Source organism: Dokdonella aquatica (genome assembly GCF_051987395.1).
Lineage (GTDB): Bacteria > Pseudomonadota > Gammaproteobacteria > Xanthomonadales > Rhodanobacteraceae > Dokdonella.
Window position 1 is genome coordinate 4,324,767 of sequence record NZ_CP197094.1, and the last position, 55,799, is coordinate 4,380,565.

54 protein-coding genes, 1 tRNA gene and 1 pseudogene (2 of these 56 cut by a window edge) are annotated in these 55,799 nt (G+C 69.3%); 33 read left to right on the forward strand and 23 right to left on the reverse strand.

What is annotated here, in order from left to right; translation table 11 throughout:
* Window positions 1-362, forward strand: the 3' portion of a protein-coding gene (locus ACQQ2N_RS19175) for a DUF1501 domain-containing protein (RefSeq protein WP_440223179.1). It extends 1,003 nt beyond the left edge of the window; only the last 362 of its 1,365 coding nucleotides appear in the window; its start codon lies off the left edge, out of view; it ends in the stop codon at window positions 360-362.
* A gap of 18 nt (window positions 363-380) precedes the next feature.
* Here the strand turns inward: ACQQ2N_RS19175 and ACQQ2N_RS19180 are convergent, their stop codons facing one another.
* Window positions 381-992, reverse strand: a complete 612-nt coding sequence (locus ACQQ2N_RS19180) for a rhomboid family intramembrane serine protease (protein WP_440223180.1) — start codon at window positions 990-992, stop codon at window positions 381-383.
* A gap of 25 nt (window positions 993-1,017) precedes the next feature.
* Window positions 1,018-1,365, reverse strand: coding sequence for a GFA family protein (locus ACQQ2N_RS19185; RefSeq protein ID WP_440223182.1), 348 nt, complete (start codon window positions 1,363-1,365; stop codon window positions 1,018-1,020).
* Between the two features lie 74 nt (window positions 1,366-1,439).
* Here ACQQ2N_RS19185 and ACQQ2N_RS19190 point away from each other — a divergent pair, with 74 nt between their 5' ends.
* Window positions 1,440-2,678 carry a TIGR03862 family flavoprotein gene (locus ACQQ2N_RS19190; RefSeq protein ID WP_440223183.1) on the forward strand — a complete coding sequence of 413 codons (1,239 nt, stop codon included), beginning with the start codon at window positions 1,440-1,442 and terminating at the stop codon, window positions 2,676-2,678.
* A gap of 3 nt (window positions 2,679-2,681) precedes the next feature.
* Here ACQQ2N_RS19190 and ACQQ2N_RS19195 read toward each other — a convergent pair whose 3' ends face one another.
* The gene (locus tag ACQQ2N_RS19195) at window positions 2,682-3,398 is read right to left on the reverse strand and encodes a pseudouridine synthase (protein ID WP_440223184.1); all 717 of its coding nucleotides are present in this window, start codon (window positions 3,396-3,398) and stop codon (window positions 2,682-2,684) included.
* Between the two features lie 141 nt (window positions 3,399-3,539).
* Between ACQQ2N_RS19195 and ACQQ2N_RS19200 the strand changes: the two genes are divergently transcribed.
* From ACQQ2N_RS19200 to ACQQ2N_RS19210, 3 genes are all read left to right on the forward strand, one after another.
* On the forward strand, window positions 3,540-3,716 hold the full coding sequence (locus ACQQ2N_RS19200; protein ID WP_440223185.1) for a hypothetical protein: 177 nt from the start codon (window positions 3,540-3,542) through the stop codon (window positions 3,714-3,716).
* An 85-nt stretch (window positions 3,717-3,801) separates the two neighbouring features.
* Window positions 3,802-5,139, forward strand: a complete 1,338-nt coding sequence (locus tag ACQQ2N_RS19205; RefSeq protein ID WP_440223186.1) for a hypothetical protein — start codon at window positions 3,802-3,804, stop codon at window positions 5,137-5,139.
* A gap of 93 nt (window positions 5,140-5,232) precedes the next feature.
* Window positions 5,233-7,386, forward strand: coding sequence for a S46 family peptidase (locus ACQQ2N_RS19210; RefSeq protein WP_440223187.1), 2,154 nt, complete (start codon window positions 5,233-5,235; stop codon window positions 7,384-7,386).
* Between the two features lie 21 nt (window positions 7,387-7,407).
* Here the strand turns inward: ACQQ2N_RS19210 and ACQQ2N_RS19215 are convergent, their stop codons facing one another.
* On the reverse strand, window positions 7,408-8,181 hold the full coding sequence (locus ACQQ2N_RS19215) for a S1 family peptidase (protein ID WP_440223188.1): 774 nt from the start codon (window positions 8,179-8,181) through the stop codon (window positions 7,408-7,410).
* Window positions 8,182-8,320: 139 nt separating this feature from the next.
* On the opposite strand from ACQQ2N_RS19215, the gene ACQQ2N_RS19220 reads away from it, so the two are divergent.
* From ACQQ2N_RS19220 to arsH, 19 genes are all read left to right on the forward strand, one after another.
* A complete protein-coding gene (locus ACQQ2N_RS19220) occupies window positions 8,321-10,483 on the forward strand; it encodes a M3 family metallopeptidase (RefSeq protein WP_440223189.1) in 2,163 nt (720 codons plus the stop codon).
* Between the two features lie 146 nt (window positions 10,484-10,629).
* Window positions 10,630-12,024, forward strand: a complete 1,395-nt coding sequence (locus ACQQ2N_RS19225) for an aldehyde dehydrogenase (protein WP_440225803.1) — start codon at window positions 10,630-10,632, stop codon at window positions 12,022-12,024.
* A gap of 79 nt (window positions 12,025-12,103) precedes the next feature.
* A complete protein-coding gene (locus tag ACQQ2N_RS19230; RefSeq protein WP_440223190.1) occupies window positions 12,104-13,465 on the forward strand; it encodes a hypothetical protein in 1,362 nt (453 codons plus the stop codon).
* Window positions 13,462-13,887 carry a RidA family protein gene (locus ACQQ2N_RS19235; protein ID WP_440223191.1) on the forward strand — a complete coding sequence of 142 codons (426 nt, stop codon included), beginning with the start codon at window positions 13,462-13,464 and terminating at the stop codon, window positions 13,885-13,887. Before ACQQ2N_RS19230 ends, ACQQ2N_RS19235 begins: the two co-directional genes overlap by 4 nt.
* 13 nt (window positions 13,888-13,900) lie before the next feature.
* On the forward strand, window positions 13,901-14,434 hold the full coding sequence (locus ACQQ2N_RS19240) for a 3-hydroxyanthranilate 3,4-dioxygenase (RefSeq protein ID WP_440223192.1): 534 nt from the start codon (window positions 13,901-13,903) through the stop codon (window positions 14,432-14,434).
* A 55-nt stretch (window positions 14,435-14,489) separates the two neighbouring features.
* On the forward strand, window positions 14,490-16,583 hold the full coding sequence (locus tag ACQQ2N_RS19245; RefSeq protein ID WP_440223193.1) for an FUSC family protein: 2,094 nt from the start codon (window positions 14,490-14,492) through the stop codon (window positions 16,581-16,583).
* A 52-nt stretch (window positions 16,584-16,635) separates the two neighbouring features.
* The gene (locus ACQQ2N_RS19250; RefSeq protein ID WP_440223194.1) at window positions 16,636-17,658 is read left to right on the forward strand and encodes an amidohydrolase family protein; all 1,023 of its coding nucleotides are present in this window, start codon (window positions 16,636-16,638) and stop codon (window positions 17,656-17,658) included.
* Between the two features lie 4 nt (window positions 17,659-17,662).
* Window positions 17,663-18,172: a hypothetical protein gene (locus tag ACQQ2N_RS19255; protein WP_440223195.1), complete on the forward strand. Its 510-nt coding sequence runs from the start codon at window positions 17,663-17,665 to the stop codon at window positions 18,170-18,172.
* Window positions 18,169-19,455 (forward strand): kynureninase, encoded by a 1,287-nt coding sequence (gene kynU / locus ACQQ2N_RS19260; protein WP_440223196.1) that lies wholly within the window; start codon window positions 18,169-18,171, stop codon window positions 19,453-19,455. The genes ACQQ2N_RS19255 and kynU overlap by 4 nt, the downstream gene beginning before the upstream one ends.
* Before the next feature lie 120 nt (window positions 19,456-19,575).
* Window positions 19,576-21,822, forward strand: coding sequence for an EAL domain-containing protein (locus ACQQ2N_RS19265; RefSeq protein WP_440223197.1), 2,247 nt, complete (start codon window positions 19,576-19,578; stop codon window positions 21,820-21,822).
* A gap of 63 nt (window positions 21,823-21,885) precedes the next feature.
* Window positions 21,886-23,295 carry an FAD-dependent oxidoreductase gene (locus tag ACQQ2N_RS19270; RefSeq protein WP_440223198.1) on the forward strand — a complete coding sequence of 470 codons (1,410 nt, stop codon included), beginning with the start codon at window positions 21,886-21,888 and terminating at the stop codon, window positions 23,293-23,295.
* A 4-nt stretch (window positions 23,296-23,299) separates the two neighbouring features.
* The gene (locus tag ACQQ2N_RS19275; RefSeq protein ID WP_440223199.1) at window positions 23,300-23,767 is read left to right on the forward strand and encodes a DUF3293 domain-containing protein; all 468 of its coding nucleotides are present in this window, start codon (window positions 23,300-23,302) and stop codon (window positions 23,765-23,767) included.
* 64 nt (window positions 23,768-23,831) lie between these two features.
* The gene (locus ACQQ2N_RS19280; protein ID WP_440223200.1) at window positions 23,832-26,708 is read left to right on the forward strand and encodes a tetratricopeptide repeat protein; all 2,877 of its coding nucleotides are present in this window, start codon (window positions 23,832-23,834) and stop codon (window positions 26,706-26,708) included.
* Window positions 26,709-26,761: 53 nt separating this feature from the next.
* Window positions 26,762-27,316, forward strand: coding sequence for an ECF-type sigma factor (locus ACQQ2N_RS19285; protein WP_440223201.1), 555 nt, complete (start codon window positions 26,762-26,764; stop codon window positions 27,314-27,316).
* A gap of 139 nt (window positions 27,317-27,455) precedes the next feature.
* Entirely contained in the window at window positions 27,456-27,785 is a 330-nt protein-coding gene (locus ACQQ2N_RS19290) for a hypothetical protein (protein WP_440223202.1), read from the forward strand.
* Window positions 27,786-27,910: 125 nt separating this feature from the next.
* A complete protein-coding gene (locus tag ACQQ2N_RS19295) occupies window positions 27,911-28,243 on the forward strand; it encodes an ArsR/SmtB family transcription factor (protein WP_440223203.1) in 333 nt (110 codons plus the stop codon).
* Window positions 28,244-28,248: 5 nt separating this feature from the next.
* Window positions 28,249-28,779, forward strand: coding sequence for an arsenate reductase ArsC (locus ACQQ2N_RS19300; RefSeq protein ID WP_440223204.1), 531 nt, complete (start codon window positions 28,249-28,251; stop codon window positions 28,777-28,779).
* 64 nt (window positions 28,780-28,843) lie between these two features.
* Entirely contained in the window at window positions 28,844-29,383 is a 540-nt protein-coding gene (gene arsN2 / locus ACQQ2N_RS19305; RefSeq protein ID WP_440223205.1) for an arsenic resistance N-acetyltransferase ArsN2, read from the forward strand.
* Window positions 29,370-30,089 carry an arsenical resistance protein ArsH gene (gene arsH / locus ACQQ2N_RS19310; RefSeq protein ID WP_440223206.1) on the forward strand — a complete coding sequence of 240 codons (720 nt, stop codon included), beginning with the start codon at window positions 29,370-29,372 and terminating at the stop codon, window positions 30,087-30,089. Before arsN2 ends, arsH begins: the two co-directional genes overlap by 14 nt.
* 19 nt (window positions 30,090-30,108) lie before the next feature.
* Here arsH and ACQQ2N_RS19315 read toward each other — a convergent pair.
* The 4 genes from ACQQ2N_RS19315 to rlmE all read right to left on the reverse strand — a co-directional run bounded on the left by ACQQ2N_RS19315 (window position 30,109) and on the right by rlmE (window position 33,855).
* Window positions 30,109-30,185, reverse strand: a tRNA-Pro gene (locus ACQQ2N_RS19315).
* Window positions 30,186-30,270: 85 nt separating this feature from the next.
* The gene (gene folP / locus ACQQ2N_RS19320) at window positions 30,271-31,167 is read right to left on the reverse strand and encodes a dihydropteroate synthase (RefSeq protein ID WP_440223207.1); all 897 of its coding nucleotides are present in this window, start codon (window positions 31,165-31,167) and stop codon (window positions 30,271-30,273) included.
* A gap of 66 nt (window positions 31,168-31,233) precedes the next feature.
* Window positions 31,234-33,171, reverse strand: a complete 1,938-nt coding sequence (gene ftsH, locus ACQQ2N_RS19325; protein ID WP_440223208.1) for an ATP-dependent zinc metalloprotease FtsH — start codon at window positions 33,169-33,171, stop codon at window positions 31,234-31,236.
* A 33-nt stretch (window positions 33,172-33,204) separates the two neighbouring features.
* A complete protein-coding gene (gene rlmE, locus ACQQ2N_RS19330; protein ID WP_440225804.1) occupies window positions 33,205-33,855 on the reverse strand; it encodes a 23S rRNA (uridine(2552)-2'-O)-methyltransferase RlmE in 651 nt (216 codons plus the stop codon).
* 78 nt (window positions 33,856-33,933) lie between these two features.
* Here rlmE and yhbY point away from each other — a divergent pair, with 78 nt between their 5' ends.
* The 3 genes from yhbY (at window position 33,934) to ACQQ2N_RS19345 (ending at window position 34,981) form a co-directional block, all read left to right on the forward strand.
* Window positions 33,934-34,230: a ribosome assembly RNA-binding protein YhbY gene (gene yhbY / locus ACQQ2N_RS19335; protein WP_440223209.1), complete on the forward strand. Its 297-nt coding sequence runs from the start codon at window positions 33,934-33,936 to the stop codon at window positions 34,228-34,230.
* Window positions 34,231-34,234: 4 nt separating this feature from the next.
* Complete coding sequence (locus tag ACQQ2N_RS19340) at window positions 34,235-34,621, forward strand: Mth938-like domain-containing protein (RefSeq protein WP_440223210.1); 387 nt, start codon at window positions 34,235-34,237, stop codon at window positions 34,619-34,621.
* A 216-nt stretch (window positions 34,622-34,837) separates the two neighbouring features.
* Window positions 34,838-34,981, forward strand: a complete 144-nt coding sequence (locus tag ACQQ2N_RS19345) for a hypothetical protein (RefSeq protein WP_440223211.1) — start codon at window positions 34,838-34,840, stop codon at window positions 34,979-34,981.
* Window positions 34,982-35,099: 118 nt separating this feature from the next.
* Here ACQQ2N_RS19345 and ACQQ2N_RS19350 read toward each other — a convergent pair whose 3' ends face one another.
* The 5 genes from ACQQ2N_RS19350 to surE are packed head-to-tail and all read right to left on the reverse strand — an operon-like array spanning window position 35,100 to window position 39,094.
* Window positions 35,100-35,996, reverse strand: coding sequence for a sigma-70 family RNA polymerase sigma factor (locus ACQQ2N_RS19350; RefSeq protein ID WP_440223212.1), 897 nt, complete (start codon window positions 35,994-35,996; stop codon window positions 35,100-35,102).
* Window positions 35,997-36,046: 50 nt separating this feature from the next.
* Entirely contained in the window at window positions 36,047-36,991 is a 945-nt protein-coding gene (locus ACQQ2N_RS19355) for a peptidoglycan DD-metalloendopeptidase family protein (protein WP_440223213.1), read from the reverse strand.
* A gap of 18 nt (window positions 36,992-37,009) precedes the next feature.
* Window positions 37,010-37,615, reverse strand: coding sequence for a YqaA family protein (locus ACQQ2N_RS19360; protein ID WP_440223214.1), 606 nt, complete (start codon window positions 37,613-37,615; stop codon window positions 37,010-37,012).
* A 31-nt stretch (window positions 37,616-37,646) separates the two neighbouring features.
* The gene (locus ACQQ2N_RS19365; protein ID WP_440223215.1) at window positions 37,647-38,324 is read right to left on the reverse strand and encodes a protein-L-isoaspartate(D-aspartate) O-methyltransferase; all 678 of its coding nucleotides are present in this window, start codon (window positions 38,322-38,324) and stop codon (window positions 37,647-37,649) included.
* Entirely contained in the window at window positions 38,321-39,094 is a 774-nt protein-coding gene (surE, locus tag ACQQ2N_RS19370) for a 5'/3'-nucleotidase SurE (protein ID WP_440223216.1), read from the reverse strand. The genes ACQQ2N_RS19365 and surE overlap by 4 nt, the downstream gene beginning before the upstream one ends.
* Window positions 39,095-39,441: 347 nt before the next feature.
* On the opposite strand from surE, the gene ACQQ2N_RS19375 reads away from it, so the two are divergent.
* Entirely contained in the window at window positions 39,442-40,017 is a 576-nt protein-coding gene (locus tag ACQQ2N_RS19375; RefSeq protein WP_440223217.1) for a Smr/MutS family protein, read from the forward strand.
* Window positions 40,018-40,026: 9 nt separating this feature from the next.
* Here the strand turns inward: ACQQ2N_RS19375 and ACQQ2N_RS19380 are convergent, their stop codons facing one another.
* The 9 genes and pseudogenes from ACQQ2N_RS19380 to mdtD all read right to left on the reverse strand — a co-directional run bounded on the left by ACQQ2N_RS19380 (window position 40,027) and on the right by mdtD (window position 48,731).
* On the reverse strand, window positions 40,027-40,245 hold the full coding sequence (locus tag ACQQ2N_RS19380) for a hypothetical protein (RefSeq protein ID WP_440223218.1): 219 nt from the start codon (window positions 40,243-40,245) through the stop codon (window positions 40,027-40,029).
* Between the two features lie 125 nt (window positions 40,246-40,370).
* Window positions 40,371-41,399: a tRNA pseudouridine(13) synthase TruD gene (truD, locus tag ACQQ2N_RS19385; RefSeq protein ID WP_440223219.1), complete on the reverse strand. Its 1,029-nt coding sequence runs from the start codon at window positions 41,397-41,399 to the stop codon at window positions 40,371-40,373.
* Between the two features lie 83 nt (window positions 41,400-41,482).
* Window positions 41,483-41,950 (reverse strand): annotated as a pseudogene (ispF, locus tag ACQQ2N_RS19390) (2-C-methyl-D-erythritol 2,4-cyclodiphosphate synthase); the annotation flags it as partial.
* 177 nt (window positions 41,951-42,127) lie between these two features.
* A complete protein-coding gene (gene ispD / locus ACQQ2N_RS19395; RefSeq protein ID WP_440223220.1) occupies window positions 42,128-42,817 on the reverse strand; it encodes a 2-C-methyl-D-erythritol 4-phosphate cytidylyltransferase in 690 nt (229 codons plus the stop codon).
* 37 nt (window positions 42,818-42,854) lie between these two features.
* Entirely contained in the window at window positions 42,855-43,166 is a 312-nt protein-coding gene (gene ftsB / locus ACQQ2N_RS19400) for a cell division protein FtsB (RefSeq protein ID WP_440223221.1), read from the reverse strand.
* A 32-nt stretch (window positions 43,167-43,198) separates the two neighbouring features.
* On the reverse strand, window positions 43,199-44,485 hold the full coding sequence (eno, locus tag ACQQ2N_RS19405) for a phosphopyruvate hydratase (RefSeq protein ID WP_440223222.1): 1,287 nt from the start codon (window positions 44,483-44,485) through the stop codon (window positions 43,199-43,201).
* 232 nt (window positions 44,486-44,717) lie between these two features.
* Complete coding sequence (gene kdsA, locus ACQQ2N_RS19410; protein WP_440223223.1) at window positions 44,718-45,545, reverse strand: 3-deoxy-8-phosphooctulonate synthase; 828 nt, start codon at window positions 45,543-45,545, stop codon at window positions 44,718-44,720.
* The gene (locus tag ACQQ2N_RS19415; RefSeq protein WP_440223224.1) at window positions 45,542-47,221 is read right to left on the reverse strand and encodes a CTP synthase; all 1,680 of its coding nucleotides are present in this window, start codon (window positions 47,219-47,221) and stop codon (window positions 45,542-45,544) included. The genes kdsA and ACQQ2N_RS19415 overlap by 4 nt, the downstream gene beginning before the upstream one ends.
* A 112-nt stretch (window positions 47,222-47,333) precedes the next feature.
* Window positions 47,334-48,731, reverse strand: a complete 1,398-nt coding sequence (gene mdtD / locus ACQQ2N_RS19420) for a multidrug transporter subunit MdtD (RefSeq protein ID WP_440223225.1) — start codon at window positions 48,729-48,731, stop codon at window positions 47,334-47,336.
* Between the two features lie 302 nt (window positions 48,732-49,033).
* Between mdtD and ACQQ2N_RS19425 the strand changes: the two genes are divergently transcribed.
* The 5 genes from ACQQ2N_RS19425 (at window position 49,034) to parE (ending at window position 55,424) form a co-directional block, all read left to right on the forward strand.
* Complete coding sequence (locus ACQQ2N_RS19425) at window positions 49,034-49,714, forward strand: methylamine utilization protein (protein WP_440223226.1); 681 nt, start codon at window positions 49,034-49,036, stop codon at window positions 49,712-49,714.
* Window positions 49,701-52,055, forward strand: coding sequence for a putative bifunctional diguanylate cyclase/phosphodiesterase (locus ACQQ2N_RS19430; RefSeq protein ID WP_440223227.1), 2,355 nt, complete (start codon window positions 49,701-49,703; stop codon window positions 52,053-52,055). The genes ACQQ2N_RS19425 and ACQQ2N_RS19430 overlap by 14 nt, the downstream gene beginning before the upstream one ends.
* Entirely contained in the window at window positions 52,052-52,927 is an 876-nt protein-coding gene (locus tag ACQQ2N_RS19435; RefSeq protein WP_440223228.1) for a DUF3034 family protein, read from the forward strand. The genes ACQQ2N_RS19430 and ACQQ2N_RS19435 overlap by 4 nt, the downstream gene beginning before the upstream one ends.
* Window positions 52,924-53,358, forward strand: a complete 435-nt coding sequence (locus ACQQ2N_RS19440) for a group I truncated hemoglobin (RefSeq protein ID WP_440223229.1) — start codon at window positions 52,924-52,926, stop codon at window positions 53,356-53,358. The genes ACQQ2N_RS19435 and ACQQ2N_RS19440 overlap by 4 nt, the downstream gene beginning before the upstream one ends.
* A gap of 164 nt (window positions 53,359-53,522) precedes the next feature.
* Complete coding sequence (gene parE / locus ACQQ2N_RS19445) at window positions 53,523-55,424, forward strand: DNA topoisomerase IV subunit B (RefSeq protein WP_440223230.1); 1,902 nt, start codon at window positions 53,523-53,525, stop codon at window positions 55,422-55,424.
* 12 nt (window positions 55,425-55,436) lie between these two features.
* Here the strand turns inward: parE and ACQQ2N_RS19450 are convergent, their stop codons facing one another.
* Window positions 55,437-55,799: the 3' end of a sensor histidine kinase gene (locus tag ACQQ2N_RS19450; RefSeq protein ID WP_440223231.1), read on the reverse strand. It continues 1,020 nt past the right edge of the window; only the last 363 of its 1,383 coding nucleotides appear in the window; the start codon falls outside the window, past its right edge; it ends in the stop codon at window positions 55,437-55,439.

The following is a 55,799-nucleotide window of genomic DNA, read 5'->3' on the forward strand; positions in this document are numbered from 1 at the left end:
TCAACGCCGACGGCCTCGCGCGCAACATGGTCGTCGTCGTGCACAGCGAGTTCGGGCGCCGCGTGCGCGAGAACGCCAACCGCGGCACCGACCACGGCAGCGGCAACCCGATGCTCGTGCTCGGCGGGCGCGTCAACGGCGGCCAGCTCTACGGCACGTTCGGCGGCCTGAACGCGGGCCAGCTGTTCCAGAACGAGGACGTCGCCACGACGACCGACTTCCGCCGCGTGCTCAGCGAAGTCGTGACGGCCCACCTCGGCAGCAATGCCTTGTCGAGCGTGTTCCCGGGCTACAGCTATCCGGGCCGCCTCGGCCTGCTGCCGGCCGACCAGATCCTCAGGACGGGCTTCGAAGCCGCCTGACGCCGGCCTGCGCGCGGCTCACCTGCCGAAGGTGGGCTGCGCGAGCTGGCCGAGGAACGCGCCGAACACGCGCGGTTCCATGAGCACGATGAACAGCATGCCGTACACGGCGCCCCACAGATGGGCGCTGTGGTTGATGTTGTCGGTGCCGCGGCGGTCCATGTAGATCGAGTAGGCGATGTAGATCACGCCGAACAGGATCGCCGGGCATGGCAGGAAGAAGATGTAGATCGTCTGCCACGGCTGCAGCAGCACGAACGCGAACAGCACCGCCGATACCGCACCCGAGGCACCGAGGCTGCGGTAGGCCGGGTTGTTCGCGTTCTTCATGTAGGTCGGCAGGATCGCGACGACGATCGCACTGATGTAGAACGCGACGAAACCGACCGTGCCGATGTAGTTGCCCATGAACCGCTCGATGAGCGGTCCGAAGAAGAACAGCGTGATCATGTTGAACAGCAGGTGCATGCCGTCGGCGTGCAGGAACCCGTGCGTGACGAGGCGCCAGTACTGGCCGTGCCGCTTGACCGCGGGCGGCCACAGGATGAAATCGTTCATCACCTTGGCGTTCTTGAACGCGACGAACGAGATCGCGCAGGTGACGGCGAGCAGGGCGAGCGTGGCAATCATGGGGTCGTCGGTGTCCTGATGGTGTTCAGCGGCTGCGGCCGTCGAAAGGCTGGATCTTCAGGCTGGACGGATCCACGCCGTCGAGGCAGCGCACGTTGACCGAGGCCATCGCCTTGCCGTCCGCGCCGGTGCCCTCGCCGAACGGTGCGCAACCGCAGGTCGCGCAGAAATGATGGGCGATTCGGTGGCTGTTGAAGCGGTAGGTCGACAGGTTCGACTCGGGCGTCGACAGGCGCAGGTGGTCGCGCGGCACGAACCACAGCAGGTAGCCGCGGCGACGGCACAGCGAACAGTTGCATTCGATGACGCCGGCGGGCTCGCCGTCGACCTCGAACGCGATCCTTCCGCAGTGGCAGCTTCCGACATGGGCCATCGCACGACTCCTCGTGAGGGGACTGGCGAGTATCGCATCGCGGCCTGACGGGCGATACGTGCGACGATGGGCGGATGTCCACGCCCTCCACACCACGTCTTGCCGTCGTCGGCGGCGGCCCTGCAGGCCTGATGGCCGCCGAAGCCGCGATCGCTGCAGGTGTCGACGTCGACCTGTACGACCGCATGGGTTCGGTCGGCCGCAAGCTGCTGATCGCCGGCAAGGGCGGACTCAATCTCACCCATTCCGAGCTGCGCGAGGCCTTCGTCACGCGCTACGGCGCGCGACGCGACGCCGCCGCACGCTGGCTCGACGTGTTCGATGCCGACGCCTTGCGCGCCTGGGCACGCGGACTCGGCATCGAGACCTTCGTCGGCACTTCGGGTCGCGTGTTTCCTTCCGACCTCAAGGCCGCGCCGCTGCTGCGTGGCTGGGTGCGACGCCTGCGCGCCGAGGGCGTGCGCTTCCACGTGCAGCATGCGTGGAAGGGATGGGACGGCGACGCCCTGCTCTTCACCGCCCCTGCCGGCGAGGTGCGCGTGATGCCCGACGCCGCGGTCTTCGCACTGGGCGGCGCGAGCTGGCCCGTGCTCGGATCGGACGGCACGTGGGCCGCGCCGTTCGAGGCCGCGGGCGTCGATGTCGCCACGCTGGCGCCGTCCAACTGCGGCTTCGACGTGGAGTGGAGTCCGTTCCTGCGCGAGCACCACGCCGGCGCGCCGATCAAGCCCGTCGTCGCGACCTTCACGGCACCCGACGGCACGCGGCTCACGCGCCAGGGCGAGTTCGTGCTGTCGGCCTACGGCATCGAAGGCAGCCTCGTCTATGCGTTGTCGGCCGCGCTCCGCGACACGATCGAGGCCCGCGGCCACGCGACGCTCGAGCTCGACCTCACCCCGCAGCGGGACCAGGCCGCCCTCATCCGGGACCTTTCCAGGCCTCGCGGCAAGCGCTCGCGCTCCGAGCACCTGCGCCGCGCCACGGGGCTCGACGCCGCGAAGATCGCGCTGCTCCACGAGGTGCTGCCGCGCGATGCGTTCGACGACGCACACCGCGTCGCCGCCGCGATCAAGGCCTTGCCGCTCGTGCTGCGCTCGGCGCGCCCGGTCGCCGAGGCGATCAGCAGTGCCGGCGGCGTCAGGCTCGAAGGCCTCGACGACACGCTCATGCTGCGTGCACGCCCCGGCAGCTTCGTCGCCGGCGAGATGCTCGACTGGGAGGCGCCGACCGGCGGCTACCTGCTCACCGCGTGCTTCGCGACGGGCCTGATCGCAGGCCGCGCCGCGGCCGCATGGCTGCGCGCGCGGGGCTGAGCCTCACCACTCCGTGCGCTGCGGCAGCAGGCCGTGCAGTTCGACCTCGGTGAGGTTGCGCCACTGCCCCACTTTCAGCGCACCGAGCTTGACGTTGACGATGCGCACGCGGCGCAGTTGGGTCACGCGGTAACCGAACGCCTCGGACATGAGGCGGATCTGCCGGTTGAGGCCTTGCGTGAGCACGATGCGGAAACCGAACTTGGCGATGCGCTGCGTGCGGCACGGCTTGGTCATCTGGCCGTGGATGCGCACGCCGCGTGCCATGCCGGCGAGGAACGCCTCGGTCACCGGCTTGTTGACCCCGACCAGATACTCCTTCTCGTGGCCGTTCTCCTGGCGCAGCAGCTCGTTGACGATGTCGCCGTTGCTGGTCAGCAGGATCAGGCCTTCGGAATCCTTGTCGAGGCGACCGATCGGGAACACGCGCTGGGCGTGGTCGACGAAATCGACGATGTTGCCCTTGACCGTGCTTTCGGTCGTGCAGGTGATACCGACGGGCTTGTTGAGCGCGATGTAGACGTGGCGGCGGCGCCCCGCCTTCGCGGCCGGCCGTGCGAGTACGGGACGACCGTCGACGCAGACCTCGTCCCCCTCGGCGAACTCGTCCCCGATGCGCACGGGATTGCCATTCAGTGTCACGCGCCCGCCCGCGATGAGCCGGTCCGCCTCGCGACGCGAGCAGAAACCGGTTTCACTGAGGTGCTTGTTGAGGCGCATGCTCGCGGGTCGCGTGGCGGGGCCACGCGGGGCCCGGGGGCGCGCATGCTGGCATGGTGCAGGCTTCGCGTCACTTCGCCCGCCGATGGCACGGTCCCTGCTTATTGGTACTCGAGACCGTTTTATGGCGAGAATGTCCCGATGAGCAACGTGATCCCGTTCCGGCCCGCGCCACGCGACACGGCCCTCGTGCGGTTCCCCACCGAGCTGCCCGACGACGAGGAGCTCGACATCCGCCTGTGGGAGCTCGTCATGGAAGGCCGTCGCGACAGCGACGAATTCCGCATGCTGCAGGCCAGGCGCCGCCTCGCGTCCTGATCCTGCGCCGCGCGCGGCGACGCGCTTCACGCTTCGCATTCCGATCCTGACGCACGATGTCGGCCCCTGACCGGGAGGCCGCCCGATGCGACATCTTCTTCTCGCCGCGGCGCTTGCCGCGAGTGCAGCGCCGGCTCTCGCCGCCACCCATGCGGTCGGGCCGACACGCACGTACACGACGCTGCAGTCGCTGCTCGACACCGTCACGCTGCGTCCCGGCGATCTCGTCGAGGTCGATCGCGCCGACTATGCGGGTGGCGTGATCGTGCGCTCCCAGCATTCCGGCACGGCCGCGCAGCCCGTCGTGATCCGTGGCCTGCGCGGCGGTGGGCGACGCCCGCTCTTCTCCGGCGGTACCAACACGATCGAGTTGCGCAACGCGAACCACATCGTGCTCGAAGGCTTCGAGTTCACGGGTGGCACCTCGCGCTGCGTGTACGTGTACGCGGCGAACACGGTGCTGCGCGACCTGCTGGTTCGCGACTGTCCTTCGCACGGCATCCTGTCGAGCGACCAGCTGTCGGGATCGCTGACCCTCGAATACAGCGAGATCCGCACCTCGGGCGCCGGCGACGGCCGGCACGCGCTGTACATCCAGACCGACGAGGTGGCATTCCCGGGTTCGGTGTTCCGCATGCGCCACAACTTCGTGCACAGCGGCACCGGCGGCAACCTGCTCAAGAGCCGCGCCGAGCGCAACGTGATCCACTACAACTGGTTCGAAGGCGCGTACTACCACGAGCTCGAGCTGATCGGCCCGGACCGCAACACGCAGCAGGCCGGCTGGACCGTCGACCTCGCGCGCGAGGATTCCGAGGTGCTCGGCAACGTGATCGTGCATTCGGGCACGTTCGGCGCGATCCTGCGGCTCGGCGGCGACGGCACCGGCGAGAGCAAGGGACGCTACCGCCTCGTCAACAACACGATCCTCGCCACCGGCAGCGCGTCGAGCTACACGGCGCTGCGCCTGTTCGAACCACTCGAGTCGGTCGAGTCGCACAACAACGTGTTCCACCGCACCACCGCGGGCACGCTCAACATCGAGCGCAACACCGAGGCGATCTGGACCTTCGGCCGTCGCGTCGCCGGCTCGAACAACTGGATCCGCAACGGTGCCGGCGTCGTGCCGGCCGAGTGGACCGGCACGCTGACCGGCAGCGACCCGGGTTTCACGAACCTCGCCGGCTTCGATCTCGTGCCGGCCGCAGGCAGCCCGCTGGCCGGTGCCGGCAACGCGAATCCGGCCTCGCCGACGGCCTGGCCATTCCCGTCACCGACACCGTTGCCGCTCGCGATGCCTCCCGTGCGCGCCGGGATCGTGCCGGGGACGCCCGTGCCGCGTCCGGCCGAGCCCGCGCCGACGATCGGAGCGTATGCGCGGCCCGCGACGGACCTCGTGTTCCGCTCTGGATTCGACCCCTGAACCGGGCTTGCCGGCGCCCAGTGACTTGCGGCGCTTGAGCCGTCGCGCGGAAACGGGCAAAAAGGAGGATTGCCCGCCGCCCCGGAGTCCGCCTTGCGCCGTCTCGCCCTTACCGTCCTCGCCGCCTCGCTCGCCAGCCCCGCCTTCGCCGTCGAAGGCATGTGGCAGCCGGCCCAGCTCCCCGCCATCGCCGACCAGCTGCGCGCGCAAGGCCTCGAGCTCGATCCGAAGCAGCTCACCGACCTGACCGGCCCGACCATGGGCGCGATCGTGAGCCTGGGTTTCTGCACGGCCTCGTTCGTGTCGCCCGAAGGCCTGGTCGTCACGAACCACCATTGCGCCTACGGTGCGATCCAGTACAACTCGACCGCCGAGCGCAACCTCATCCGTGACGGCTTCCTCGCCGGCACCACCGCCGACGAGCTGCCGGCCGATCCGAACCAGCGCATCTACGTGACCGAGGAGATCCGCGACGTCACCAGGGAGATCCTGCGCGGCGTGCGCGACGACATGGACGGCCTGGCCCGCTACGAGGCGGTCGACCGCGCCGAGAAGGCGCTCGTGGCCAAATGCGAGAAACCCGGCAACCTGCGTTGCGACGTCTACACGTTCCACGGCGGGGCGAGCTACCAGCTGATACGCCAGCGCGAGATCAAGGACGTGCGTCTCGTCTACGCACCGGCTGACGCGATCGGCAAGTTCGGCGGCGATATCGACAACTGGATGTGGCCACGCCATACCGGCGACTTCGCGTTCCTGCGTGCCTACGTCGGCAAGGACGGCAAGTCGGCCACGTACTCCAAGGACAACGTGCCGTTCAAGCCCAAGCACTGGCTGCCCGTCAACGGCAAGGGCGTCGAGGCCGGCGACTTCGTCATGGTCACGGGCTACCCGGGCCGCACGAACCGCTACCGCCTCGCCGACGAAATGGCCGCGGCGATCGACTGGCAGTATCCGAACCTCATCGCGACGTTCACGAGCGTGCTCGGCATCATCGACGCCGGCGGCCGCCGCGATCCCGAGGTCGCGGTCAAGTACGCGAGTGCCGTCGCGGGCTTCAACAACTACCTCAAGAACTCCAACGGACAGCTCGAAGGCCTCGCCAAGGCCGATGCGGTGCGCCGCAAGAAGGAAGGCGAAGCCGCGCTCGAGGCCTGGCTCGGCTCGTCGGGACAGGATGCCTCGCTGTTCGCCGACATCGCCGCGCTGCGCAAGCTCGTCGCCGCGCAGGCCGCCGTGCGCGATCGTGACTACCTGCTCGGCTTCCTGTCGCGCACGAGCCTCTACCAGTCGGCCTACCTCGCTTCGCGCCTCGCGATCGAGCGCGCCAAGCCGGTCGCCGAACGCGAGTCCGGCTTCGAGCCGCGCGACGAGGTGCGCATCGAGGGCAACCTCAAGCAGATGGAGCGCCGCAGCGATCCGGCCGTCGATGCGCAGGTCCTCGCCTACGTCCTCAAGCGCTACGTGCGCCTGGATCCCGCACAGCGTGTCGCCGGCTTCGACGCCTGGCTCGGCACGGGCGAGGTCGACGATGCCACGATCGACGCCAAGGTCGCCGCGCTCTACGCGGGTTCGCGCCTGCAGACGACCGACGCGCGCCTCGCCGCTTTCAAGGCCGACGCGAAGACGCTGGCCGCATCGGACGACAGTGCCCTCGTGCTCATGCGCGGCCTGATGCCCGACCTGCTCGCGCTCGAGAAGCAGCGCAAGGCTCGCATGGGCGAGGAGATGCGCCTGCGCCCGCGCTTCATGCGCGCGATGATCGCCTACAACGATGCGCAGGGCCGCGCGGTCTATCCCGATGCGAACAGCTCGCTGCGCGTGAGCTTCGGCCAGGTGCAAGGCCTCAAGGAGGACGGCAAGGAACTGTTCCCGTTCACGAGCGCCGAAGGCATCGTCGCCAAGACCACCGGCGTGGATCCGTTCGAGACGCCGAAGAAGGCCTACGACGCGATCGTGCGCAAGGACTACGGCACGTGGGCGTCGCCGAAGCTCGGCAGCCTGCCCGTCAACTTCCTCGCCGACCTCGACATCACCGGCGGCAATTCGGGCTCGCCGACGCTCGACGCACAGGGCCGCCTCGTCGGCCTCGCCTTCGACGGCGTCTGGGACAGCGTCAGCGCCGACTGGGTGTTCAACCCGAAGCTCACGCGCTCGATCCAGGTCGACGTGCGCTACATGCTGTGGGTCATGGACAAGGTCGACGGCGCCGGCAACCTGCTGCGCGAGATGCGCGTCGCCGACTGATGCGAGGGCCGCACCGCGCGCTCAGCGCGCGGTGCGCCTGCGCGAAGGTTTCGCCTGGACCTGCGGCGGCGCGGTCAGCGTCATGAGGATGTCGGCGTACCAGGCGTAGTTGAGGCTCAGGCGTTCGTCCTGTTCCTCGTCGCGGTTGTCGACGTCGAAGCGACCTGCGTGGATGCCCAGCAGCGTCCATACGAGGCGCTCGCGTCCGGATTCGCCGGACTCCAGGCGTACCGCCACCGGCGCACCGCTGGTGCCGCGGTGCATGCGCGCATCGGTCAGGAAGTAGCCCTGGCCCTGGAAGCGGATGCCGAACGACGAGGCGACCACGGCTTGGCGCGCCACCGGCAGCTGGTGGACCGTGTCGTGGAAACCGAGCGGGAAGCCGACGATGCGCACGGCCGTGCCGACTTCGATCTGCTCGAGGTCGCGCAACAGCAGATCGGGCGTGAACGCATGCAGCAGCAGCGTCTGCGGCAGCGCCGCGCGGTCCAGCGCGATCACCACGACGTCGATCGTGCCGCCGGCGTCGCTTCCCTCGCGCCACGCCGGCATGCCGTCGCGGTAGAGCGGAATCGAGAACACGGTCGTCTCGGCGACGTTGGCCGGATCGACGTGCAGCACGATCTCCAGGCGGTCCGGATGGTGATCGATGCTCTCCTCGCGCACGACGTGGCGATTGGTCACGAGGAAGAGCTGGCCATCGCGCTCGAAGAAGAAACCCGTCGCATTGGTCGTGATGCCCGTGGGCGCGAACGTCGTGATGCGGGTCACCGCGAGCAGCAGGGCTTCGATCATGGGGGTGGTCCGATGGGTGGCCGGGCAGTGTGACCCAGCCACGCCCGTCGCGGAACGGACGGCTCTGACTTTAGTCATGGGCAAGTCAGGCGCCGATGGCCTACCCTCGGGGGTTCGCATCGAACCCGGGATCCCGCATATGGACCATCGCCTGACCCTCGCCGTCGCGCTCGCGCTCGGCCTCACCGCCCCGCTCCACGCCGCCGAAGCGCCCGCCAAGGCCGCCGCCACGCAACCGGCCGCGGCGAACCCGTTCTTCGAGAAGAGCACGCTGCCATACCAGTTCCCGCGCTTCGACGCGATCAAGGACGCCGACTACGCGCCCGCATTCGAGCGCGGCATGGCCGAGTCGAACAAGGAGATCGAGGCGATCGCCGGCAACAAGGACGCACCGACGTTCGAGAACACGATCGTCGCGCTCGAGAACGCCGGCGAGCTGCTGACGCGCGTGTCGACCGTGTTCTTCAGCCTCAGCGGCACCAACACCAACGAGACGATGCAGAAGCTGCAGACCGAGCTCGCGCCCAAGCTGTCCGCGCACCGCGACCGCATCGTGCTCGACGGCGATCTGTTCAAGCGCATCGAGGCCGTGTACGCCAAGCGCGACACGCTCGGTCTCGACGCCGAGTCCAAGCGTCTCGTCGAGCGCTACCACACCGATTTCGTGCGTGCCGGCGCCAAACTGTCGGACGCCGACAAGACCAGGCTCAAGACGCTCAACGGCGAGCTCGCCAAGCTCGGCACCGCATTCAACCAGAACCTGCTCAAGGAAACCAACGCCGCAGCCGTGACGGTCGCCTCGGCCGACGAGCTCAAGGGTTTCTCCGACGGCGCGATCAAGACCGCCGAGGAGGCCGCCAAGGCCAAGAAGTCCGACGCGAAGTACCTGATCCCGCTGCTCAACACGAGCGGCCAGCCGCCGCTGTCCTCGCTCGAGAACCGCGCACTGCGCGAGCGCATCATGACCGCGTCGCTGACGCGCGGCAGCAAGGGCGGCGAGTTCGACAACCGCGACATCGTCGCCGAGGTCGTCAAGCTGCGCGCCGAGCGCGCGACGCTGCTCGGCTACCCGAACCACGCCGCCTACGTGCTCGAGGACGAGACCGCCGGCAGCATCGGCGCGGTCAACAAGCTGCTCGGCGAACTCGCGCCGCCGGCCGTCGCCAATGCACGCGCCGAGGCCGCCGACATCCAGAAGGTCATCGACAAGGAAGGCGGCAAGTTCCAGGTCGCCTCGTGGGACTGGTCGTTCTACGCCGAGAAGGTGCGCGCCGAGAAGTACGCCTACGACGCCGAGCAGCTGCGCCCGTACTTCGAGATGGACAGCGTGCTGCGCAACGGCGTGTTCTTCGCCGCGACCAAGCTCTACGGCATCACGTTCAAGGAGCGCACCGACCTTCCGAAGTACCACCCGGACACGCAGATCTTCGAGGTGTTCGAGGCCGACGGCTCGCCGCTCGCGCTGTTCATCGTCGACTACTACGCACGCCCCAGCAAGCGTGGTGGCGCGTGGATGAACGCCTACGTGCAGCAGTCCGGCCTGCGCGGTACCAAGCCCGTCATCGGCAACCACCTCAACATCCCGAAGCCGCCGGCCGGCGAGCCGACGCTGATGACCTGGGACGAGGTCAACACGGCGTTCCACGAGTTCGGCCATGCGCTGCACGGCATGTTCTCGAACGTGAAGTACCCGCGCTTCTCGGGCACCAGCGTGCCGCGCGACTTCGTCGAGTACCCCTCGCAGGTCAACGAGATGTGGATGACCTGGCCCGAGGTGATCGCCAACTACGCCAAGCACTACAAGACCGGCGAACCGCTGCCGAAGGCGCTGCTCGACAAGGTGCAGGCCGCCGACAAGTTCAACCAGGGCTTTGCGACCACCGAGTACCTCGGTGCCGCCCTGCTCGACCAGGCCTACCACCAGATCGGCGCCGCGCAGGCCCCGACCGCCGCGACCATCCTCGATTTCGAAGCCTCGGCGCTCAAGAAGGCCGGCGTCGACTTCGCCCCGGTGCCGCCGCGTTACCGCACGACGTACTTCTCGCACATCATGGGCGGCTACTCGGCGGGCTACTACGCCTACATCTGGAGCGAAGTGCTCGACGCCAACAGCGTGCAGTGGTTCAAGGCCAACGGCGGCCTCACGCGCGCCAACGGCGACCACTTCCGCAAGACGCTGCTGTCGCGCGGCGGCAGCGCCGATGCGATGGTGCTGTTCAAGGATTTCGCCGGCCACGCGCCGGACGTGAAGGACCTGCTCGAGCGCCGCGGCCTCGCCGCCAAGCCCGACGCGAAGAAGTGAGCCACGGCCCGCGGGACGCCTCGTGCGTCCCGCGGGCTTTCGCGGCACGCGACGCTCGCGGCGCGCACCGCTAAGCTTGCGGCATGGATGCCCTGCCCGCCCTGACCAACCTCGTCGCCGGCCACGCCGTGGCCCCACGCGACGGCATGTACCTCGACGTGTTCGAACCGGCCACCGGCCATGCGTTCGCACGCTGCCCCGCCTCGAACGCCCGCGACGTCGACGCCGCGATCGCCGCTGCCGACGCCGCTGCGGAGAGCTGGGCCGCGACGCCTGTCGAGACGCGCGCGCGCTGCCTGCGTCGCCTCGCCGACCTCGTCGAAGCCGACCTCGACGCGTTCGCCGAACTCGAATCGCGCGACAACGGCAAGCCCGTCGCGCTTGCGCGGTCGCTCGACATCCCGCGCGCGGTCGCCAACCTGCGCTTCTTCGCCGATGCGATCACGACGTGGGCATCGGAGTCGCACGCCACCGACGCGCGCGCGGTCAACCTCACGCTGCGCCAGCCGCTCGGCGTCGTCGTCTGCATCTCGCCGTGGAACCTGCCGCTGTACCTGTTCACGTGGAAGATCGCGCCCGCGCTCGCCACCGGCAACACGGTCGTGGCCAAGCCGTCCGAAGTCACGCCGTGCACGGCCGAACGCTTCGGACGCCTTGCCGCCGAGGCCGGGTTCCCGCCCGGCGTGCTCAACATCGTGCATGGCAGCGGGCCCGATGTCGGCGAGGCACTCGTCGCCGATGCGCGCGTCAAGGCCGTCTCGTTCACGGGCAGCACGCGCACGGGTGCTGCGATCGCCGCGATCGCCGCGCCGCGCTTCAAGAAACTCTCGCTCGAGATGGGCGGCAAGAACCCGACGATCGTGTTCGACGATGCCGACCTGAGCGACGCCACGCTCGATACGATCGTGCGCTCGGGCTTCGCCAACCAGGGTGAGATCTGCCTGTGCGGGTCGCGCGTGCTCGTGCAGCGCGGCATCTACGCGGCGTTCCGCGAACGCTACCTCGCCCGGGTGCGCGCGTTGCGCGTCGGCGATCCGAACGAGGCATCTAGCGACCTCGGCGCGCTCGTCTCGCGCGCGCATTTCGACAAGGTCACCGGCGCGATCGCGACCGCGCGCGCCGAAGGCGGCCACGTACTGTGCGGCGGCGAGGCGGTGTCGCCGGGTGGTCGCTGCGAGGCCGGCTGGTTCGTCGCGCCGACCGTCATCGAAGGCCTCGACGAGCACGCGGCGACCAACCGCGAGGAGATCTTCGGCCCGGTCGTCACGCTGATCCCGTTCGACGACGAAGCCGATGCGGTGCGCCTCGCCAATGCAACCGGCTACGGCCTCGCCGCCTCGCTGTGGACACGCGACGTCGGCCGTGCGCACCGGCTGCCGGCGACGCTCGAATTCGGCATCGTCTGGGTCAACTGCTGGATGCTGCGCGACCTGCGCACGCCGTTCGGCGGCATGAAGCAGTCCGGCGTCGGCCGCGAAGGCGGCGTCGACGCGCTGCGCTTCTTCACCGAACCGCGCAACGTCTGCATCGCGCTCGACTGAACGCGCCGGCGCTCGCCGTGCGCAGGACGCGGCGATACCATCGGCCTCCACCGGATCGCCCGCGACGGAGCACGCCCTGATGCCACGCCCTTCCGCCCGCCTCGTCCTCGCCGCGCTCGTCGCCAGCGGCGCGGCGCACGCACAGGACATCCAGCGCCCGAGCGGCGTCGCGATCACGCAGCAGCGCGACGCGGTCATGAAGTCCGAGCGCATCATGGCCGAGGCGCAGAAGCGTCCCGGCCTGCTCGCGCAGTACCTGCACATGCGCGACGTCTACGCGAACGACACGAGCTGGCCGTTCCGCGTGATCTTCAACCAGTACATCAGCTGGTACCAGACCTGGGTCGGCGACTACGCCGGCGCGCGTGCGGCGTTCTCGATCGCCCAGCCGATGCAGAAGGGCGACGCCGATTCACCGCTGCGGGGTGGCGGCTTCTCGGCGCAGCCCGCCGCGCAGGAAATCCTGCGCCTCGCACGCGGGCGCCAGGCCGTGTTCTTCAACGAGAACCACAGCTACGCGCTGACCCGCACGCTGACCGTGCAGATGCTCGCCGCGCTGCGCGCGGAAGGCTTCGATACGTTCGCGGCCGAGACGCTCTACGAGACCGACACCGGCTTGCAGGAGCGCGGCTATCCGGTCAGCGAGACGGGCTTCTACACCGAGGAGCCCGTGTACGCGGAGATGGTGCGCGAGGCACTGCGCCTCGGTTACCGAGTCGTCGCCTACGAGGCCGTCTCCGATGCGACCGGCTCGGCGCGCGAAGCCGAACAGGCGCGCAACCTCAAGCGCGACGTGTTCGACCGGCATCCGAAGGCGCGCCTCGTCGTCAACGCGGGCTACGCGCACATCCAGGAAAGCGGCAAGTACCTCGACGGCGTCGCGATGGCGCAGCACTTCACGCGCACGACCGGTATCGATCCGCTGACCGTCGAGCAGACGATGATGGTGCCGCACGAGAAGCTGTCCAACGACCATCCCTGGTATACCGAATCGGCGCAGGCGTCGCACGGCACGCAACCGTTCGTGTTCACGACACGCGACGGCAACCCGTGGTCGCTCAGGAAAGGGGCCTACGACGTCAGCGTGTTCTTCCCGCGCGAAACCTCGCGACGCGGCCGACCGGACTGGCTCGCCCTCGGCGGGCTGCGCCAGCCGTATCAGGTCAGCGGCGCGCTGTGCGACACGAACTATCCCTGCCTCGTCGAGGCGCGCTACGCCGACGAAGGCGAGGATGCGATCCCGGCCGACCGCGTCGTCATCGAGTGGATGGGCCGTGGTGCGATCGCGAGCGATCGCGTGCGCGAAAGCAGCGACGCGATCCCGCTCGCCGATCTCTACCTGCGCCCCGGTCGCTACATCGTGACCTCGCGCGACACCGCGAACCGCCGCCTGCAACGCCAGGCCGTCACCGTGCGCGACGCGAAGGGCACGACGCCGTGAGCCTCGTCCATGCCGAGAGCGCACCCGCACCGGTCGGCGCCTACCCGCACGCACGCCGCGTCGGCGACCTGCTGTTCCTGTCGGGCGTCGGCCCGCGCGAACCCGGCACCAACGCGATTCCGGGCAACGTGCTCGACGCCGACGGCCGCGTCGTCGCCTACGACATCGAGGCGCAATGCCGCCAGGTGTTCCGCAACGTGCGCGCGGTGCTCGAGGCCAGCGGCGCACGCTGGGAGGATCTCGTCGACGTGACCGTCTACCTGACCGACATGGCACGCGACTTCGCCGCGTACAACCGCCTCTACGCCGAACACTTCACGACCGCGCAGCCATGCCGCACGACACTCGGCATCACCGCGTTGCCGACACCGATCGCGATCGAGCTCAAGTGCGTCGCCGCGATCACGCGCTCCGCCGACTGACCCGAGGCCCGCGATGCTGCCCCCTCCGTTCAACTTCCAGCGCTGGATCGACGAGCACCGTCACCTGCTCAAGCCGCCAGTCGGCAACAAGTGCATGGTCGACGGCGATTTCATCGTCATGATCGTCGGCGGTCCGAACGCGCGCACCGACTACCACTGGGACGAAGGCCCCGAGTTCTTCCACCAGATCGAGGGCGAGATGGTGCTCAGGATCCAGGAGGACGGCGGCGTGCGCGACGTCCCGATCCGCGCCGGCGAGGTGTTCTACCTGCCACCGCGCGTGCCGCACTCGCCGCAGCGCGGGCCCGACTCGATCGGCCTCGTCATCGAGCGCAAGCGCCTCGCGCACGAGAAGGACGGGCTGATGTGGTTCTGCGACCACTGCAACACGAAGCTCTACGAGGAGTTCTTCGTGCTGCACGACATCGAGAAGGACTTCCCGGCGGTGTTCGACCGCTTCTACCGCTCGCGCGAGGCACGCACCTGCAAGGATTGCGGACACCTCAACCCCGCGCCGGCACGTTACGACGACCTGCCCGCCCCCTGATCGCGGTCCACCCGATGCCTGCCCGATCCCGCGACGTCGAGCGCGCACGCCGCCGATGCTGAAACGCCTGCTCGAACTCAAGCCGCGCGACGTGCCGACGCGCGTCGCCCTGCGCAACACGCTCTCGGTCGTGCTGCCGCTCGTCGCGGGCGTCGTGAGCGGCCATGTCGGCGCGGGCGTCGGCGTGGCGGTCGGCGCGCTCAACACGATGTTCTCGGACCAGCCCGGGCCATATCGCCTGCGCGCGCAGCGCATGCTGCTCGCCGCGACCGGGGCCGCGCTCGCGGCGTTCGTCGGCAGCGCGCTCGGCGGCGACCTCGTCGCGATCACGCTCGCGGCGCTGGCCTGGGGTGTCGGCGGCGGTCTGCTCGTCGCACTCGGCCCCGAGGCGGGGCGCGCGGGCATGGTCGCGATGATCCTGCTCGTGGTGACCGCGGCGACGCCGCAACCACCGCATCTGGCGCTGCTGCACGCGGGCCTGATCTTCGCCGGCGGCCTGCTGCAGACCGCGCTCGCGGTCGCCGCGTGGCCGTTGCAGCGCTACCGTCCCGAGCGCCATGCGCTGGCCACCGTGTTCGGCCAGCTCGCCGTGATGGCGCGCACGCGCACGCGTGCGACCGATCCGCCGCCGACCACGCAGGCCGTGCAGTACGCGCAGGAGCTGCTGCACGGCGCGCACCGTTCACGCAGCGTCGCGGTCGAGGCGTTCCGCGTACTCGCCGAGGTCAGCGAACGCGCGCGCGTCGAGATGCTCGCGATCGGCGACCTGCGCGAACACTTCACCGATCCGGCGGCCGCCGCGGCAGTCGAAGCCGTCATCCGCATCGCCGCCGACGCCTGCGACGGCCTTGCCGAGGCTCTCGTCGACGGCGCCACGCCGCATCTCGCGACACGGCACGTCGCCACGATGGACGAGGCGATCGCCGCGCTCGACCGCGTGCGCGAAACCACGTCCGAGCGCCGCGACGCGCGCCTGCTGCGCATCGCCCGCGCACGCGCCGAAGGCCTTGCCGGCCAGTTGCGCTCGGCCACGCGCAACGCCGACTTCGCCGGCAGCCTTGGCGAAATGCGCGCACAAGCCGTCGAGGCGCGCCTGCCCGAGGCGCTGCGGCCGCAGTCGGCGCTCGCCACGCTGCGCGCCAACCTCACGCTGTCGTCGGTTGCGCTGCGCCACTCGCTGCGATGCGGCGTCTGCCTCGCGCTCGCGGTCGCCGCCGAGCGCGTGCTCGAGCTGCCGCACGGCTACTGGATCCCGATGACGATCGCGATCGTGCTCAAGCCCGACTTCGCCGGCACCTTCAGCTTTGGCCTGCTGCGCGTCGCCGGCACGCTGGCCGGCCTCGTGCTCACGACCCTGCTCGTGCACTTCGCGTTCGACGGCACCTGGGACCGGCTCGTGCTGTTCGCGCTGCTGTGCTTCGGCTTCCGCCTGCTCACGACGGTCAACTACGGCATCGGCGTCGCCCTGCTGACCGGCCTCATCGTCATCCTCATGTCGTTCTACGGCGACGCGCCCGGCGAGACGATGCTGCCGCGCGCGATCGACACGGTCATCGGCAGCGCCGCGGCGCTGCTCGCCTATGCGCTGTGGCCGACCTGGGAAACGCTGCGCCTGCGCCCCGCGCTCGCGGCGATGCTCGAGTCCTACCGCGCCTACGTGCGCGCGTTGCTGACATCGGATGCTGCGGCCTGGACCGACGCACGTGCGGTCGCGCGTGCACGCCGCACCAACGCGCAGGCCTCGCTCGAGCGGCTCGCCGGCGAGCCGCGCCACGACCGCGCGCTCGTCGCCTTCGCCGAGACCGTATTCGCCAACGGCAACCGCCTCGCCCGCGCCGGCATGGCGCTGGAAGCCGTGCTGCTCGATGCCGGCCGCCTGCCCGCGCACGACGCACTCGATGCGTTCGGATCGCGTGCCGACGACCTGCTCGCACGCATCGCGACCGCCGTCGCCGACGGCTCGACGCCGAACCTGCCGAGCCTGCGCGGAGAGGAACGCCGCGTCGCCGCCGAGATGGAGGAAGCCCTGCCCGACGGCGGCGATCGCCACCTCGCCGCGGCCATCGCCCACGCCTGCGACCGCCTCGCCGACAGCATCGATACGCTGAGCCATCGGGTCGGTCCGGCGCCCGCGCCGGCGAGGCCCTGATCGCGTCGACCACGCCACCTTCGTGCCACGCGGCGCGGGTTACACTCCGCGCATGCTGAAGATCGACACCCACGCGCACATCCTGCCCGAGCACTGGCCCAACCTCGCCGAGAAGTACGGCGACGACCGTTTTCCGGTCATGGTCAACGCCGAGGGCCGCCGCCGCATCTACAAGGACGGCAAGTTCTTCCGCGAGGTCTGGGCCAACGCGTTCGATCCCGAGGTGCGCATCGCCGACTACGCGAAGTTCGGCGTCGACGTGCAGGTCGTCTCGACCGTGCCCGTGCTGTTCTCGTACTGGGCCAAGCCGAGCCAGGCGCTCGAGCTGCACCGCTTCCTCAACGACCACACGGCCGAGATCTGCCGTCGCTACCCGCGCCACTACGCCGGCATCGGCACGGTGCCGCTGCAGTCGCCGACGCTGGCGATCCAGGAGCTCGAGCGCTGCATGGACCAGCTCGGCCTGCAAGGCGTGCAGGTCGGCTCGCACATCGAGGGCTGGAACCTCGACGCGCCGGAGCTGTTCCCGTTCTTCGAGGCCGCCGCCGACCTCGGCGCCGCGATCCTCGTGCACCCGTGGGACATGATGGGCAAGGAGACGATGCCCAAGTACTGGCTGCCGTGGCTGGTCGGCATGCCGGCCGAGCAGGCGCGCGCCGCGTGCTGCCTGATCTTCGGCGGCGTGCTCGAGCGCCTGCCCAAGCTGCGTGTCTGCCTCGCCCACGGCGGCGGCTCGTTCCCGTACTCGATCGGCCGCATCGAGCACGGCTTCCGCATGCGCCCCGATCTCGTCGCCACCGACAACGCGCGCAACCCGCGCGAGTACTTCGGACGCATCTACTTCGATTCCTGCGTGCACGACGACGCCGCGCTGCGCTACCTGCTCGAGGTGGCCGGCGTCGACACCGTCATGCTCGGCACCGACTACCCGTTCCCGCTCGGCGAGCAGGAACCCGGCGCCGGCATCGCCGCGCTCGGCCTGCCGCTGCGCGACCAGGCGCGCCTGTTCCACGGCACCGCGCTCGAATGGCTCGACCTGCCCCATGCGCGCTTCGCGCAAGACGACACGGAGTGACACGATGAGACTGCTCGCCCTGCTCCTGCTGGCCGTCGCCGGCAGCGCCCACGCCCAGTCGGACAACGACTACACGCTCAACGACGGGCGCGTGAAGTTCAGCGTGCCGTCCGCCTGGACGGCGATCATGGAGAAGTCCGACGGCAACCCGCAGGCGATCAGCTTCCTGGTCGCCGACCCGGCCACGCAGGGCACCGAGGACTTCGCGAGCATCACGGTCAAGACGCGCCAGCTCAGGGCACCGGACCAGTTCGCCGAAGCCGTGCAGAACGAGTACACGCTGTCGAAGGCGCAGACCGGCTACGAATCCGACTTCGACGACCGCGACAACGGCGTGCATCGCTACCACGTCACGCGGGGCACCACGCGCTACGCGATCCGCGACCGTTTCACGCTGATCGGCAACATCGCCGTGCAGGTGCGCTGCCAGCGCCCGTTGCTCGAGAAGACGGCCAAGGACTGGATCACGCGTTACGACAGCGGTTGCGACCGCATCGCGGCGTCGTTGAAGTGAGCGCGGCTGGAACATGGGATAGCGGCGACGCCTGGGCCGTCGCCGAGGACGCACGCTGCGCGCTCGCGGGGTTCCGCGACGCGTTCGTGATCCCGCGCCACGAAGGCCGCGAGATCGCCTACTTCTGCGGCAATTCGCTCGGACTGCAGCCACGCGCCGCACGCGACGCGGTGGTCGAGGAACTCGACCACTGGGGCGAGCGTGCCGTCGAGGGTCACTTCCTCGGCGACCGGCCCTGGATGGATTACCACGCCTTCGTGCGCGACGACCTCGCCCACGTGGTCGGCGCCTTGCCGTCCGAAGTGGTCGCGATGAACTCGCTGAGCGTGAACCTGCACCTGCTCATGGTCAGCTTCTACCGGCCGACCGCCGAGCGGCCGGCGATCCTCGTCGAGAAAGGCGCGTTCCCGTCCGACCGCTACGCGGTCGAGTCGCAGATCCGCTTCCACGGCTTCGATCCGGCCACCGCGCTGATCGAGCTCGAGGCCGACGAACCGGACGGCACGCTGTCCGACGAGGCCATCCTGCGCGCGATCGACGAGCACGGGACGCGCCTCGCACTCGTGCTGATGCCCGGCGTGCAGTACCTGACCGGCCAGGCCTTCGACCTGCGCGCGATCACCGAGCGTGCGCACCGGCACGGCTGCGTGGTCGGCTTCGACCTCGCCCACGCGGTCGGCAACCTCGCGCTGCAGCTGCACGATTCGCATTGCGATTTCGCGGTCTGGTGCAGCTACAAGTACCTCAACTCGGGACCCGGTGCGGTCGCCGGTGCCTTCGTGCACGAACGCCACGCACGCACGCCGCGGCCTCGCTTCGCGGGCTGGTGGGGCCACGACCGCGAGACGCGCTTCCGCATGGGTCCCGAGTTCGTGCCGACACCGGGCGCCGACGGCTGGCAGCTGTCCAATCCGCCGATCCTCGCGCTCGCACCGTTGCGCGTGTCGGCGGCGCTGTTCCGCGAGGCCGGCATGGATCGCCTGCGCGCGAAGTCCGAAGCGCTGACCGGGTACCTCGAGGACCTCATCCGCCGCGAACTCGACGACGTGCTCGCGATCGCGACACCGTCCGCCCCGCATCGCCGTGGCTGCCAGCTCTCGCTGCGCGTCAAGGGCCCGCGCGAGGCGGGTCGCTCGCTGTTCGAGCACCTGCAGCGCGATGGCGTCGTCGTCGACTGGCGCGAGCCCGACGTGATCCGCGCCGCGCCGACACCGCTCTACAACCGCTTCGCAGACTGCCGGCGCCTCGTCGATGCGGTGGCGGCATGGAAGGCGACGCGTTGAAGGGCTCGATCGGGCACCGGCGTGCCCTCGTGTACGCATCGCGGATGACGCGGCGTTCGTAGTATCGTCGCGACGAGGCGGACGGATCCCGACGCCGTATGTCCCGGAGACACGGCGCGCGTGAACCCCCATCGTTACGCCGTCGCGGTGCTTCTCGCGCTCACCTGCCTGGTGCTGCGCTTCGCGGTGTTCCCCTACGACGCCGACTACGTCGGCCACATGCCGCCGCAGAGCGGGTCGCTCGCCCACCTGCAGGCCGGCGTCATGTTCGCGATGGCGATGCTCATGCGCGACCGCCTCGCGCTGCGGCTCACCGTCGCCGTGCAGGCCGTCGTCTGGATCGGCATCACGGCACGGACCGGCGGCCTCGGCCCGGCCGTCGCGGCGGGCGTGCCGCTGTTCGCCACGGCCTATGGCCTGCTCGTGGGTTGCGCGAAGCTCGCGGGATTCCCGCGCGATCCGGTCTTCGCGCTGTCGACGCGCGACATCGCCCGCATCATCGTGTCGGGCATGGTCGTGCTGCCGGTCGCGTGGATGCTCGTCGGCGGGGTGTTCGAGGCACCGTGGATGCCGCATGCCTTCGCGCTCATCGCGAACAATGCACTGCAGACGCTCGCCGCCAAGCATTTCGGCATCTCCGCACTGCTGTTGCCGGTGATGCTGTGGGCGACCTCGCGCGGCTGGGAGCGGCCCCTGCACGGCTTCGACCGCTCCTTCGCGGTGCTGTTCCTGATCGTCGTGGCGGCATTCGCGAGCCTGCTCGTGCAGGGTGACGCGACCTCGCCCGCCACGGCGACGATCGTCGAGTACCGCCTGCTGCTCGGCGCGCTGGCCGCGTGGGCCGTCATGCGCCTTCCGGTACGGCTGTCGATGCCCGTGCTCGCGATGACGCTCGTGGCGATCATCTACGCGGTCGCACGCGAGAGCCAGGGCCTCGGCGAAGCGGTCGGCCTGCAGCGCCTCGCGCTGCTCGCGGTGGAACTGGTGGTGTTGCAGGCCGTGATCTGCGTGCTCTTCGTGGTCACGCGCGACACGCGCATGCTGCAGCGTCGCCTCGAGAAGGAAGCCTCGGCCGACTCGCTGACCGCGCTGCCGAACCTCAAGGCCTTGCGTGAACGCGTCGCCGATCATCCACCGCGCGAACCCGAACTCGGTTACCTGCTGCTCGACAACATCGAACAGGTGTTCGCGGGACTCGGCCTCAATGCCCACACCGCGCTCATGACCGAGGTGCGTGCGCGGCTGGTCGGCATCGCCGACGCGTTCTACCTCACGAGCGGACAGTTCGCGCTGCTGCGCCACGAGAGTGCGGAGCGCACGCCGGACTGGCGTCACGTCATCGAAGCCCTCGAGACGTTCGAGTTCCGCTGGGAGGCCTCGAGCTACCGCGTCGCCCCCTACCTCGGCGTGTCGCGCCTTCGCGGAGCCAGCGACACCGCGATCGATACCGCGATCGCAGCAGCCTCGCAGGCGGCGATCCAGGCCCGCATGCTGCGCGAGACGCACCCGGTGCGCGCCTCGCGCCCCACGCCATCTCCCGGCGACATTGCCGATCCGCACCGCGAGCGCCTCGCCGCGACCTCGGACATCCTCGGACGCATCCGCACCGGCCAACTGCTGCTGTACTTCCAGCCGATCTGCCGCGTCGGTGCACCGAAGAACGCCGCGATCACCTCGGGCGAGGTCGTGTGCCGCCTGCGCATGGCCGACGGCAGCCTGCGCTCGCCCGGATCGTTCACGACCGACCTCGAAGCCAACGGCCGACTCGTCGAGCTCGACCGCGCCGTGCTGCGACAGCTTTTCGCCTGGCTCGGCCAGTATCGCCATGCGGTCGCGCACATCGAGCACCTCGGCGTGAACCTCACGGGGCAGAGCCTGGCTTCTACGAGCTTCATGCGCGAACTGCTGTCGCTCATGCGCCATCCGCCACTGCCGGCCCGTGCGTTCTGCTTCGAGGTCACCGAATCCGCGCTGGGTGCCGACCTCGGCGCGACGCGTGAAGGGCTCGACGCCTTGCGGGAGCTCGGCTGCCGCATCGCGATCGACGACTTCGGCACGGGCGTGCAGAGCTTCGAGCGCCTCAAGCAGCTGCCGTTCGACGTTCTCAAGATCGACGGCTCCTTCGTGCGCAACGCGCCGATCGCGGACCGCGACTACCAGCTCGTGCAGGCATCCGTGACGATCGCGCGCGCGTTCGGTGCCGAGACCGTCGCCGAGTACGTCGAAAGCCGCGCGATCCTCGACTGCATGCGCCGCATCGGCGTCGACTGGGCCCAGGGCTACGTGATCGGCAAGCCGCAGCCGATCCAGGCGATCCTGTCGCCCGACGTGCGCTGGCCGGTCGATCCGGAACTCGCCCTGATCTAGGCCGATGCTCGCAGCCCCGGCGCGCCGGGTGCACAATCGCGTCCCCGGTCTGCCGTCCCCGCCATGCCTCCACGCACGATCACGCTCGCCGGAGCCGGCCTCGTCGGCGCCCTGCTCGCCACGCTGCTCGCACGGCGCGGCTTCGACGTCACGGTCTTCGAACGTCGCCCCGATCCGCGCCGTGCCGGCTTCGCCGGCGGGCGTTCGATCAACCTCGCGCTCGCCGAACGCGGCTGGCACGGCTTGCGCGTCGCCGGCCTGGAGGCGCGCATGGCGCCGATCGCCGTGATGATGCGCGGCCGCATGGTCCATGACCTCGAAGGCCGCACCAACCTGCAGCGCTACGGTCGCGACGATTCCGAGGTGATCTGGTCGGTCTCGCGCGCCGCACTCAACGCGATGCTGCTCGACGCCGCCGAAGAGGCCGGCGCGACGATCCATTTCGACCGTCCGCTCGAAGGCGTCGACTGGTCGACGTCGACACTGCACCTCGGCGCCGAGGACGGCGTGCGCCGCGAGCACCGTGCCGACGTGGTCATCGGTGCCGACGGCGCCGGATCGGCCCTGCGTGCGGCGATCGCCACGCAGATCGCGCTCGGCGAACGCTTCGAACCGCTCGGCCACGCGTACAAGGAACTCGAGGTCCCGCCACTCGCGCAGCTTCCCGATGCGGCCCTCGACGGTGTACTGCGCGCCGCGCGCGAACGCGGCGAACGTTTCGCGATGGAACCGCACGCGCTGCACATCTGGCCGCGTGGCGGCTACATGTGCATCGCGCTGCCGAATGCCGAGGGCAGCTTCACGGTGACGTTGTTCCTGCCGAACGCGGGCGATCCCGGCTTCGATACCGTGCGTGATGCGGTCGGCGCGCGGGCGCTGTTCGCGAGGGATTTCCCCGACCTGCTGCGCCTCGTTCCCGATCTGGGCCACGACTTCGAATCGAACCCGACCGGCATGCTCGGCACGCTGTACCTCGACCGCTGGCATCTCGACGGCCGCGCCGTGCTGCTCGGCGACGCCGCGCACGCGATCGTGCCGTTCCACGGCCAGGGCATGAATGCCGGCTTCGAGGATGCGGTCGAACTCGCCGACCTGCTCGCCGGATCGCCCGGCGACACCGCCTCCGTGTTCGCCGAATTCCAGCGCCGCCGCAAGCCGAACGCCGACGCGATCGCGCGCATGGCCCTCGAGAACTACATCGAGATGCGTGACCGTGTCGACGACGCCGATTACCTGCTCATGCGCGAACTCGACCGCGAACTCGCCGCGCGCCACCCGACGCGCTGGATGCCACGCTACGCGATGGTCACGTTCACGCGCCTGCCCTATGCGACCGCGTTGCAGCGCGGCGAGCAGCAAGCCGCCCTGCTGCGCGAGGTGGTGGCCGGACACGCCAGCCTCGCCACGGTGGATCGCGAGGCCCTCGACACGCGCATCGCCGCCAGCGTGACGGAACTCGAGCTGCCGGCCTGAGCCGATGGCCACACCCTCGCCCGCCAGCCTGCTCGCGGCCTACCGGAACACGCGCTACGACGTGCGCCTGCCCGGCGGGCGACGCCTCACGATCCGCATCGGCGATCCGCCTCCCGTCGCGCTGATCCTGCCACGCGGCGATCCCACCCACGCGAGTGCGATCCTGACCGCGTGCAATCCACGTTCGCTGCCGTTGCCCGCCGCCGACAACCGGCGCCGCATGCACGAACTGGTGCGCACGCTGGTCGGCCATGGCCTGCTCATGCTGCCTGCGGTCGGCTGTGCCCCGGGCGACGCATGGCGCGAGGCGTCGCTGCTCGTGCCGTCGATTCCGCTCGACCTGCTCGACGCGCTCGCGCGCCGTTTCGGCCAGAACGCCGTCGTCACCCTCGTCCCCGAAGCGCGCCTGCGCGTGTATCGCGAGGACTGGCGCGCGAAGTACGGCAAGGGTGCCGCGATCGACTGGGCCTGAGCCATCAGGCTGGGCAGCACCGGTTCCTGCATGCGAAGCTCGCCGTCCCGCAGAGGAGCCCGCCTTGGACATTGCGCACAAGCGTCGCGTCTTCGCCATCGTGCGCGGGGTCCTCGACCATCCGCCGGCCGAGCGTGAGGCCGCGCTCGCCGCGGCCTGCGCGGGCGACGATGCGCTCGCCGCCGACGTCCGCAGCCTGCTCGACGGTGCAACCAGCGACATGCTCGACCGTGGCGCCGCCAGCGTCGCGGTGAAGCTCGTCGATCCCGACCACGACGACGGTGTGCCCGACGAGTCCGAGGTCGGCGGCTGGCGCATCGTGCGCGCCGTCGGCGCCGGCGGCATGGGGCGTGTCTATCTCGTGGAACGCAGCGGCGACGGCTACGTCCAGCAGGGCGCGCTCAAGCTCATCAAGCGCGGCATGGATTCCGATGCCCTCGTCGCGCGGTTTCGCCGCGAGCGCCACATTCTCGCGCGCCTGGACCATCCGAGCATCGCCCGCCTGCTCGACGGCGGCATCGCGACCGACGGACGCCCGTTCCTCGTCATGGAGTTCGTCGAAGGCGAACCGCTGTCGGCATGGATCGCGCGCGCCGACGTGGGCCTCGACGCGCGCGTGGCCTCGTGGCTCGCGATTGCCGCGACCGTGGCGCACGCGCACCGCCAGCTCGTCGTGCATCGCGACATCAAGCCGGCCAACGTGCTCGTCGACGCCGAAGGCCAGCCGCGCCTGCTCGATTTCGGCATCGCACGCCTGCTCGAAGCGGACACGCTCGAAACCCAGACTGCGACGGCATCGCGCTTCGTGTCGCGCGCCTACGCGGCGCCCGAACAGCTGAACGGACGCGATGTCACCACGGCCACCGACGTGTACCAGCTCGGTGCGCTGCTGTTCGAGATGCTGTCGGGCGAACGCTTCACGGCCTTCGCCTCCGAGGTCGCGGTGCGTCCATCGCTCGCGCTGGCCCGCGCACGCGAACGGGCCGGCGTCACGGGACCTCCGATCACGTCGAGGCGTCTCTCCGGCGATGCCGGCATCATCGTCGCGCGCGCCACCGATGCCGATCCCGCTCGCCGTTACGCGACGGTCGCCGCGTTCGCCGACGACGTGAAGCGCTGGCGCGACGGTCTACCGATCCTCGCGCGCCCCGACAGCGCGCGCTATCGCATCGGCCGTTTCGTGCAACGCCATCGCGTCGCCGTCGCGCTCGGCGTGTTCGCGCTGTGCGCGCTGCTCGTCGGATTCGCACTCGCGCTCTGGCAGGCCCAGCGCGCTGCCGAGGAGGCTCGCCTCGCGCGCGCCGCGCAGGACGTCCTCATCGGCGTGTTCGACGCGGCGGCACCGGACGCCGCGGCCGGTACGCGGGTGACCGCGCGCGAACTCATCGACCGAGGTATCGAGCGCATCGACACCGACCTCGCGGACCAGCCGCGCCTGCGCGCGGAGATGCTGCTCACGCTCGGCACGCTGTACCGTCAGCTCGGCCTGTACGACCAGGCCGCGACGACGCTCGGCCGCGCGCTCGACGTCGCGACCGGCCACGACCGATTCGACACACGCGTCGTCGCGCGCACGCGCATCGAGCTCGCCGGCACCGAGCGCGAACGCCAACGTCTGGATGTGGCGACGGAACTGCTCGAGGCCGTGCTGTCCGATCCGCCCGACGAACGCCTGCAGGCGCGTGCACTCATCGAACGCGCACAGGTCAACGAGAAGCTCAGCCGATTCGATGAAGCGCTCGCCGACGCGCGTGCGGCCTCCGCCCTCGACACGTCCAGTGCAGACGCGGCAGCCCGCGCGAAGGATCGTCAGATCGAGGCACTGATCCTCACGCGCACGGGCCGCTTCGACGACGCGGCCAGTACCTTCGACGATGCGATCGCGACCGCCACGCGCGCGCTCGGCGCGAACGACACGCGCGTCGCACAGATCCGCAACGACTACGCGATGATGCTGACCAGCCAGTCGCGACCGGCCGACGGCGAGCGCGAGGCACGCGCCTCGCTCGACGCCCGTCGTGCCCGCTTGGGCAACACGCACGCCCTCGTCGCCGAATCCCTGCAGGTGCTCGGCAGCGCCGAACGCCAGCTCGGCCGCCTCGACGACGCCGAGCGCTCGTTCGAGGAAGCCCTCGCGATCCAGCGCAGCGTGTTCGGCGATGCGCACGGGGACGTTGCCAACACGCACAACTCTCTCGGCATCCTCGCCGCGTCGCGCAACCGGTTCGTCGATGCCGAACGCCATTTCCGTGAAGCCTCGTCGACCCAGCGCGCGATCGGCCAGGACACCACGGTGCCGTCGTCGGTCACCAGCGCCAACCTCGCCGTCGCGCTGCTGCGCCAGGGCAAGCTCGACGAGGCTCACGCCCTGCTCGAAGGCTCCGCCGCGATGCAGCGCACGCTGCTCGGCGAACGCCATCCCGCGATGGCGAACACCGAGAACGGCCTCTCGCAGGTCGCGCTGCGCCGTGGCGACTTCACCGCGGCGATCGCCCACGCGCGCAACGCCGTGGCGATCTTCGATGCCGCGCTGCGTCCGGGCCGCGAGACCGCCGCCGTGCATCTCGTGCTCGCACTCGCCCTCGAGCGCGCCGGCGAGGCCGCGGAGGCCCTCGCCGAAGTGCTCGCGGCGCGCACGATGCTCGAGAACGCCGGTGTCACCGGCGACCCGCGCCTGTTCATGATGATGACCGTCGAGGCCGATGCCCTGGTCGACCTCGGCCGCGTCGCCGAAGCCGTGCCGATCGCCCGGCGTGTGCTCGACGAACGCAAGGACGCCGAACCGGCCCTGCGCATCCCGACGCTCGCACTCGCCGCACGCGTCGCGAAGGCGGACGGACGCAAGACCGACGCGCAGCGCCTGCGCGAGGAAGCACGCGCCCTGCTCGCGACGATCGATGCACCCGATCCCGAACTCGCGCTCGACATCGCCCGTGATTGACGCTGCCGGGCGCTGCGGCCATGCTCCCGCGACTTGCCTGCACGGGTATTCCGATGGATGACGCCACCGACCTGCTGGCCGCCGCCCGGCGTGGCGACGGTGACGCGGCGGAGCGCCTGTTCACCGCGCTGTACGACGAGCTGCGCCGCTGCGCGCATCGGCAGCTGCGGCAGCACGCCAGCGACACGCTGTCCACGACGGCACTGGTCCACGAGACCTACCTCAAGATCGGCCTCGGCCAGGCCACGGACCTGCAGGACCGCCAGCACTTCATGGCGCTGGCCGCACGCGCGATGCGGCAGGTGCTCGTCGACCACGCACGCCGCCGCCAGGCCGGCAAGCGCGGCGGCGACGCCCTGCTCGTGACCCTCGACGAGCGTGCCCCGGATCCGTCGTCCGAAGCCTTCGAGGTGCTCGCACTCGACCGCGCCCTCGGCGTGCTCGAGGCCGTCGACGAACGCGCGGCGCGCGTCGTCAACCTGCACTTCTTCGGCGGCCTCACGTTCCCCGCGATCGCCGAACTCGAAGGCGTCAACGAACGCACCGTCAAACGCGACTGGCAGGCCGCGCGCCTGCTGCTCGCGGCGGAGATGGGGATGCAGGGGTGAGGCCGTCGCGGCGCCGCACGAAAGGCCTTCACGCTGGTCACTCCTGCACGAGACGGCATGACGTCGTGCCAGTGCAGGGTGCCGTCGGACGCTGGCCGGTGTCCACGATGCGTCACGTCACAAAAGGCGTCATCGACGCGTGAACGCACTCCACATCGCGATGTCCATCGGTTCCGTACTGCTCGCGGGGTTCGCGGCCCTGATCGCCGCGATGAACATCGGATGCGTGATCCTCTGGTGGCGACACCGCTCGGCCGGCGTCACGCAGAACGTGTCGACGCTCCCGTTGTTGCCATCGATCATCATCTGGGTGGCTGCCGTCCTGCACAGTAGCTTGCCGGTCGACGCCCGGATCCTGCCCGCATGGGTGTTCTGGACGATCGCTGCATCCGATCTGACGCTCGTGGTGCTCGGAGGCGTGTTCCGTCTCCTTCGGCGGACGCAGGAACGCGGTGATTCACCACCCTGAGAGCGCGACGAGGCGGGCTTCGCGTGTCGTTCATGCCCTGAACCACTTGCGCGCGCATCCGATGCCGACACACCGGTTCAACGAGCCGACTTGCTTGCCCCCAATATATCCAATAATCTAGATATATGGATTCATTAGTTGCTGTCACCGCCCTCGGCGCCCTGGCCCAGTCCACACGTCTCGAAGCGTTTCGCCTGCTCGTCCGCGCGGAACCTGACGGCCTCCCTGCTGGTGAAATCGCCCGCCTTTTGGACGTCCCGCAGAACACCGGGTCATCGCACCTGTCGATCCTCGGCAACGCAGGACTCGTGACGTCGCAGCGTGAAGGTCGCTCGGTCGTGTACCGGGCCGACCTCGACGCCTTTCGCGAACTCACGCTGTTCCTGCTCAAGGACTGCTGCAGCGGCCGTGCCGAACTGTGCGCCCCCCTGATCGCCGAACTCACCCCCTGCTGCTGAAGCCCATGACCGAACGAACCTTCAATGTCCTGTTCCTGTGTACCGGCAACTCGGCGCGGTCCATCCTTGCGGAGAGCATCCTGCGCAAGGAAGGCACGGGCCGTTTCAACGCGTTCTCTGCAGGCAGCACGCCCAGGGGATCGATCCATCCGCTCGCGATCGACACGTTGACGGCGTTCGGCTATCCGGTCGACGGCCTGCGATCGAAGAGCTGGAACGAGTTCGAAGGACCGGACGCGCCCGTCATGGACTTCATCTTCACCGTCTGCGACGCCGCAGCCGGCGAGAGCTGCCCCGTCTGGCCCGGCCATCCGATGAATGCCCACTCGGGCATCACGGACCCGAGCGACGTCACGGGTTCCGACTTCGAGCGCAGGCACGCGTTCGTCACCGCACTGCGCCATCTCCGCAATCGCATCACCGCGTTCACCGCGTTGCCGCTCGATCGTCTCGACACGGCGTCGCTGCGCTCCTCGCTGCAGACCATAGGCCGCACGAGCGGCGCCAGCGCAGGAACCGGTGCGACGCCGACGTGACCACCAGTGCCCATGCCGACTGAACTCGCGGGGCTGGCTAGACCTAAGTGGCGCACCAACGCGCATGCCGCATCGCGTTCCTGCCATCCACCGTAGCCGGAACATCGCAGGTTCGCGGAATCCGAACGGACACCTAGGGGACGACGCCATGAGCACGCTGCACGCCACGCCGATTGCACATGAGGCGCTTCATGAGCTGGTCGCCGCGCTCGACGCCGCCGGCCTTCCGACGAGCGACGTACGCGATGAGGCGCGCCGGTTCTTCCGGTTCGACGACACCTCCACCCTCGGCTTCGCCGGCATCGAAGGCGACGGCCCCGACCGCCTGCTCCGATCCGTCGTGGTGCTGCCGTCCCGCCGGCATGCCGGTGCAGGCACGGCGCTCGTCGCCACACTCGAACGCATGGCGCGGTCGCAGGGCGTCCGCCGACTGCATCTGCTCACGACGAGCGCGCGGCCGTTCTTCGAACGCTGCGGCTTCACGATCGCGGATCGCGCATCGGCTCCCCCGGCGATCGCGGCATCGCGTGAGTTCCGGAGCCTGTGCCCGTCGTCCGCGGCGTACCTCGTGAAGTCGATCGGAGGCGTCGATGACGCTGCTTGATGTCGCCGACATGGAGGCGCTGCCGGCACTGGATCGTGCCGCCGTCCTTGCACGCCCCGCGGAAGGGCTCGGGCTCCCGTCGCCACCACCGCGCATCCTGCTGCTGTATGGATCGTTGCGGGCGCGATCGTTCTCGCGTCTGGCCGTCGAGGAAGCGGCGCGACTCCTGAACCTGTTCGGCGCCGAGACCCGCATCTTCAACCCGATCGACCTGCCGTTCCCGGATCAGGTTGAAGGTGACGACCATCCTGCCGTGCGCGAGCTGCGCGAACTGGCACTATGGTCGGAAGGTCAGGTCTGGTGCAGCCCCGAGCGCCACGGTGCGATCACCGGCCTCATGAAGGCGCAGATCGACCACCTGCCGCTCAACGTGGGTAGCCTGCGGCCCACGCAGGGGCGCACGCTCGCCGTGATGCAGGTGTCGGGCGGATCACAGTCGTTCAACGCGGTGAACACGCTGCGGCTGCTCGGTCGCTGGATGCGCATGGTGACGATCCCGAACCAGTCGAGCGTCGCGAAGGCATGGCAGCAGTTCGACGAAGCGGGCCGCATGAAACCTTCGGAGTTCTACGACCGCATCGTGGACGTGATGGAGGAACTCGTGCGGTTTACCGTACTGCTGCGACCTCACACGGCGCAGCTCACGGACCGCTACTCGGAGCGCCGCGCACGGTTCAGTTCGGCCCCGAGGACCGATCAGCTGTGAAAGCGTGATTCGATCGAGGTGGTCGGGGTAGAGGGATTCGAACCCCCGACATCCTGCTCCCAAAGCAGGCGCGCTACCAGACTGCGCTATACCCCGATATCCGGACGACCGGTGCGGCCCGTGGCGTGGGCCTGCGAAGGCGGCCGATGGTAGTGGCCGCCCGGATGGTCGTCAAACGCGCTCAGTCGTCGTCCCAGAGCGAGGCAACGCTCGGCGTGGTGCTGCGGCGCGGATTCGCGCGGATCGCCTCGGCGAGGCCATGGACGACCGCGACGGCGTCGCGCGTCGCGGCGACGTCGTGCACGCGCACGATCGCGGCGCCGCGCTGCACGGCGATCACGGCCGCGGCGAGCGATCCGGCGAGGCGGTCGGCCGCCGATTCGCGGCCGGTCAACGTGCCGATCATCGACTTGCGCGAGAAGCCGACGAACACGGGCGCGATCTCGGCGAAGCGACGCAGGTCGGCGAGCAGTGCGAGGTTGTGGGCCAGCGTCTTGCCGAAGCCGAAGCCGGGATCGACGAGGATAAGTTTGCGGTCGATGCCGGCGAGCTGGCAGGCGAACAATCGGTCTGTCAGGAATCGGTGCACGTCGCCGACGACGTCGTCGTAGGACGGCGCATCCTGCATCGTGCGCGGTTCGCCGAGCATGTGCATGACGCAGACCGCCGCGCCGGTGTCGGCGGCGGCTTCGAGCGCGCCATCGCCGCGCAGCGCGTTGACGTCGTTGATGAGGCCGGCGCCGGCCGCGACGGCGGCACGCATGACGCGCGCATCGGAGGTGTCGACCGAGATCGGCACGTCGGTGCTGCCGGCGAGCGCCTCGATCACGGGCACGAGACGCGCGATCTGCACGTCGGCGTCGACCGGGGCCGCGCCGGGACGCGTCGACTCGGCGCCGAGGTCGAGCAGGTCGGCACCTTCGTCGAGCAGGCGGCGCGCGTGCTCGATCGCGCGCGAGGGCTCGACGTAGCGGCCACCGTCGGAGAACGAGTCGTCGGTCATGTTGACGATGCCGCAGACGCGCGGCCGGTCGAGCACGAGCACACGGCCCTTGCAGTCGATTTCGGGATGGAACATCGCAGCCTCCTGGCGACGAAAAAGGCCGCCCGGAGGCGGCCTTTGGGTTTTCGAACGCGGGCCGGGTCAGTCGGCCGGCGTGTCGTTGCGCGTCTGCGCGGCGGGTCCGCCGATCGGACTCTCGCCACGGGTACCGCCGTCGCTGCTGCCGCCGGTCTTCTTCGGCGTGCCGGTCCAGTCCTTCGGCGGCTTGGGCGTGCGGCCCTGCATGATGTCCTCGACCTGCTCGCGGTCGATCGTCTCGTAGGTCAGCAGCGCACCGGCCATCGCGTGCAGGATGTCCATCTTCTCGTTGAGGATGGACTTGGCGCGCGCGTACTCGCGGTCCAGCGTCGACCGCACGACCTCGTCGATCTTGCGCGCGGTGTCCTCGGACACGTTCTTGTGCTGCGTGACCGAGCGGCCTAGGAACACCTCGTCCTCCTGCTCGCCGTAGGCGACCGGGCCGAGCTCGTCGGACAGGCCCCACTTGGTCGCCATGTTGCGCGCCATCTGGGTTGCACGCTCGATGTCGTTGGACGCACCGGTCGTGACGCTGTCCTCGCCGAACACGAGCTCCTCGGCAACGCGGCCGCCGTACAGGCTGGCCAGGCGGCTCGCGAGTTCGGTCTTGCTGTAGCTGTGGCGATCCTGCTCGGGCAGGTACATCGTCACGCCGAGCGCGCGGCCACGCGGGATGATCGTGACCTTGTGGACCGGGTCGTGCAGCGGCACGGACAGGCCGACGATCGCGTGGCCGGCCTCGTGGTAGGCGGTCAGCTTCTTCTCGTCCTCGCTCATGATCATCGAGCGCCGCTCGGCGCCCATCATGATCTTGTCCTTGGCCTTCTCGAAGTGGAGCATGGTGACTTCGCGCGCGTTCTCGCGCGCGGCGAACAGCGCCGCCTCGTTGACGAGGTTGGCGAGGTCCGCACCCGAGAAGCCCGGCGTGCCGCGCGCGATGACGATCGGCTCGACGTCCGATGCGACCGGCACCTTGCGCATGTGCACCTTGAGGATGTGCTCGCGGCCCTTGATGTCCGGCAGCGGCACGACGACCTGGCGGTCGAAGCGGCCTGGACGCAGCAGCGCGGGATCGAGCACGTCCGGACGGTTCGTCGCGGCGATCACGATGACGCCCTCGCTGCCCTCGAAGCCGTCCATCTCGACGAGCAGCTGGTTGAGCGTCTGCTCGCGCTCGTCGTGACCGCCGCCGAGGCCGGCGCCGCGGTGACGGCCGACCGCGTCGATCTCGTCGATGAAGATGATGCACGGCGCGTGCTTCTTGGCCTGCTCGAACATGTCGCGCACTCGCGCGGCACCGACGCCGACGAACATCTCGACGAAATCGGAGCCCGAGATCGAGAAGAACGGCACCTTGGCCTCGCCGGCGATCGCCTTGGCGAGCAGCGTCTTGCCCGTGCCGGGCGAACCGACCATGAGCACGCCGCGCGGGATCTTGCCGCCGAGCTTGGTGAACTTGGACGGGTCGCGCAGGAAGTCGACGAGTTCGGTGACTTCCTCCTTGGCCTCGTCGCAGCCGGCGACGTCGGCGAACGTGATCTTGACCTGGTCCTCACCCTGCAGCTTGGCGCGCGAGCGGCCGAACGACATCGCGCCGCGCCCGCCACCGCCCGACTGCATCTGTCGCATGAAATAGAACAGGATCGCGATGAAGATGATGATCGGCAGCCAGTCGAACAGGATGCGCAGCGCGATCGGCATGCCCGGGTCGCTCGGCTCGACCTTGACCTTCTGCGCGCCCTGCTCGATGTCGGCGATCGACTTCTCGGTGAGCAGCGCGGTCGTGCGCACGCTGGCGCCGTCGCGCAGCTTCGCCTCGATCGTGCGGTTGTCGTTCTTGACCAGCACCTCGTCGACGCGATTGTCGCGCAGTGCCTGCAGGAACTCCGAATACGGCACGTCCGTCGTCGTGGCGACGCGCGGATTGAAGCTCTGGAACACCGTCAGCAGCACGACGGCGATCACCACCCAGAGCAGCAAGGTCTTGGCCATGTCATTCATGTTGATCTGGAATCCTCTCGCAAGACTTCACCGTCAGCCTTTCTTTCCCGTCGCCAGCGCATAGACCTCGTTGCTGCGCGCCCGGGATGCCTTCGGCTTCCGGATGCTGACGCGTGCATAGTCGCCACGCAAGCGCCGTACGTATTCGTCGAAACCCTGTCCCTGGAACAGCTTGGTGAGGAACGCACCACCGTGCCGCAGCCGCTCCCGCGCGAAATCAGCGGCGAGATCGGCCAGGTACATCGAGCGGTCCTGATCCACCGCGCCGACCCCGCTCATGTTGGGGGCCATGTCGGAAAGCACAAGATCGACGCGGTCGTCGCCGAGCAGCGCCTCGAGCTGCTTCACGACGGTGTCCTCGCGGAAATCGCCCTCGATGAAGTCCACGCCCGAAATGCCCTGCATGGGCAGGATGTCGAGGGCGACGATGCGCCCGCGGTCGCCAAGGCGCTCGCGCACCATCTGCGACCATCCGCCCGGGGCCGCGCCGAGGTCGACGACGACCATGCCGGGCTTGAGCAGCGCGTCGCGCTCGATCAGTTCATCGAGCTTGAACACCGCGCGCGAGCGCCAGCCTTCGGCCTGCGCACGCTTCACGAAAGGGTCGCTGAAATGCTCCTGGAGCCAGCGGGAACTGGATTTGCTTCGCGCCACGTGGGTCTCGACCGCGCAGCGCGCGTTCATCATTCAGGGGAATGGGCCCATAATAGCGCGATTCCGCGGCCCGACCGGCCGCCCTGCCCCCGGATTCGGATTTCGTTCATGCCCCTCTCGCCGTTCCAGAAACGTTACCTGCGCGGCCTTGCGCACAACCTCGATCCGATCGTCCTGCTCGGCCAGAAAGGCGTCACGCCGAACCTGCTGACCGAACTCGGCGTCGCGCTCGACCACCACGAGCTGGTCAAGATCAAGCTGTCCGGTGGCGACCGCGAGGAGCGTGCTTCTCAGCTCGAGGCGATCAACGCCGCCACCGGTTCCGAAGTCGTGCAGACGATCGGCCACACCGCGACGCTGTGGCGCCGCAACGAGAAGGAACAGCGGCTGCCGCTGCCGAAGTGATCCGATGCAGCTGAGCCACGACCGGCCGGAAGGCTATTTCTTCATCCGCGCCTGCCATCCGGGTGCGATCACGGTGATCGACCGCGAGCTGCGCGAGAGCTTCGTCGTGATGCCCGACCGCATCGTCGAAAGCTGGCCCGTGACGCAGGCGGCGGCGCTCGACGAGGCTGCCGTGGCCATCCTGCTCGAACTCGACGCCGAAGTCGTGCTGATCGGCTCCGGCGATCGACAGGTCTTCCCGCCACGCGAGTTCCTGAAACCGCTGCTGCGCAAGGGCATCGGCGTCGAGGTCATGGACAATGCCGCGGCGAGCCGCACCTACAACCTGCTCGCAGGCGAAGGCCGGCGTGTGGCCGCGGCGTTCATGCTGGGTGGTTCGGCGACGGGTTGAGGGATTTTTTACCTAGGCGGGAGAACCGCTCCACCTGATTCCGGGTGTCGCGCAATGTCCGTCTTGCCTGTGCCTCAGCGAGCGCACGCCAGGTGGCGAAGGGTGTGCCGCGTACGCCCCCACGGCGGCGCCGATCCATGTGACACGTCGCCCCGGCGCAGGCCGGGGCCCAGCGCCTGTCCTCCGCCCGTGACGCATGCGCAGAGGCGCATCCCGATGATGGCTTTCACGCTCGCCTTGCATCGAAAGTCACTGGGCCCCGGCCTGCGCCGGGGCGACAAGATTCTTGTCTGCAAGGTCGATGTCGTCGGTGACGATGCCACGTTGCTGCGAGGACCGCTGCAGGCGATTCCGCCATGAACGGAAACGCCTTAGCGAGCATGAGCGTGATCGACGACGGCTTTGGCGGAACCCGCTGCACAGGCTCCGTGACTGCCGCGACGAGACAACGCGTGAGATCAGCGCGCGGCGCGCTCGCTCAGGCCTTGTCCTGCCCCGACAGCTTGCGCAGGCGTCGCAGCGCGTCTTCCTGGATCTGGCGCACGCGCTCGCGCGTGATGCCGAGCTCGCGTGCGATCTCGGCCAGCGACTGCACCGGCACGCCGCTGAGACCGAAGCGTCGCTCGACGACGAGGCGCTGGCGCGGGTTGAGCGCGGCGAGCCATTCGTCGAGCTGTCCCTTGCGCTCCCCGTCGCCGCGCGAGGGCGTCGCGTCGTCGTCCTCGACGATCTGCTCGATCAGCGCGCGGTCGTCGCCTTCGGACATCGGCGCATCGAGCGAGCTGATGTGTTCGCTGACGCGGAACAGCTCGGCGACCTGCGCCGGCGTCATCGACACCGCGTGCGCGAGCTCGTCGAGGGTCGGGGCACGACCGCGTTTCGCGGTGATTTCGCGGTTCGCGCGAAGCACCTGGGCGAGTTCGCGCAGCACGTGCACGGGCAGGCGCACGGTGCGGCTCTGGTGCGACATCGCGTGCTGCACGCCCTGGCGTATCCACCACATCGCGTAGGTCGAAAAGCGCAGGCGCCGACCCGGATCGAACTTCTCGACCGCGCGGATGAGGCCGATGTTGCCTTCCTCGATGAGGTCCATGAGCGGCACGCCACGACCGACGTAACCGCGCGCGACTGTCACGACGAGGCGCAGGTTGGCCTCGATGAGGCGGTGCCGCGCGAGCGCATCGCCGGCCTGCACGCGCTCGGCGAGCGCCCACTCCTCCTCGGCTGTCAGCAGCGGGATCAGGCCGATCTCGTTGAGGTAGGCACCGGTCGAGGTGCGCACTTCCTCGTCGACCGGCTCGATCGCGTCGAGCAGCTCGAGGACGTCCTCGACTTCGGGCTCGTCGGGCGTCGGATGGGCGTCGTTCGCCTGCATCGGACGAGCTTAGTGCGCCGCGCGGGGCAAGGAAACCGGCAGGCGCATCGTCAGCGCCGCGGCAGGAACGCAGCCGGATCGACCGGCTTGCCGTCCTTGCGGATCTCGAAGTGCAGCATGTCGCGGCTCGCGCTCGTCGAACCCATCTCGGCGATCTGCTGGCCGAGCTTGACCTTGTCGCCTTCCTGGACGAGACGACGGCGGTTGTGGCCGTACGCCGACAGCAGCGAGGCGTTGTGCTTGATGATGATGAGCTCGCCGTAGCCGATCAGGCCGTTGCCGCTGTAGACGACCTCGCCGTCCGCAGCGGCGCGCACGGGATCACCCGCACGTCCCGAGATGTCGATGCCTTGGCGCGTGGGGTCGCCCGCGACGAAGCCGGACAGGCGCGTGCCTTCGGCCGGCCATTGCCAGCGGATACCCGACGCCGAGGCGGCCGCAGCGGGTGGCGGAGGAGCGACCGCCGACGGCGGAGCCGCGACGACGGGTGGATTCGCCGACGCCACGGGAGGTGGCACGGACGCTGGCGGCGGCTGGGTCACGCTCGTCCCCGGACGCGGCGCCGTCGTGGATGACGGTGCCGAAGCGACCGGCGGCGGCACGGCTTGCGCAGGACGCGTTGCAGGAGCAGAAGACGGCGGCGTGACCGGGCGCGCGGGCGCGGCGGCAACCGGGCGCGGCGGCGGTGCCTCGCCGAGGCGGATCTCCTGCCCCACGTAGATCGTGTACGGCGGACCGATGCGGTTGATGCGCGCGAGCTCGCGCACATCCATGCCGTTGCGGAACGCGATGCCGTACAGCGTGTCGCCACGCTGCACGCGATGCACCCCACCGGGCGCCGTCGAAGGCGCACGCGGCGCGGATGTTGCCGGGGCGGAAGGACGTGGCCGCGAGCCGGGACGACTGCGATCCTCGACCGGCGCGGGAGGCGTCGTCGCGCACGCGGCCACGAGCAGGGCGAGGCTCGCGGCGGTGCAGGTGCGGATCGGTGTCATCGTTTCCAAAGCCTACACTTAGCGCATGAACTTGAAGTAGACGATCAGCAGAACGATCGCCACCACGACGGCCCAGCCGATCCACTCGATCCAGCGGTGCAAGGCCGCCTCCGCACGCGGACCGGCCAGGCGGATCACGCCCGCGAGCAGGTACACGCGCTTGCCGCGGCCGACGATCATGCTCGCCACGAACGGCAGCAGCGGAACGCCGACGATGCCCGAAGCCCACGTGAAGATCTTGAGCGGAATCGGCAGGAAGCCCGCGAGCACGAGCAGCCAGAACGCCGACCACGGGCTCTGCGAGGCGATCTCGCGCAGCTCGAGCACCTGCCTGTCGATCCGCTCGAGCCAGCCCAGCGATTCGAGCAGCGGGCGCACGAGTTCGAACGCGAAATGGCCGAGCGCATAGCCGACCAGCGCGCCGATCACCGAAGCGACCATGCTGATGGTCGCGTAACGCAGCCAGCGCTGCGGCTTGGCCAGCACCATCGGGCCGAGCATGACCTCGGGCATGACCGGGAAGATGATCGCCTCGATGAAGCTCAGGCCTGCGAGCAGCGGCTCCGCCTTAGGATGCGCGGCCCAGCGCAAGGCACGCTCGTAGAGCGGCTGGAACAACTTCATCGACGGCCCTCCAAGCCCTTGCGGTGCGTACTCAACCGACACCGCCGAGCAGCGGCACGAAACTCACGAGGCCGAGCGACTCGCGCACCCAGCCGTCCTCGCCGGCGCGGATGCGCAACAGCGTCTGGCGACCGGCCGGGCCGACCGGCGCGACGAGCGTGCCGTGCGGGGCGAGCTGGGCCAGCAGCGCCTGTTCGACTTCGGCGCCCGCGGCGGTGACGATGATCGCGTCGAACGGTGCGTCGTCGGGCCAGCCGAGGCGGCCGTCGTCATGGCGCGAGCGCACGTTGGCGATGCCGAGCTTGCGGAACAGCCGCCGCGCGTTGCGCAGCAGCTCCTCGATGCGTTCGACTGTGTAGACCTTCTCGACGAGTGCGGCGAGCACCGCGCACTGGTAGCCCGATCCGGTGCCGATCTCGAGCACGCGCTTCGGAAGGCCGTGCTCGATGAGTGCCTCGGTCATGCGCGCGACGACGTGCGGCTGCGAGATCGTCTGGCCCTGCCCGATCGGCAGCGCGGTGTCCTCGTACGCGCGCGTGGCCAGCGCCTCGTCGACGAACAGGTGGCGCGGCAGCGAGCGGATCACGTCGAGCACGCGGCGGTCGGCGATGCCGTCCTCGGCCAGGCGCTCGACGAGACGGTCGCGCGCACGTTGCGAGGTCATGCCGAGACCGCGCGCCTCGGGGACGTGACGCGCGAATCCCGTCATGCGGCGTCGCTCCGCAGGTTCAGCGAGCCGACCCAGCCGCTGACCTTGTCCAGCGCCTGGTAACGCGTGAGGTCGACGTGGATCGGCGTGATCGAAACGAAGCCTTCGCGCACCGCGTGGAAATCGGTGCCGGGACCGTCATCCTCGGCTTCGCCGGCCGGGCCGATCCACCAGACCGGACGACCGCGCGGATCGGTCTGCTTCACGCACGGCGCCGAGCGATGCCGACGCCCGAGGCGCGACACCGACAGGCCGCGGATCTGCGACCACGGCAGGTCCGGGACATTGACGTTGAGGATGGTGTCGGCCGGCAGCGGATCGACAAGCAGCTTGCGCATGAGCAGCATGACCGCGAGCGCGGCCGACTCGTAGTGCTCGCCGACGTGGTCCTTCGTGACCAATGACACCGCAATCGCGGGCAGGCCCAGGAAGCGGCCTTCCATCGCGGCCGACACGGTGCCCGAATAGATGACGTCATCGCCGAGGTTGGCCGCACTGTTGATGCCGGACACGACGATGTCGGGCTCGTGGTCGAGCAGGCCCGACAGTGCGAGGTGCACGCAGTCGGTCGGCGTGCCGGCGACGCGATAGCGGCCGTCCTCGAGCTGCGTCACGCGGATCGGCTGGTCCAGCGTCAGCGAGTTGCTCGCGCCGGAGCGGTCGCGGTCCGGCGCGACGACGACGACGTCGCCGACCGCGCGCAGATGCTGCGCGAGCACGTGGATGCCGGGCGCTTCCACGCCGTCGTCGTTGCTGACCAGAACACGCATTGCCTGCCTTCCTGCGGGCGCGCGAACCCTGACGGCGCCGCGCCCGTACTGTCGCGGCGCTGCGCGACGTTGCCTGTCGGATGATGCGGAATCATAGCGGATTCGGCCTGCCCTCTGAACGCCGTCGCGGCGAAACCGGTGGGCTTTCCACCCTGCGGAAGGTTGCGCGCGCGCGATTTGCCCACGTCTGGCGCGTTGCGGCATGCCGCCGCTCGCACACCTCGGTACGTCGTGCAGACGTCCACGGTGGCGCACAGGACCGGATGCCGCGATGTTCAGCGCCGACGACGCTGCGGCATGCAGGGACCTCTTGCGGCGCCGCGCCGCGACCCCGACCATCGGACACGATGAACGAGCGTTTCCGTCCCCGTCCGCGCAAGGCTGCCGATCCCGTCGTCAGCGTCGACGACGCCGAGCTGTTCCGCTCGGCGATCGGGCGCGTGCGGCCGATCGCCGAAAGGGCCGACACGGCGCCGCGCGCCGAACCTCCCGCGCCCGAAGCACGCCAGTTCGAACTCGACGAGGCGCGCGTGCGCGACGAACTGCTCGACAACGTGTTCGATCCCGGCGACATCGAGGTCGGCGACGAGATCCACTACCTCCGACCGGGCTTTCCCGAGCGCGTGCTCAAGCGGCTCAGGCGCGGTCACTACTCGATCCGCGCCGAGATCGACCTGCACCAGATGACCGCGGCGGTCGCCCGCGACGCGATCAAGGCCTTCCTCGACGAAGCGATCGCCCACGACGAGCTGTGCGTGCGCATCGTGCACGGCAAGGGCCTGCGCTCGTCGTCGCGCGGCCCGGTACTCAAACGCCTGACCGAGCAGATCCTCCGCCACCGCGGCGACGTGGTGGCGTACGCCTCCGCCCTGCCGGCGCAGGGCGGTACCGGTGCGGTTCTGGTCCTGCTGCGAGGCGATTGAGCCTCGACCTCAGTTCGAGATCCCGTTCTGCACGGGCACACGCTTGGTCGGCAGGTTCACCCAGTAGGTGTTGATGCCGCGCCGCATCGCCCAGGTATTGACGATCTCGACCTTCTGCTGGTCGACGACCTGCTTGTCCGCACGCGCGATGCCGGAGCCACCCGTGCTGGCGCAGGCGGACAGCCCGAGCATCAGTCCTGCTGCCACAAAAAGCCCGAAGCGCTTCATGACGACCTCCGCTGGTGGTGCGGAACGACCGCGCGGCATGCACGATGCACCGCAAGAGGACTATAGGCGCGGGTGCAAGCCCCGGGGGCATGGCGGAATCGAACCGGCGGCCGCGGTTCGGCCGTTCAGGCGAGCGCCTGGCCGCCGTCCGTCGCGCAGAGCTCGCGCACGAGGGTCGTCGCGAATGCGCCGGAGGGCAGCCAGAAGGCTAGCTGCCAGGTCGAGGGTTCCTCGTGCCGAACGTCGAAATCGACCGGGAACAGGCGCAGGCTGCGACGCTCCTGGCGCAGGTCGGCACCGGCCAGACCTTCCGCGAAGGAGGGCTCGAGGCTCGCCGCGGCGGTTTCGAGTTCGCGCACGACAGCCGCCGTACGCAGCTCGCCACGCCCCCACATCGGACCGGTCGGATCGATGTCGTGATCGGCGAGTCGCGCGAGCAGCGTGTCGTCCAGCGGTTGCGGGCCGAAGATCGAGTGCGTGCCGGCGAGCATCCACACCTCGCCCTCGAGCGCCGCATTCCAGGTGCCGTCGGCGACACGACGCGCGAGCACGGCGTTGAACAGCCACGAGCGTGCCGCCGAGAGCGCGAAGCCGCGCTGGCTGCGCCCCATGCGTCGCCCCGCGAACAGCGCGCGCGCGCGCTCGAGGTTGTCGCCGTCGCGACCGAAACGCTGCTCGCCGAAGTAGTTCGGCACGCCCTGCGAAACGATGGCGTCGATCACGCGTCGTGCATCGTCGGCATCGCCCTCGACGTCGCGCAGGCGGATCACGAAGCGGTTGCCGCGGTGCGCGCCGCGCTTGAGCTTGCGCGTATGCCGGGTCGCCTCGAGGACACGCACGCCCTCGATGTCCAGCGACGACCAGTCCGGATCGACCCGACCCGGCAGATGGATCGAGAACGTCTGCCGCGTCACCGCATGCCGATCCTTGAGGCCGCTGAAACCCACCGCGGTCGGATCGAGGCCGAGCAGCGCGGCGAAACGGTCGGCGACCCACTCGGTGTTGGCCTCACGCTTCTCGATGCGCACGAACGCGTGCTCGCCGCTGCCCGAGAGCTCGAATCCGAGATCCTCGTCGACCTCGAAATCCTCGGGGGTCGCACGCAGCGTACCGCGCAAAGGCGGACCGCCATGGGCGTACGGCAGCGCGCTCATGGCGCGGTGTCGAGGTCGAGGCGCGCGACCAGCGAGCGCAGGTCGGGATCGTCCGCAGGTTCGACGGCCGAAGGCGTGCGCGCACGCTGAAGCAGCACGACCGCGAACGCGGCGATGCCCTCGCCCCGCCCGGTGAAACCGAGCGTCTCGCTCGTCGTCGCCTTGACGCTGACGTCGCCGAACGCGCAGCCGAGATCGGCGGCGAGATTGCGGCGCATCGCCTCGGCGTGCGGGCCGATCTTCGGCCGCTCGCAGACGACCGTGACATCGGCGTTCGCGAGCGCGTAGCCGTGCTCGATCATGAGCGCCGCGCAATGCAGCAGGAAATGCCGGCTCGACACGTCACGCCAGCGCTCGTCGCTGGGCGGGAAATGACGGCCGATGTCGCCGAGCGCGAGTGCGCCGAGGATCGCGTCGCACAGCGCGTGGATGACGACGTCGCCATCGGAGTGCGCGACGAGGCCGTGCGTGTGCGGGATCGTCACGCCGCCGAGCACGACGTGCGTGCCGGGTCCGTATGCGTGGACGTCGATGCCTTGGCCGATGCGCATGGTCGTGGGAGAGCGGTCGCGGGAACGGGACGCGAACGATACTCGCTGGCGGCCCCGCTGGCGTGAAATTTCACGGAGCGGAGCATCCGGAGCTTGCCCACCACAACGCAGCTCGCGAGCAGGACCAGCCGGTCGAAGCCGGCCGGCGGCATGCCGAACCGCACACGCGAATCCGACTCAGGCGCCGCGCCGCGCCAGCAGCATTTCCGCGAGCACGCGGTCGGGCGCCGTGGTGACCTTGAGGTTGTCGTCGTGGCCCTCGACGAGCAGTGGCGCGAATCCCGTGCGCTCCATCGCCATCGCCTCGTCGGTGACGATGACGCCGTCGGCACGCGCCCGGCGCAGCGCCGCGGCGAGTTCTCCCCTGCGGAACAGTTGCGGGGTCAACGCACGCCAGCGTGCCTCACGCGGCTCGGTCGCCTGCACGCGCCCGTCGGCATCGGCACGCTTGAGCGTGTCGCGCAGCGGCGCGGCGAGCAATGCGCCGCCCGCGGCGGAACCCTCGTCGACGAGACGCGCGATGTCGTCGGCACGCACGCAAGGCCGCGCGGCATCGTGGACGAGGACGAAGTCGGTTTCCGGCACGAGGCCATCGAGCGCATCGAGGCCGGACAGCACCGAGTCGGCACGCTCGCTGCCGCCCGTGGTGATGCGCACGGGCTTGCCGAAGATCGTGGCCGGCGACCACCAGCGCGCGTCGTCGCGCGCGAGCACCACCATGAGACCGGCCACCCGCGTGCTCGCGGCGAGGGTCTCGAGCGTCCACTGCAGCAACGGACGCCCCGCGATCTCGACGTACTGCTTGGGAATCTCGCCGCCGAAGCGCGCGCCGCGCCCGGCCGCGACGACGATGCACCACGCCGTCATCCGCAGGCGCCGTACGTGAAGCGCCCTGCCACGTGCATCACGGCTTGCGCGCCGGCGCCGCGGGAGCGGACGCCCCGGGTTCGACGACCTGGTAGAACGTCTCGCCCGGCTTGACGAGGCCGAGCTCGGAGCGCGCACGCTCCTCGATCGCCTCGTCGCCGTGCTTGAGGTCCTCGACCTCGGCCGACAAGGCGTCGTTGCGCAGCTTGAGCTTGTCGTTCTCGGCCTTCTGGTCGGCGACGCGCAGCTCGAGCAGGCGCACCTCGGCCACGCCGCCCTGACCCGCCCACAGTTTCACCTGCAGGGCGATGATCAGGACGATCAGGATGAGGGCGACGTAGCGCAGCATGGCGCGCAGCCTACTCCGAAGCGGTGCCGGTGTCAGAAGCCTGGAAGGTTCGGGAAGGCCTTACGGCCCGCGTACACGGCCGACGCACCGAGTGCTTCCTCGATGCGCAGCAGCTGGTTGTACTTGGCCACGCGGTCGGAGCGGCACAGCGAGCCGGTCTTGATCTGCGTCGCCGCGGTCGACACCGACAGGTCGGCGATCGTCGTGTCCTCGGTCTCGCCCGAACGGTGCGAGATCACGGACGCGTACTTCGCCTTCTCGGCCATCGCGATCGCGTCTAGCGTCTCGGTCAGCGTGCCGATCTGGTTGACCTTGATCAGGATCGCGTTGGCGATGTGCTTGTCGATGCCTTCCTGAAGGATCGCGGTGTTGGTGACGAACAGGTCGTCGCCGACCAGCTGCACGGTCTTGCCGACCTTCTCGGTGAGCAGCTTCCAGCCGTCCCAGTCGCCTTCGGCCATGCCATCCTCGATCGTGACGATCGGATACTTCGCGGTCCAGCCGGCGAGGAAGTCGGCGAACTGCTCCGGCGTGAGCACCTTGCCCTCGCCTTCGAGATGGTAGGCGCCGTCCTTGTGGAACTCCGAACTCGCCACGTCGAGGCCGAGCCAGATGTCCTTGCCGACCGCGTAGCCGGCCTTCGTGATCGCCTCGAGAATCGTCTCGACAGCTTCCTCGTTCGAACGCAGGTTCGGCGCGAAGCCGCCCTCGTCGCCGACCGCGGTGTTGAGGCCGCGGCCCTTGAGCACGGACTTGAGCGCGTGGAACACCTCGGTGCCCGAGCGCAGCGCCTCGGCGAAGTTCGGCAGGCCGATCGGCAGGATCATGAACTCCTGCATGTCGACGTTGTTGTCGGCATGCGCGCCGCCGTTGATGATGTTCATCATCGGCACCGGCAGGCGCGCAGCACGGTCACCGGCGAGATACTTCCACAGCGGCAGCTTGCGCGAAGCCGCCACCGCATGCGCGTTCGCGAGCGACACGCCGAGCAGCGCGTTCGCACCGAGCTTGCCCTTGTTCGGCGTGCCGTCGAGCGCGATGAGCTTCGCGTCGAGACCACGCTGGTCGGCCGCGTCGAAACCCTTCAGCGCCTGCGCGATCGTCGTGTTGACGTTGGCGACGGCGTTCTTCACGCCCTTGCCGAGATAGCGCGCCTTGTCGCCGTCGCGCAGCTCGACGGCCTCTCGCGAACCGGTCGACGCACCCGACGGCACCGCGGCGCGGCCGAACGAACCGTCGGCGAGCGTGACCTCGGCTTCGAGCGTGGGATTGCCTCGGGAGTCGAGGATTTCGCGGGCGTGGATCGAGGTGATCGTCATGGGTCAGGTCAGTCCGGCAGTGGGTTGATGATTCGAAGCCATCCACGGAGAGGTGGTCGACGGGGTCGTTGTTGACGCGCAACGCGCCTTCATATCCCGCTTGCGTTCACGCCATCGGCCGACGCGGATCGCCGATGAAGATCGGTGCGGGAGGTCGTGCATCGCGCAGGGCGGAAACAAAGGCAAGACGCACCCGAACCAACATTGCATGTTTCCCCCGCGCCGAGGACGGTCAGCCCTCGACCGAAAGCGACTGCTTGGACAATGCGTCCAGCTGCGTCAGCACGCGCAGCAGCGCCTCCATCTTCCCGAGCGGCCACGCATTCGGCCCGTCGCTGAGCGCCTTGTCGGGATCCGGATGCGTTTCCATGAAGATGCCGGCGATGCCGACCGCGACGGCGGCGCGCGACAGCACGGGCACGAACTCGCGCTGGCCGCCGGACTTGCCGCCCGCACCGCCCGGCAGCTGCACCGAATGGGTCGCGTCGAATACGACAGGGCAACCCGTGTCGCGCATGACCGCGAGCGAGCGCATGTCGGAGACGAGGTTGTTGTAGCCGAAGCTCGCACCGCGCTCGCACACCATGATCTGCGGGTTGCCCGTGGTCTTGGCCTTGTCGGAGACGTGCTTCATCTCCCATGGCGAGAGGAACTGGCCCTTCTTGATGTTGACCGGGCGGCCGACGCTGCACGCCTTGAGGATGAAGTCGGTCTGGCGGCACAGGAACGCCGGCGTCTGCAGCACGTCGACGACCTCGGCGACCTCCTCCATCGGCGTGTACTCGTGCACGTCGGTGAGCACGGGCACGCCGATCTGGCGCTTGACCTCCGACAGGATGCGCAGGCCTTCGGCGATGCCGGGGCCGCGGTGGCCCGTGATCGACGTGCGGTTGGCCTTGTCGAAGCTCGACTTGTAGATGAAGGGCACGCCGAGGCGCGACGTGATCTCCTTGAGCTGGCCGGCGGTGTCGAGAGCGAGCTGCTCGCTCTCGATCACGCACGGGCCGGCGATGAGGAACAGCGGCTTGTCGAGGCCGACCTCGAAATCGCAAAGCTTCACGCGGTGGCTCCGATCTTGGCCGGCACGACGGTGTCGTTCGACGGCGCGTTGCGCACGGCCTTGTACTCGCGCGCGGCGCGGATGAAACCGACGAACAGCGCATGGCCGTCGCGCGGCGTCGAGGTGAACTCGGGATGCGCCTGGCAGGCGACGAACCACGGATGGTCGGCGAGCTCGATCATCTCCACGAGCAGGTCGTCCATCGACTTGCCCGAGATGACGAGGCCGAGGTCCTCGAGCTTCTGGCGGTAGCGGTTGTTGAACTCGTAGCGGTGGCGATGGCGCTCGCGCACGACGTCCTGGCCGTACAGCTCGCGCGCGAGCGTGCCGGCCTTGAGGCGACATTCCTGCGCGCCGAGGCGCATCGTGCCGCCGAGGTCGGAGCTCTCGTCACGCTTCTCGATCTCGCCCGTGCTGGTCGTCCATTCGGTGATCAGCGCGATGACGGGATCCTTGCAGTTGCGGTCGTTCTCGCTCGAGTTGGCGTTCTCGAGGCCGGCGACGTTGCGCGCGAACTCGACCACCGCGGCGTGCATGCCGTAGCAGATGCCGAAGTACGGCACGCGGTTCGTGCGCGCGAAATTCGCCGCGCCGACCTTGCCCTCGAAGCCGCGCTTGCCGAAGCCGCCCGGCACGAGCACGCCGTCGATGTCTTTCAGGGCCTCGCCGCCGCGGCGCTCGATCTCCTCGGACTCGACCCAGCGCAGGTTGACCTGCGTGTGCTGCTTGAGGCCGCCGTGGCGCAGCGCCTCGCCGAGCGACTTGTAGGCGTCCTTGTGCTCGACGTACTTGCCGACGATCGCGATGTTGACCTCGTCCTTCGGGTTGGCGATCGCATCGACCGTGCGCTGCCACTCCGAGAGGTCGGCCGGCTTGGCCTTGAAGTTGAGGCGCTCGAGGACGATGTCGTCGAGCTTCTGCTGGTGCAGCCACAGCGGCAGCTGGTAGATGATGTCGACGTCGACCGCGCTGATGACGGCCTTCTCGGGCACGTTCGTGAACAGCGCGATCTTGCGGCGGTCCGACTGCGGCAGCGGCTGCTCGCAGCGGCACAGCAGCACGTCGGCCTGGATGCCGATCGAACGCAGCTCCTTGACGGAGTGCTGCGTCGGCTTGGTCTTGATCTCGCCGGCAGCCTTGATGTACGGCACCAGCGTGAGGTGCATGAACATCGACATCTCGGGGCCGTGCTCGATGCGGATCTGGCGGATCGCCTCGAGGAACGGCAGCGACTCGATGTCGCCGACGGTGCCCCCGATCTCGACCAGCGCGACGTCGAAGCCGCTGGTGGCCTCGTAGATGCGGTGCTTGATCTCGTCGGTGATGTGCGGGATCACCTGCACGGTCGCGCCGAGGTAGTCGCCGCGGCGCTCCTTGGCGATCACGCTCTCGTAGATCTTGCCCGTCGTGATCGAGTTCTTGCCGGTCAGGCGCGTGCGCATGAAGCGCTCGTAGTGGCCGAGGTCGAGGTCGGTCTCGGCGCCGTCGTCGGTGACGTACACCTCGCCGTGCTGGAACGGGCTCATCGTGCCCGGATCGACGTTGATGTACGGATCCAGCTTCATCATCGTCACGCGCAGCCCGCGCGCTTCGAGGATCGCGGCCAGCGACGCGGCGGCGATGCCCTTGCCAAGCGAGGACACGACGCCACCGGTCACGAAAATCAGGGGGGTCATCACGGGGGTTCCGCAGGAAAACGCTATTCTACCGACTCGTCGCGCGCGCCGCGACTGGTGGGGCCTGCGCACCGCCCTAGCCCGCCCGGCTTCGCGGCGTTCCGCCACAGGCTCAGCCCTTTGGTGCCGAGGCCTCGTCCGGAAGCCTGCGGAACACCAGCGCCGACAGTGCCGTCAACGTGCCGAGGCACAGGAACGTGGCCTGGAACGCCGGCAGCACCACGCTGCCGCCCGTCGCCGCGCCGCTGCCGCCGCCGAACAGCGCGAGCAGCCCGCCCGCGATCGCCGCGCCGAAGCCCATCGCGAGCATCATCATCATCGACAACGCGCTGTTGCCGCTGCTGGCAAGGCCGCGGTCGAGGTCGCGCAGCGCGATCGTGTTCATCGCCGTGAACTGCAGCGAATTGACCGCCCCGAACGCGGCGAACTGCGCGACGAGCCAGGCCACCGGCGTGTCCGGCGTGATCGTCGCGAAGCCCGCCATCGAGGCGCCGACCAGTACCGTGTTGACGACGAGTACGCGGCGGTACCCGAAGCGCCCGATCAACGCGACGGCCGGGCGCTTGATGACGAGGCTCGCGAGCGCGACCGGCACCATCATGAGGCCGGCCTGCGAAGCCGGGAACCCGAGCGCGACCTGCAGCAGCAGCGGGATCATGAGCGGCATGCCGCTGCTGCCGAGCCGCGACAGCAGGTTGCCGCCGATGCCGACGCGGAAGCTCGGCACCTTCAGCAATGCTGGCGGAAACAACGCGTTCTCGACCCGACGCGCGTGCCGCGCGTAGAGACCGATCAGCACGACGCCCGCAGCGAGCACGACGAGCAGCATCACGCGCGCCTGCGGGCGCAACGGCAGGCCATCCAGCGCGAGCATGACCGCGACCATGCCGGCCGCGAGCAACACGTAACCGACCGCGTCGAAACGCAGCACGGTGGGCGGACGCAGGTCCGGCATGATCTTCCAAGCCGCGAGCAGCCCGAGCATGCCGATCGGCAAGTTGATCAGGAAGATCCAGTGCCACGAGGCGACATCGACGAGCCAGCCGCCGAGCACGGGACCGATCATCGGACCGACGAGTCCCGGCATCGTCACGATGCTCATCGCGCGCAGGAAATCGGCCCCCGGGAAGCGTCGCAGCACGGCGAGTCGACCGACCGGCAGCAGCATCGCGCCGCCGACGCCCTGCACCACGCGCGCGGACACGATCTGGGTCAGGTCCTGCGCTGCGGCGCACGCGAGCGAACCGGCCGTGAACAGTGCGATCGCCGCCATGAACACGCGGCGCGTGCCGAAGCGGTCGGCGAGCCATCCCGACGCCGGGATCAGGATCGCGACCGTCAGCGAGTACGCGATGACCACGGCCTGCATGCGCAGCGCCGGCTCGCCGAGTCCGGCCGCCATCGCCGGCAACGCCGTGTTGACGATCGTCGTGTCGAGCATCTGCATGAACACCGCGGTCGCGACGAGCCACAACAGCGGTTCGCGAGAGGGGGATCGGGCCGGTTCCATGCGGACGGAGTTGCCTTGCGGTACGTGCACGACGAGCGCACCCGCGCATGATCGGGCTTGGTACGCGCATTGCAAAGCTCGCCGACGCGCGGCGGTCGACGGAGCGACGCGTTCAAAGGATCGGCCATCCCGGCATCTCGCTGCCGAGGGCATCCGGTCACCAACCTGAACGCGATGTCAGTTGTCGACGGGAGCGACGCCGGGATGTGTCAATTTCAGTTACTGTGCGACACCCCGACCGATCGGGAAGCGGACCGGGGGCCGTGTGCGCCGTGTGCGCGCGGCGACCAGGAGGGTTCCGCATGATCGGGCGCTTCGGTTGTTTCGCATTCCTCGCCATCGCGATGGCCGGTCGCGCCGACGCCGCCGCGTTCGAGGCCGTCGTCCATGACGCTGCCGGCGCACCGCTCGCCGATGCCGTCGTCTCGCTCGTGCCCGCCAGCGGCCCCCTCAAGGCCGCCGCCGGCAAGAAGGCCTCGATCGACCAGCGCGGCCTGCGCTTCGTGCCTTCCGTGCTGGCCGTGCAGACCGGCACCGAGGTGCAGTTCCCGAACAGCGACCAGGTGCGCCACCACGTCTACTCGTTCTCGCCTGCGAAGACGTTCGAGTTGCGCCTCTACAAGGATCACCCGACCTCGCCGGTCACCTTCGACCGTGCCGGCGTGGCCACGATCGGCTGCAACATCCACGACTGGATGATCGGCTACGTGGTCGTCGTCGACACGCCGCATTTCGCGCTCACGGACGCCACGGGGCAGGCACGCATCGACGGCGTTCCACCGGGCGAGTACCTGCTTTCGGCATGGCAATCGCGGTTGTCCGGCGCCGCTCCGGAACCGATCCGCGTGTCCGTCACCGCCACGCCGGGCACGCCGCGCGACATCGCGCTCGTCGTGGGTCCCCCCGCGCCGGAACCTGCGCCGCCGAGCGAACTGGAGCAGAAGTTCCGGCGATTCCAGAAGAGCCCCGATGCCGAAGGGTAGTTACCGCTCGCGCCTCGCGGCGCTGCTGCTCGGGCTTGTCGCGCTCGTGCAGTTCCCGACGTTCGTGTCGGTGTACTTCGCCACTCACGGCAACGCGATCGACCAGGCCAAGGCGCGCCTCGAGGTCGGCGCGCGCGTGTTCGAGCGCCTGCTCGCGAGCCGCAAGACGCAGCTCGCCGACGCGCTCGGCGTCGCCGCGTCGGATTTCGGCTTCCGCGAAGCCGTCGCCACGCGTGACGGCGCGACCGTGCAGTCGGTACTGATCAACCACGGCGCGCGCATCGGCGCGAGCTTCGGCCTCATCCTCGATCTGGACGGCAACGTCACCACGAGCACGAGCGGCATCGCCGAGCGCGGCATCCGCTCGTTCGAGGGCCTGCTCGCGCATGCCGATGGAAACGGCGTGGCCGGCGGCCTGCTCGCGAGCGACGGCGAGCCCTACCAGGTCGTGCTCGTTCCCGTGCGGGCGCCGCAGCGCATCGGCTGGGTCGGCATGGGTTTCCCGATGAACGACGAGCTCGCCCGACAGCTGCGCACGCTGACGCGGCTCGAAGTGAGTTTCGCGGCCCGCGGCGCGAACGGCCGCAACGTGCAGTCGACGCTTCCCGAGACGGCTCGCAACGCCCTCGCGTCTCGCCTGGCCGACGTCGCCGGCGACAGGCGATCCGGCGTCACATGGGATCTCGAAGGCCATGACTACCTGACCCACATCGCGGTCCTCGATGCGGACGCGGCGATCGATGCCGTGCTGCAGATCCCGATGAGCGAGGTCCTCGAACCCTTCCACCAGCTCAACCGCCAGCTCCTTGCGATCTCGACGCTCTCGTTCCTGCTGTCGGTCGCCGGTGCCTGGCTGCTCGCGCGTGGCGTGACGCGCCCGGTGGAGCAGCTCGCCGACGCGGCACACCGCATCGAACGGGGCGAGTACGGCGGCCAGCTCGACACCTCGCGCAGCGACGAGTTCGGCCGGCTCGCCCAGGCATTCAACGGCATGCAGCGCGGCATCGCCGATCGTGAACACCGCATCACCCATCTCGCCTACCACGATGCGCTGACCGACCTTCCCAACCGCGTCAACATCGAGCGCCAGCTCATCCACGCGATGGAGCCGGGCTCCGGCGTCGACCGCATCGCGGTGCTGGTCGTCGACGTCAATCATTTCAAGGAGATCAACGACACGCTCGGCCATCCGATCGGCGACCGCCTGCTCGTCAACGTGGGCCGCCGCCTGCGCGACAGCGTCGACCCGGGCGACGTCGTCGCACGCCTCGGCAGCGACGAATTCCTCGTCATGCTGCTCAACCGGGACGTCGCCCACGCGCAGACGCTTGCCGCGCGGCTCGTGCGACGCATGGCGGCACCGGTCCTGCTGGGCACGATGGAGCTCTTCCCGAGCATCAGCATCGGCATCGCCCTGTTCCCCGAGCATGCGGGCACGGCCGAGGACCTGCTGCGCCGCGCCGACATCGCGATGTACGACGCCAAGCATGCGCACGCCTCCGTGCACATGTACATGAGCGGTCGCGATGCGCTGCACCTTCGCCGACTGTCGCTCGTCAACGACCTGCGTCGCGCGTCGGCGAACGAGGAATTCGAGGTCCACTACCAGCCCAAGATGGATCTCGCCACGGGCCGTATCACGGCCGTCGAGGCGCTCGTGCGCTGGCGCCATCCGCGCGAAGGCATCATCCCGCCCGACGAATTCATCCCGCTCGCCGAGCATTCCGGCAGCGTGCACCTCGTGACCGAATGGATGCTGCGTCGCGTGATCGCGCAGCGCCAGGCGTGGAAGCATGCCGGCATCGACCTCGACGTCGCGATCAACATCTCGGCGATGGACCTCACCTCGGACAACCTCGCCGCGCGCCTGCAGGCCTGCCTGAGCGAAGCCGGCGCCGATCCTTACGGCCTGATCCTCGAAGTCACCGAGAGCGCGATCATGCGCGACGCCGTGCGCGCGCTCGAGATGATGCGTCGCCTGCGCATGTGCGGGGTACGCCTCGCGATCGACGATTTCGGCACCGGCCATTCCTCGCTTTCGCAGCTCAAGCGCATGCCGGTCGACGAGCTCAAGATCGACAAGTCGTTCGTGATGGACATGGCCGAGGACGCCGACGATGCCGTGATCGTGCGCTCGACGATCGAGCTCGGCCACAACATGGGACTCAAGGTCGTCGCCGAAGGCGTCGACGATTCGCGCACGCTCGATCTCCTCGAGGCATGGCATTGCGACATGGCGCAAGGCTTCCTGATCAGCCGACCGTTGCCGGTCCCCGAGCTCGAGATCTTCATCGCGCGCGCCGCGGCGCGCGCGGCTTCCACCCTGGCGATTCCTCCATGACCACGACATCGCGCACGTTCGCACGCGCCCTCACGCTCGTCGCCGCGTGCGCGGCCTTCACGCCCGCAGTGCAGGCGGAAACCGGACGCCTGCTCGCCACCGGCGGCGCCAGCCAGCTCGAGGGCGCCGCGGGCGGCGGCCTCGTGCCGTGGGCCGTGCTCGCCGGCTACGCGACGCGCGACGGCTACGGCGCCACCGCCTACGCGACTCGCGTCGAGGTCGACGACTACGCGCTCGACAGCCGTGGCGTGGCGTTCACGGCGCGCAACCGCATCGAGGTGTCGGTCGCGCGCCAGCGCTTCCACCTCGGCACGCTCGGCGACGCGCTCGGCATGCCCGGCGCGACGATCAGCCAGGACATCGTCGGTGCGAAGCTGAGGATCGCCGGCGACGCGATCTACACGCCCTGGCCGCAGCTCTCGCTCGGCGTTCAGCGCAAGAAGAACCGCGATTTCGGCGTGCCATCCGCGGTCGGCGCGCGCGACGACCATGGCACCGACGTCTATCTCGCCGCGACCAAGGTGTTCCTCGGTGGCGCGGGCGGCTACAACCTGCTCGTCAACGGCACGCTGCGCTCGACCGAGGCCAACCAGCTCGGCATCCTCGGCTTCGGTGGTGATCGCGGAGGACGACGCGTCGTCGGCGAAGCCTCGGTCGCCGTGCTCGTCGATCCCTCGCTCGCGTTCGGTGTCGAATACCGCCAGAAGCCGGACCATCTCGCGTTCGCGCGCGAGGACGCGTTCCGCGACGTGTTCGTGGCGTGGTTCCCCAACAAGCACCTCGCCGCGGTCGCCGCCTGGGCCGACCTCGGCTCGGTCGCCACCCTCGACGACCAGCGCGGCTGGTACCTCTCGCTGCAGGCCAGCCTGTGAACGCACCGAACCGACTCGTCCTGCTCACCCTCGCCATCGTGCTCGCGCTGGCCGGCTGCGCCACGCCACGCCCCGCGCCGACGCTCTACGAGCAGTTCGGCGCCGAACCGGGACTCGCCGCGCTCGTCGACGACCTGCTCGAACGTTTCGCCGACGATCCACGCGTCGGCGTCAAGTTCGCCAACACCAACATCCCGCGCTTCCGCCGCCTGTTCATCGAGCATCTCTGCCAGATCATGGACGGCCCGTGCACGTACACGGGCGACCGCCTCGCGGAAGCCCATCGTGGCCTGTCGATCGACGAAGGCACGTTCAACGCCGTCGTCGAACACCTCATCGACGCTATGGATGCGCAGCACATCCCCACGCGCGCCCAGAACCGCCTCATCGCCAAGCTCGCCGCGATGCGCAAGGACGTGATCTACAAGTAGAGGCTGGGGTCAGGTTCATTTTCCCGCACGGGTGCACGCATCGCTCACGTCCCGCATCGGGAAAATGAACCTGACCCCGGGTTTGCTCCCCGCATGCCGCGCGTGCTTGCCAGCCCGCCACGATCCGGCCACCATGCGCGGTCCCCGATCGCCCGCCCCGCACGATGAGCAGTCGCTACAACGCCGCCGATATCGAAGTCCTCTCCGGCCTGGATCCGGTCAAGCGCCGTCCCGGCATGTACACGGACACCGCGCGTCCGAACCACCTCGCGCAGGAAGTCATCGACAACTCGGTCGACGAGGCCCTCGGCGGCCACGCCAAGACCATCGACGTCACCGTACACGCCGACGGCTCGGTCAGCGTCGCCGACGACGGCCGCGGCATGCCGGTCGACATCCATCCCGAGGAAGGCATCCCCGGTGTCGAGCTGATCCTCACGCGCCTGCACGCGGGCGGCAAGTTCTCCAACCGCAACTACGAGTTCTCGGGCGGCCTGCACGGCGTCGGCGTGTCGGTCGTCAACGCGCTGTCGACGCGCGTCGAAGTCACCATCAAGCGCGATGGTCAGGTCCACCAGATGGCGTTCCGCGACGGCGACCGCGCAAGCGAGCTCGCCGTGATCGGCACGGTCGGCAAGAAGCAGACCGGCACCACCGTGCACTTCTGGCCCGATCCGAAGTACTTCGATTCCCCGCGCATCTCGATGCCGCGCCTCAAGCACGTGCTGCGCGCCAAGGCCGTGCTCTGCGCCGGCCTCACCGTACGCCTGACCGACGAGGCCAGCGGCGAGAAGGAGACCTGGTTCTACGAGGACGGCCTGCGCGACTACCTGCGTTCGATGGTCGGCGACGCCGAACGCCTGCCCGCCGAGCTCTACGTCGGCGCGCAGAAGCGCGAGAAGACCGCTGTCGATTTCGCGATCGCGTGGCTGCCCGAGGGCGAGCTCACACAGGAAAGCTACGTCAACCTGATCCCGACCGCGCAGGGCGGCACGCACGTCAACGGCCTGCGCACGGGCCTGACCAACGCACTGCGCGAGTTCTGCGACTTCCGCAACCTGCTGCCGCGCGGCGTCAAGCTCGCGCCCGAGGACGTCTGGGACCGCCTGAGCTTCGTGCTGTCGCTGCGCATGCAGGAGCCGCAGTTCTCGGGACAGACCAAGGAGCGCCTGTCCTCGCGCGACGCCGCGGGCGTCGTCGAGTCGGCCGCGCACGACGGTTTCTCGCTTTACCTCAACCAGCACGTCGCGGTCGGCGAGAAGATCGCCCAGCTCGCGATCGAGCGAGCGGCGATGCGCCTCAAGGCCGAGAAGCAGATCGTCCGCAAGAAGGTCACGCAAGGCCCTGCTCTTCCGGGCAAGCTCGCCGACTGCGCGTCGAGCGACCTCTCGCGCACCGAGCTGTTCCTCGTCGAGGGCGACTCGGCCGGCGGCTCGGCACGCCAGGCGCGCGACAAGGATTTCCAGGCGATCCTCCCGCTGCGCGGCAAGATCCTCAACACCTGGGAAGTCGAGTCGACCAGCGTGCTCGCCTCGCAGGAAGTGCACGACCTCGCCGTCGCGATCGGCTGCGATCCGGGCAAGGACGACATCGCCGGCCTGCGCTACGGCAAGGTCTGCATCCTCGCCGATGCCGATTCGGACGGCCTGCACATTGCCACGCTGCTGTGCGCGCTGTTCCTGCGCCACTTCCCCGCCCTCGTGCGCGAGGGCCACGTGTTCGTCGCGATGCCGCCGCTGTTCCGCGTCGACGTGGGCAAGCAGATGTTCTATTGCCTCGACGAGGCCGAGCGCGACGCCACGCTCGAGCGCATCACGCGCGAAAAGCTGCGCGGCGCGGTCAGCGTGACGCGCTTCAAGGGTCTCGGCGAGATGAACCCGTCGCAGCTGCGGGAGTCGACGATCAACCCCGATACGCGCCGCCTCGTCCAGCTCACGGTCCCCGACCCGGCCGAGGACGACGACGGCACGCGCAAGCTCATGGACATGCTGCTGGCGAAGAAGCGCGCGAGCGACCGCAAGAGCTGGCTCGAGGAAAAGGGCGACCTCGCCTCGCTCGACGTCTGACGACGAGTCCCCTCAGGTGCCGGCGAAGTGCACGCCCACGCGTGCACCGCCGCCGGGTGCCGTCGAGATCGTGATGCCCGCATGGTGCCTCGCGGCGATCTCGCGGGCGATCGCGAGCCCGAGCCCGCAGCCGTCGCCGGGTGCTCCATCGCGACGCCAGAAGCGTTCGAACACCTGCTCGCGTTCCGCTTCCGGAATACCCGGACCGTCGTCGTCGATGACGACGACATGCGGAGCGTCACCGACACGCAGCGTCACGACGCCGCCGCGGCGACCGTAGCGCAGCGCGTTGTCGACCAGATTCGTGACCAGCTCGCGCAGCAGTTGCGGTTCGCCGCGCGGAAGGCGTGCGTGCTCGGGCCCTTCGTAGCCGAG

Bases quoted from the DNA above. Each gene is read 5' to 3' on its own strand.
- ACQQ2N_RS19345 (WP_440223211.1), top strand. From the start codon at position 34,838: ATGATGGCTTTCACGCTCGCCTTGCATCGAAAGTCACTGGGCCCCGGC.
- yhbY (WP_440223209.1), top strand. From the start codon at position 33,934: ATGCCCCTCTCGCCGTTCCAGAAACGTTACCTGCGCGGCCTTGCGCAC.
- parE (WP_440223230.1), top strand. From the start codon at position 53,523: ATGAGCAGTCGCTACAACGCCGCCGATATCGAAGTCCTCTCCGGCCTG.
- mdtD (WP_440223225.1), bottom strand. From the start codon at position 48,731: ATGGAACCGGCCCGATCCCCCTCTCGCGAACCGCTGTTGTGGCTCGTC.
- ACQQ2N_RS19180 (WP_440223180.1), bottom strand. From the start codon at position 992: ATGATTGCCACGCTCGCCCTGCTCGCCGTCACCTGCGCGATCTCGTTC.
- folP (WP_440223207.1), bottom strand. From the start codon at position 31,167: ATGTTCCATCCCGAAATCGACTGCAAGGGCCGTGTGCTCGTGCTCGAC.
- ACQQ2N_RS19340 (WP_440223210.1), top strand. From the start codon at position 34,235: ATGCAGCTGAGCCACGACCGGCCGGAAGGCTATTTCTTCATCCGCGCC.
- ACQQ2N_RS19215 (WP_440223188.1), bottom strand. From the start codon at position 8,181: ATGATCGAAGCCCTGCTGCTCGCGGTGACCCGCATCACGACGTTCGCG.
- ACQQ2N_RS19230 (WP_440223190.1), top strand. From the start codon at position 12,104: ATGCCACGCCCTTCCGCCCGCCTCGTCCTCGCCGCGCTCGTCGCCAGC.
- ACQQ2N_RS19375 (WP_440223217.1), top strand. From the start codon at position 39,442: ATGAACGAGCGTTTCCGTCCCCGTCCGCGCAAGGCTGCCGATCCCGTC.
- ACQQ2N_RS19435 (WP_440223228.1), top strand. From the start codon at position 52,052: ATGACCACGACATCGCGCACGTTCGCACGCGCCCTCACGCTCGTCGCC.
- ACQQ2N_RS19360 (WP_440223214.1), bottom strand. From the start codon at position 37,615: ATGAAGTTGTTCCAGCCGCTCTACGAGCGTGCCTTGCGCTGGGCCGCG.
- ACQQ2N_RS19250 (WP_440223194.1), top strand. From the start codon at position 16,636: ATGCTGAAGATCGACACCCACGCGCACATCCTGCCCGAGCACTGGCCC.
- ACQQ2N_RS19255 (WP_440223195.1), top strand. From the start codon at position 17,663: ATGAGACTGCTCGCCCTGCTCCTGCTGGCCGTCGCCGGCAGCGCCCAC.
- surE (WP_440223216.1), bottom strand. From the start codon at position 39,094: ATGCGTGTTCTGGTCAGCAACGACGACGGCGTGGAAGCGCCCGGCATC.
- ACQQ2N_RS19225 (WP_440225803.1), top strand. From the start codon at position 10,630: ATGTACCTCGACGTGTTCGAACCGGCCACCGGCCATGCGTTCGCACGC.
- ACQQ2N_RS19300 (WP_440223204.1), top strand. From the start codon at position 28,249: ATGACCGAACGAACCTTCAATGTCCTGTTCCTGTGTACCGGCAACTCG.
- ispD (WP_440223220.1), bottom strand. From the start codon at position 42,817: ATGACGGCGTGGTGCATCGTCGTCGCGGCCGGGCGCGGCGCGCGCTTC.
- truD (WP_440223219.1), bottom strand. From the start codon at position 41,399: ATGAGCGCGCTGCCGTACGCCCATGGCGGTCCGCCTTTGCGCGGTACG.
- ftsB (WP_440223221.1), bottom strand. From the start codon at position 43,166: ATGCTGCGCTACGTCGCCCTCATCCTGATCGTCCTGATCATCGCCCTG.
- ACQQ2N_RS19200 (WP_440223185.1), top strand. From the start codon at position 3,540: ATGAGCAACGTGATCCCGTTCCGGCCCGCGCCACGCGACACGGCCCTC.
- ACQQ2N_RS19295 (WP_440223203.1), top strand. From the start codon at position 27,911: ATGGATTCATTAGTTGCTGTCACCGCCCTCGGCGCCCTGGCCCAGTCC.
- arsN2 (WP_440223205.1), top strand. From the start codon at position 28,844: ATGCCGCATCGCGTTCCTGCCATCCACCGTAGCCGGAACATCGCAGGT.
- ACQQ2N_RS19205 (WP_440223186.1), top strand. From the start codon at position 3,802: ATGCGACATCTTCTTCTCGCCGCGGCGCTTGCCGCGAGTGCAGCGCCG.
- ACQQ2N_RS19285 (WP_440223201.1), top strand. From the start codon at position 26,762: ATGGATGACGCCACCGACCTGCTGGCCGCCGCCCGGCGTGGCGACGGT.
- ACQQ2N_RS19415 (WP_440223224.1), bottom strand. From the start codon at position 47,221: ATGACCCCCCTGATTTTCGTGACCGGTGGCGTCGTGTCCTCGCTTGGC.
- ACQQ2N_RS19275 (WP_440223199.1), top strand. From the start codon at position 23,300: ATGGCCACACCCTCGCCCGCCAGCCTGCTCGCGGCCTACCGGAACACG.
- ACQQ2N_RS19380 (WP_440223218.1), bottom strand. From the start codon at position 40,245: ATGAAGCGCTTCGGGCTTTTTGTGGCAGCAGGACTGATGCTCGGGCTG.
- ACQQ2N_RS19195 (WP_440223184.1), bottom strand. From the start codon at position 3,398: ATGCGCCTCAACAAGCACCTCAGTGAAACCGGTTTCTGCTCGCGTCGC.
- ftsH (WP_440223208.1), bottom strand. From the start codon at position 33,171: ATGAATGACATGGCCAAGACCTTGCTGCTCTGGGTGGTGATCGCCGTC.
- ACQQ2N_RS19220 (WP_440223189.1), top strand. From the start codon at position 8,321: ATGGACCATCGCCTGACCCTCGCCGTCGCGCTCGCGCTCGGCCTCACC.
- ACQQ2N_RS19355 (WP_440223213.1), bottom strand. From the start codon at position 36,991: ATGACACCGATCCGCACCTGCACCGCCGCGAGCCTCGCCCTGCTCGTG.
- ACQQ2N_RS19185 (WP_440223182.1), bottom strand. From the start codon at position 1,365: ATGGCCCATGTCGGAAGCTGCCACTGCGGAAGGATCGCGTTCGAGGTC.
- ACQQ2N_RS19425 (WP_440223226.1), top strand. From the start codon at position 49,034: ATGATCGGGCGCTTCGGTTGTTTCGCATTCCTCGCCATCGCGATGGCC.
- rlmE (WP_440225804.1), bottom strand. From the start codon at position 33,855: ATGAACGCGCGCTGCGCGGTCGAGACCCACGTGGCGCGAAGCAAATCC.
- ACQQ2N_RS19245 (WP_440223193.1), top strand. From the start codon at position 14,490: ATGCTGAAACGCCTGCTCGAACTCAAGCCGCGCGACGTGCCGACGCGC.
- ACQQ2N_RS19270 (WP_440223198.1), top strand. From the start codon at position 21,886: ATGCCTCCACGCACGATCACGCTCGCCGGAGCCGGCCTCGTCGGCGCC.
- eno (WP_440223222.1), bottom strand. From the start codon at position 44,485: ATGACGATCACCTCGATCCACGCCCGCGAAATCCTCGACTCCCGAGGC.
- ACQQ2N_RS19430 (WP_440223227.1), top strand. From the start codon at position 49,701: ATGCCGAAGGGTAGTTACCGCTCGCGCCTCGCGGCGCTGCTGCTCGGG.
- arsH (WP_440223206.1), top strand. From the start codon at position 29,370: ATGACGCTGCTTGATGTCGCCGACATGGAGGCGCTGCCGGCACTGGAT.
- ACQQ2N_RS19365 (WP_440223215.1), bottom strand. From the start codon at position 38,324: ATGACGGGATTCGCGCGTCACGTCCCCGAGGCGCGCGGTCTCGGCATG.
- ACQQ2N_RS19190 (WP_440223183.1), top strand. From the start codon at position 1,440: ATGTCCACGCCCTCCACACCACGTCTTGCCGTCGTCGGCGGCGGCCCT.
- ACQQ2N_RS19350 (WP_440223212.1), bottom strand. From the start codon at position 35,996: ATGCAGGCGAACGACGCCCATCCGACGCCCGACGAGCCCGAAGTCGAG.
- ACQQ2N_RS19240 (WP_440223192.1), top strand. From the start codon at position 13,901: ATGCTGCCCCCTCCGTTCAACTTCCAGCGCTGGATCGACGAGCACCGT.